This is a genomic window from Stenotrophomonas sp. 10N36, assembly GCF_056395005.1.
The window spans coordinates 57,188-103,984 of the sequence record NZ_JBFTIS010000012.1 but is presented as its reverse complement, the minus strand read 5'-3'; the positions used below and the strand labels follow the sequence as shown (position 1 = coordinate 103,984).

The 46,797-nt window shown below is 66.4% G+C and carries 43 protein-coding genes and 1 other RNA gene; 21 read left to right on the top strand and 23 right to left on the bottom strand.

Annotated features, from left to right (window positions below; genetic code table 11):
• Positions 1 to 493 precede the first annotated feature (493 nt).
• From AC1DCJ_RS13420 to AC1DCJ_RS13380, 9 genes are all read right to left on the bottom strand, one after another.
• The gene (locus AC1DCJ_RS13420; protein ID WP_414715949.1) at positions 494 to 1,861 is read right to left on the bottom strand and encodes a citrate synthase; all 1,368 of its coding nucleotides are present in this window, start codon (positions 1,859 to 1,861) and stop codon (positions 494 to 496) included.
• 246 nt (positions 1,862 to 2,107) lie between these two features.
• Positions 2,108 to 2,350, bottom strand: coding sequence for a type B 50S ribosomal protein L31 (locus tag AC1DCJ_RS13415; RefSeq protein ID WP_038686500.1), 243 nt, complete (start codon positions 2,348 to 2,350; stop codon positions 2,108 to 2,110).
• A gap of 112 nt (positions 2,351 to 2,462) precedes the next feature.
• Positions 2,463 to 3,398 carry a nucleoside hydrolase gene (locus AC1DCJ_RS13410; RefSeq protein ID WP_478071173.1) on the bottom strand — a complete coding sequence of 312 codons (936 nt, stop codon included), beginning with the start codon at positions 3,396 to 3,398 and terminating at the stop codon, positions 2,463 to 2,465.
• Between the two features lie 202 nt (positions 3,399 to 3,600).
• Entirely contained in the window at positions 3,601 to 5,712 is a 2,112-nt protein-coding gene (gene recG, locus AC1DCJ_RS13405; RefSeq protein WP_478071172.1) for an ATP-dependent DNA helicase RecG, read from the bottom strand.
• A gap of 1 nt (position 5,713) precedes the next feature.
• On the bottom strand, positions 5,714 to 6,106 hold the full coding sequence (locus tag AC1DCJ_RS13400) for a RidA family protein (RefSeq protein ID WP_137190226.1): 393 nt from the start codon (positions 6,104 to 6,106) through the stop codon (positions 5,714 to 5,716).
• 521 nt (positions 6,107 to 6,627) lie between these two features.
• A complete protein-coding gene (locus AC1DCJ_RS13395; RefSeq protein ID WP_038686491.1) occupies positions 6,628 to 8,787 on the bottom strand; it encodes a RelA/SpoT family protein in 2,160 nt (719 codons plus the stop codon).
• 375 nt (positions 8,788 to 9,162) lie between these two features.
• Positions 9,163 to 9,462, bottom strand: coding sequence for a DNA-directed RNA polymerase subunit omega (gene rpoZ / locus AC1DCJ_RS13390; protein ID WP_005410877.1), 300 nt, complete (start codon positions 9,460 to 9,462; stop codon positions 9,163 to 9,165).
• Positions 9,463 to 9,574: 112 nt separating this feature from the next.
• A complete protein-coding gene (gene gmk / locus AC1DCJ_RS13385; protein ID WP_137190228.1) occupies positions 9,575 to 10,240 on the bottom strand; it encodes a guanylate kinase in 666 nt (221 codons plus the stop codon).
• Positions 10,237 to 11,097, bottom strand: a complete 861-nt coding sequence (locus AC1DCJ_RS13380) for a YicC/YloC family endoribonuclease (RefSeq protein ID WP_038686490.1) — start codon at positions 11,095 to 11,097, stop codon at positions 10,237 to 10,239. The genes gmk and AC1DCJ_RS13380 overlap by 4 nt, the downstream gene beginning before the upstream one ends.
• A gap of 124 nt (positions 11,098 to 11,221) precedes the next feature.
• On the opposite strand from AC1DCJ_RS13380, the gene rph reads away from it, so the two are divergent.
• The 7 genes from rph to pepQ all read left to right on the top strand — a co-directional run bounded on the left by rph (position 11,222) and on the right by pepQ (position 19,211).
• Positions 11,222 to 11,950 carry a ribonuclease PH gene (rph, locus tag AC1DCJ_RS13375; RefSeq protein WP_038686489.1) on the top strand — a complete coding sequence of 243 codons (729 nt, stop codon included), beginning with the start codon at positions 11,222 to 11,224 and terminating at the stop codon, positions 11,948 to 11,950.
• Positions 11,947 to 12,333, top strand: a complete 387-nt coding sequence (locus tag AC1DCJ_RS13370) for a VOC family protein (RefSeq protein WP_478071171.1) — start codon at positions 11,947 to 11,949, stop codon at positions 12,331 to 12,333. The genes rph and AC1DCJ_RS13370 overlap by 4 nt, the downstream gene beginning before the upstream one ends.
• Positions 12,330 to 12,926 (top strand): RdgB/HAM1 family non-canonical purine NTP pyrophosphatase, encoded by a 597-nt coding sequence (gene rdgB / locus AC1DCJ_RS13365; protein WP_478071170.1) that lies wholly within the window; start codon positions 12,330 to 12,332, stop codon positions 12,924 to 12,926. The genes AC1DCJ_RS13370 and rdgB overlap by 4 nt, the downstream gene beginning before the upstream one ends.
• A gap of 58 nt (positions 12,927 to 12,984) precedes the next feature.
• The gene (gene hemW, locus AC1DCJ_RS13360; protein WP_137190231.1) at positions 12,985 to 14,211 is read left to right on the top strand and encodes a radical SAM family heme chaperone HemW; all 1,227 of its coding nucleotides are present in this window, start codon (positions 12,985 to 12,987) and stop codon (positions 14,209 to 14,211) included.
• 764 nt (positions 14,212 to 14,975) lie between these two features.
• Positions 14,976 to 17,450 carry a DUF1631 domain-containing protein gene (locus AC1DCJ_RS13355; RefSeq protein WP_478071169.1) on the top strand — a complete coding sequence of 825 codons (2,475 nt, stop codon included), beginning with the start codon at positions 14,976 to 14,978 and terminating at the stop codon, positions 17,448 to 17,450.
• Positions 17,447 to 17,800 carry a PilZ domain-containing protein gene (locus tag AC1DCJ_RS13350; protein ID WP_137190233.1) on the top strand — a complete coding sequence of 118 codons (354 nt, stop codon included), beginning with the start codon at positions 17,447 to 17,449 and terminating at the stop codon, positions 17,798 to 17,800. The genes AC1DCJ_RS13355 and AC1DCJ_RS13350 overlap by 4 nt, the downstream gene beginning before the upstream one ends.
• A gap of 82 nt (positions 17,801 to 17,882) precedes the next feature.
• A complete protein-coding gene (pepQ, locus tag AC1DCJ_RS13345) occupies positions 17,883 to 19,211 on the top strand; it encodes a Xaa-Pro dipeptidase (RefSeq protein WP_478071168.1) in 1,329 nt (442 codons plus the stop codon).
• Between the two features lie 107 nt (positions 19,212 to 19,318).
• Here the strand turns inward: pepQ and AC1DCJ_RS13340 are convergent, their stop codons facing one another.
• Positions 19,319 to 20,644 (bottom strand): aminopeptidase P N-terminal domain-containing protein, encoded by a 1,326-nt coding sequence (locus AC1DCJ_RS13340; RefSeq protein WP_478071175.1) that lies wholly within the window; start codon positions 20,642 to 20,644, stop codon positions 19,319 to 19,321.
• 7 nt (positions 20,645 to 20,651) lie between these two features.
• The gene (locus tag AC1DCJ_RS13335; RefSeq protein WP_137190235.1) at positions 20,652 to 21,200 is read right to left on the bottom strand and encodes a UPF0149 family protein; all 549 of its coding nucleotides are present in this window, start codon (positions 21,198 to 21,200) and stop codon (positions 20,652 to 20,654) included.
• Between the two features lie 198 nt (positions 21,201 to 21,398).
• On the opposite strand from AC1DCJ_RS13335, the gene AC1DCJ_RS13330 reads away from it, so the two are divergent.
• The 8 genes from AC1DCJ_RS13330 (at position 21,399) to AC1DCJ_RS13295 (ending at position 25,639) form a co-directional block, all read left to right on the top strand.
• Positions 21,399 to 21,620, top strand: a complete 222-nt coding sequence (locus AC1DCJ_RS13330) for a TIGR02449 family protein (protein ID WP_038686482.1) — start codon at positions 21,399 to 21,401, stop codon at positions 21,618 to 21,620.
• Entirely contained in the window at positions 21,617 to 21,913 is a 297-nt protein-coding gene (locus tag AC1DCJ_RS13325) for a cell division protein ZapA (protein WP_038686480.1), read from the top strand. The genes AC1DCJ_RS13330 and AC1DCJ_RS13325 overlap by 4 nt, the downstream gene beginning before the upstream one ends.
• A 188-nt stretch (positions 21,914 to 22,101) precedes the next feature.
• Positions 22,102 to 22,286: non-coding RNA, 6S RNA (ssrS, locus tag AC1DCJ_RS13320), on the top strand.
• Positions 22,287 to 22,366: 80 nt separating this feature from the next.
• Complete coding sequence (locus AC1DCJ_RS13315; protein WP_320489485.1) at positions 22,367 to 22,966, top strand: 5-formyltetrahydrofolate cyclo-ligase; 600 nt, start codon at positions 22,367 to 22,369, stop codon at positions 22,964 to 22,966.
• A 13-nt stretch (positions 22,967 to 22,979) separates the two neighbouring features.
• Entirely contained in the window at positions 22,980 to 23,456 is a 477-nt protein-coding gene (locus AC1DCJ_RS13310; RefSeq protein WP_137190237.1) for an EVE domain-containing protein, read from the top strand.
• A 30-nt stretch (positions 23,457 to 23,486) separates the two neighbouring features.
• Positions 23,487 to 24,134 carry a ribose-5-phosphate isomerase RpiA gene (gene rpiA / locus AC1DCJ_RS13305; RefSeq protein WP_038686473.1) on the top strand — a complete coding sequence of 216 codons (648 nt, stop codon included), beginning with the start codon at positions 23,487 to 23,489 and terminating at the stop codon, positions 24,132 to 24,134.
• Between the two features lie 52 nt (positions 24,135 to 24,186).
• Positions 24,187 to 24,636 carry a DUF192 domain-containing protein gene (locus AC1DCJ_RS13300; protein WP_038686472.1) on the top strand — a complete coding sequence of 150 codons (450 nt, stop codon included), beginning with the start codon at positions 24,187 to 24,189 and terminating at the stop codon, positions 24,634 to 24,636.
• A gap of 157 nt (positions 24,637 to 24,793) precedes the next feature.
• Positions 24,794 to 25,639: a SirB1 family protein gene (locus AC1DCJ_RS13295; protein ID WP_478071167.1), complete on the top strand. Its 846-nt coding sequence runs from the start codon at positions 24,794 to 24,796 to the stop codon at positions 25,637 to 25,639.
• 37 nt (positions 25,640 to 25,676) lie between these two features.
• Here AC1DCJ_RS13295 and AC1DCJ_RS13290 read toward each other — a convergent pair whose 3' ends face one another.
• Positions 25,677 to 25,868 carry a rubredoxin gene (locus AC1DCJ_RS13290; protein WP_037553342.1) on the bottom strand — a complete coding sequence of 64 codons (192 nt, stop codon included), beginning with the start codon at positions 25,866 to 25,868 and terminating at the stop codon, positions 25,677 to 25,679.
• A 72-nt stretch (positions 25,869 to 25,940) separates the two neighbouring features.
• Here AC1DCJ_RS13290 and thiE point away from each other — a divergent pair, with 72 nt between their 5' ends.
• Together thiE and hemL are read left to right on the top strand one after the other, a co-directional pair.
• Positions 25,941 to 26,576 (top strand): thiamine phosphate synthase, encoded by a 636-nt coding sequence (gene thiE / locus AC1DCJ_RS13285; RefSeq protein WP_478071166.1) that lies wholly within the window; start codon positions 25,941 to 25,943, stop codon positions 26,574 to 26,576.
• Positions 26,577 to 26,591: 15 nt separating this feature from the next.
• Positions 26,592 to 27,881 carry a glutamate-1-semialdehyde 2,1-aminomutase gene (gene hemL / locus AC1DCJ_RS13280; RefSeq protein ID WP_137190241.1) on the top strand — a complete coding sequence of 430 codons (1,290 nt, stop codon included), beginning with the start codon at positions 26,592 to 26,594 and terminating at the stop codon, positions 27,879 to 27,881.
• A 307-nt stretch (positions 27,882 to 28,188) separates the two neighbouring features.
• Here hemL and azu read toward each other — a convergent pair whose 3' ends face one another.
• Entirely contained in the window at positions 28,189 to 28,647 is a 459-nt protein-coding gene (azu, locus tag AC1DCJ_RS13275) for an azurin (RefSeq protein ID WP_038686464.1), read from the bottom strand.
• Between the two features lie 113 nt (positions 28,648 to 28,760).
• Here azu and AC1DCJ_RS13270 point away from each other — a divergent pair, with 113 nt between their 5' ends.
• Positions 28,761 to 29,372: an HAD-IA family hydrolase gene (locus tag AC1DCJ_RS13270; protein ID WP_478071165.1), complete on the top strand. Its 612-nt coding sequence runs from the start codon at positions 28,761 to 28,763 to the stop codon at positions 29,370 to 29,372.
• A 97-nt stretch (positions 29,373 to 29,469) separates the two neighbouring features.
• Here the strand turns inward: AC1DCJ_RS13270 and AC1DCJ_RS13265 are convergent, their stop codons facing one another.
• A complete protein-coding gene (locus AC1DCJ_RS13265; RefSeq protein ID WP_478071164.1) occupies positions 29,470 to 30,699 on the bottom strand; it encodes an acetylornithine transaminase in 1,230 nt (409 codons plus the stop codon).
• Positions 30,700 to 30,764: 65 nt separating this feature from the next.
• Between AC1DCJ_RS13265 and AC1DCJ_RS13260 the strand changes: the two genes are divergently transcribed.
• Positions 30,765 to 31,637: an ion transporter gene (locus tag AC1DCJ_RS13260; RefSeq protein ID WP_137190244.1), complete on the top strand. Its 873-nt coding sequence runs from the start codon at positions 30,765 to 30,767 to the stop codon at positions 31,635 to 31,637.
• 52 nt (positions 31,638 to 31,689) lie between these two features.
• Here AC1DCJ_RS13260 and AC1DCJ_RS13255 read toward each other — a convergent pair whose 3' ends face one another.
• From AC1DCJ_RS13255 to AC1DCJ_RS13245, 3 genes are all read right to left on the bottom strand, one after another.
• A complete protein-coding gene (locus tag AC1DCJ_RS13255; protein WP_478071163.1) occupies positions 31,690 to 32,679 on the bottom strand; it encodes a YiiG family protein in 990 nt (329 codons plus the stop codon).
• 140 nt (positions 32,680 to 32,819) lie between these two features.
• Entirely contained in the window at positions 32,820 to 33,785 is a 966-nt protein-coding gene (locus AC1DCJ_RS13250; RefSeq protein ID WP_478071162.1) for a YiiG family protein, read from the bottom strand.
• Positions 33,786 to 33,872: 87 nt separating this feature from the next.
• A complete protein-coding gene (locus AC1DCJ_RS13245) occupies positions 33,873 to 34,691 on the bottom strand; it encodes an SDR family oxidoreductase (RefSeq protein WP_128097358.1) in 819 nt (272 codons plus the stop codon).
• Between the two features lie 109 nt (positions 34,692 to 34,800).
• Here AC1DCJ_RS13245 and AC1DCJ_RS13240 point away from each other — a divergent pair, with 109 nt between their 5' ends.
• On the top strand, positions 34,801 to 35,484 hold the full coding sequence (locus AC1DCJ_RS13240) for a hypothetical protein (protein ID WP_478071161.1): 684 nt from the start codon (positions 34,801 to 34,803) through the stop codon (positions 35,482 to 35,484).
• A gap of 79 nt (positions 35,485 to 35,563) precedes the next feature.
• Here the strand turns inward: AC1DCJ_RS13240 and AC1DCJ_RS13235 are convergent, their stop codons facing one another.
• From AC1DCJ_RS13235 to AC1DCJ_RS13210, 6 genes are all read right to left on the bottom strand, one after another.
• Positions 35,564 to 36,124 carry a hypothetical protein gene (locus AC1DCJ_RS13235; protein ID WP_478071160.1) on the bottom strand — a complete coding sequence of 187 codons (561 nt, stop codon included), beginning with the start codon at positions 36,122 to 36,124 and terminating at the stop codon, positions 35,564 to 35,566.
• A gap of 384 nt (positions 36,125 to 36,508) precedes the next feature.
• Positions 36,509 to 36,988, bottom strand: a complete 480-nt coding sequence (locus AC1DCJ_RS13230) for a hypothetical protein (protein WP_478071159.1) — start codon at positions 36,986 to 36,988, stop codon at positions 36,509 to 36,511.
• Positions 36,985 to 37,998 carry an RHS repeat domain-containing protein gene (locus AC1DCJ_RS13225; RefSeq protein WP_137190251.1) on the bottom strand — a complete coding sequence of 338 codons (1,014 nt, stop codon included), beginning with the start codon at positions 37,996 to 37,998 and terminating at the stop codon, positions 36,985 to 36,987. The genes AC1DCJ_RS13230 and AC1DCJ_RS13225 overlap by 4 nt, the downstream gene beginning before the upstream one ends.
• A 7-nt stretch (positions 37,999 to 38,005) precedes the next feature.
• Positions 38,006 to 43,243 (bottom strand): RHS repeat protein, encoded by a 5,238-nt coding sequence (locus AC1DCJ_RS13220; protein WP_478071158.1) that lies wholly within the window; start codon positions 43,241 to 43,243, stop codon positions 38,006 to 38,008.
• Positions 43,244 to 43,514: 271 nt separating this feature from the next.
• A complete protein-coding gene (locus AC1DCJ_RS13215) occupies positions 43,515 to 44,036 on the bottom strand; it encodes a DUF2867 domain-containing protein (RefSeq protein WP_478071157.1) in 522 nt (173 codons plus the stop codon).
• Positions 44,033 to 44,695, bottom strand: a complete 663-nt coding sequence (locus AC1DCJ_RS13210) for a protein kinase family protein (RefSeq protein ID WP_137190253.1) — start codon at positions 44,693 to 44,695, stop codon at positions 44,033 to 44,035. The genes AC1DCJ_RS13215 and AC1DCJ_RS13210 overlap by 4 nt, the downstream gene beginning before the upstream one ends.
• 102 nt (positions 44,696 to 44,797) lie before the next feature.
• Here AC1DCJ_RS13210 and AC1DCJ_RS13205 point away from each other — a divergent pair, with 102 nt between their 5' ends.
• A complete protein-coding gene (locus AC1DCJ_RS13205; RefSeq protein WP_478071156.1) occupies positions 44,798 to 46,795 on the top strand; it encodes a bifunctional DedA family/phosphatase PAP2 family protein in 1,998 nt (665 codons plus the stop codon).
• Positions 46,796 to 46,797 lie beyond the last annotated feature (2 nt).

Sequence of the window (46,797 nt, the reverse complement as noted above, 5' to 3'; positions counted from 1 at the left end):
ATTCCGCTCATGGGAAATCTCCGCTAGGCTGGAAAGGTCGAGAGCTCCCCCGCTTGCCCAGTCTTATCACTTCGAGTGCTGCCTCGAGCAACTGTTCGGGCGGATCAAGGGAGATTCCGGCGTGGGCGCCCAGCTACAGGTCGATCGTCAAGATCCAGGCCCCTACGGCGGCCCACGCCGGCTCTCGACGCCTACGCTGCCAGATTCCGAACAGATAAGGCCCCTGGGCAAAATAAAGGAGGAGGCCGCCCAGCGGCCGGGGGACATTTGCACCAGGGGCCTACCGGCTGCTACGGGGCCCTTACGCTCGCGGCCAGCCCGATCGGAGATCGCCAGCCCATCCAAACGGCGCCTGCACACCCAACCCACCCGCGTAGCGTCGTGCTCACTCTGCGACGGCCCTTGCAACAACACGCTCCCCTCAGATGAGAGAAGAACCAAAAAAAAACGCCCCGCAATGCGGGGCGCCTTTCAACACGCGTTACCGGGACGATCAGCCCTGGTAGTCGCGCACGTCGCTGCCGGTGTAGACCTGGCGCGGACGGCCGATCTTCATTTCCGGATCGACCTGCTGTTCCAGCCAATGCGCAACCCAGCCGGAGGTACGGCCCAGCGCGAACATGACGGTGAACATTTCCGTCGGGATCTGCAGCGCCTTGTAGATGATGCCGCTATAGAAATCGACGTTCGGGTACAGCTTGCGGGCAACGAAGTAGTCGTCCTGCAGCGCGGCCTGTTCCAGCTTGACGGCCACGTCCAGCAGCGGATCCTGCACGCCCAGCTGCTTGAGCACCTTGCCGGTCATCTCACCGATGACCTTGGCGCGCGGGTCGAAGTTCTTGTACACGCGGTGGCCGAAGCCCATCAGGCGGAAGCCGGAGGTCTTGTCCTTGGCCTTGAGCACAGCGGACTCGACGTTGTCGGCCGAACCGATCTCTTCCAGCATCTTCAGCACGGCTTCGTTGGCACCGCCGTGGGCCGGACCCCACAGCGCGGTGACGCCCGCGGCGACCGACGCGTACGGGTTGGCACCGGTCGAACCAACCAGACGCACGGTCGAGGTCGAGGCGTTCTGCTCGTGGTCGGCGTGCAGGATGAACAGCAGGTCCAGTGCCTTGACCACGTCCTGGTTCAGTTCGTACTGGCCGTCGGCCGATTCAAAGGTCTGCTTCAGGAAGCGGCTGACGTAGTCCAGCGAGGTGTCCGGCGTGTTGGCCGGCAGGCCCTTGCCATGGCGGTAGATCAGGGCCGACAGGGTCGGCACCTTGGCGATCAGACGCACGGCGGCTTGGCGGCGCTGTTCGGCGTCGGACAGGTCCAGCGAGGCGTGGTAGATGCCCGACAGCTGCGCGATGGCGGCGGTCAGGATGGCCATCGGATGGGCGTCCTTGGCGAAGCTGCCGATCAGGGTGTTGATCGACGCATCGACGTTGGCTTCAGCGGCCAGCTCGTCGGTGAAGGCCTTCAACTGCTCGGCGCTCGGACGCTCGCCATTGATCAGCAGGTAGGCCACTTCGACGTAGCTGGACTTTTCCGAGAGCTGCTCGATCGGATAGCCGCGATACAGCAGCACGCCCTTGTCACCGTCGATATAGGTGATGGCGGACTTGCAGCTGGCGGTGGCAGTGAAGCCGGAGTCGTACGTGAAGAGACCGGTTTCCTTGGTCAGCTTCGAGATATCGACGCAATCGTTGCCGAGCGTAGGTTTGATGACGGGCAAAACAACCGACTTTTCGCCGGCGTTGAGCGTGACCTGATCAAGATCGGACACTGTGTGCGCTCCTCGAGGGAAGGCGCCCACCCAAGCGCATGGGGCAGGCACGTGAAGGAAGTCCACGATCGTTACCGTGGATCCCGCCATTATCGCACAGCAACATTTCTGCCGCCCTAGGACGGAAGTCGTAGACGCGGGTACGCGCCTGCGTATGGTGCGCCGTTCCAGCAGCGCCAAGGCCCCGCGCGGCATGCGGACAACAACGTCCGGACAGAGTGTTCCGCAGGCACCGGTGCGGCGCTTGGCCTGCGTTCAGTTCACGGCCCTGGAGCGGACACAAAAAAACAACGGCCGCCAAGGCGACCGTTGTTTTCGTGCAACTGCAGCGACAACTCAGCGCGCGTAGCGCTTCTGGAACTTGTCGATACGGCCGCTGGTGTCGATCACCTTGTGCTTGCCCGTGTAGAACGGATGCGAAGCCGAGGAGATTTCAACCTTGACGAGCGGGTACTCGTTGCCATCTTCCCACTTGACCGTTTCCTTGGCGGACATGGTCGAACGGGTCAGGATCTTGAAATCAGAGGTAACGTCGTGGAAAACCACGTCGCGGTAAACAGGATGAGTATCGGCCTTCATGGGCGCGCACCGTAATAAGGGCTGGTGATCAAGAGCGGCATTATAGCCCCGGATGCCGCAAAGGGCAAGCCGGGACCATCAACCGTGCGAAAGGTCCGCCGCAGCGGCGTCATCAGACGCCGAGTGCCGACCGGACCTGGGCTTCAAAACGCCCCTGGTCGTAGGCCATCAGCAGCTGGGTGTTATCCGGCTGCCCGGTCTGGCGGTTCCAGTCGACAATGGTAGCACCTCGGCTGTGCACGCCGGCCAGTTCGACGTTCAGGGGACGCGATTCGACCCGCAGGGCGCCTTCGGGCTGCAGCGCCCAGGCCATGGCCAGGGCATCGGCGGCGAACCAGCGCTCGCCGCGGCTGTCTTCGGACCACAGGCGGGTCTGGCGCGAAATCAGCTCATAGAACCGGGCCTTGTCGGTGTCGGCGGCCAGCCACTTCTCGACATCGGCGTGCAGCAGGCCGTGGGCGACGGTGGCCTCCCAGTCGGCCACTTCGATGTGCGGGAAGCCGGTGAACACGACGTGCGCCGCTTCGGGGTCGAAGGCGATGTTGAACTCGGCCGCCGGGGTGATGTTGCCGTGGCAGGTCACTGCCCCGCCCATCACCAGGAAGCGCTTCACGCGCTGCGGCAGGGTCGGGTCGAGCTTGAGGGCCAGGGCCAGGTTGGTCAGCGGACCCAAGGCGACCAGGAACAGCTCGCCGGCGTACTGGTGCGACAGGCGCAGGATCGCCAGCGCGGCGTGCTCGGCTTCGGCCTGGCGCTTGGCGGCCGGCAGGTTCACATCGCCAAAGCCGTCGGCGCCATGCACGTGGGCCGCGTCAACGGAGGGATGCAGCAGCGGGTCGGCGGTACCGGCGTAGACCGGCACGTCTTCGCGACCGGCCACTTCACACAGTTTGAGCGCGTTGCGCACGGTGTGCTCGAGGCCCACATTGCCGGCGGCGATGGTCAGGCCGACGATATCGTGGCGCTCATCGGCGAAGGCCATCAACAGGGCCAGGGCGTCATCGACACCCGGATCGGTGTCGATCAACAGCGGAATCTTCTTGGTCATCGTTGCCGTCTTGATAATCGGCAAGGGACTTTCGCACCCTGTCATGACAAATACAAGGCGGGGGCGATTAGGCGCGGGCAGGTACCGACCGTTGGTCGGTACAGGGTTGAAAGGCGCCGCTTCGATCGGTCCGCCTGCGACCAGATGGGCCCCTTCGGGGCCGGTAGGCCCGTAGCGGGAAAATCAGAAGATTCGCGCTGTTTTACGCCGCCGCGTAGCGCACGGCCGTGCCGATCCAGCGGCGCACGACCTTGTCAGCCACGTCCGGTGCTTCGGCCAGCAGGCGCTCGGCCAGGTCGTGCACGCCCGGCAGCAGGTCGGCGTCGCGGGCCAGGTCGGCCATGCGGAATGCAGCCAGGCCGGTCTGGCGGGTGCCGAGCAGTTCGCCGGGGCCGCGCAGTTCCAGGTCCTTTTCGGCGATCAGGAAGCCGTCGTTGGTCTGGCGCATGGTTTCCAGCCGCTGGCGCGCCATCGCCGACAGCGGTGCCTGGTACAGCAGCACGCAGCGCGACACGGCCGAGCCGCGCCCTACCCGGCCGCGCAGCTGGTGCAGCTGGGCCAGGCCGAGACGCTCGGCGTTTTCGATGATCATCAGCGATGCATTGGGAACGTCCACGCCCACTTCGATCACGGTGGTGGCCACCAGCAGGTCGAGCTGACCGGCCTTGAACGCCACCATCGTGGCGAGTTTTTCGCTGGCCTTGAGCCGACCATGCACCAGGCCCACGCGCACGCCCGGCAACAGCGCCTGCAGCGATTCGAAGGTGGCCTGGGCCGGGGTGGCATCGAGCTCGTCGCTTTCCTCGATCAGCGTGCACACCCAGTACACCTGTTGCCCCTCGGCGCAAGCCACGGCGATGCGCTGGATCAGTTCGGGGCGCCGGTCGTTGTTGAACGCCACGGTCTGCACCGGGGTGCGCCCCGGCGGCAGTTCATCGATGGCCGACACATCCAGGTCGGCATACTCGGACATCGCCAGCGTGCGCGGGATCGGGGTGGCGGTCATCACCAGCTGGTGCGGCACGCTGCGCCCGTCGGCGCCCTTGTCGCGCAGGGCCAGGCGCTGATGCACGCCGAAGCGGTGCTGCTCGTCGACGATGGCCAGGGCGAGATCCTTGAACACCACGCTGTCCTGCATCAGGGCATGGGTGCCGACCACCACCTGTGCATCGCCGGAGGCCACGTCGGCCAGGACCTTGGTGCGCGCCTTGCCGGTGACCTTGCCGGCCAGCCAGGCGGTGCGCACGCCCAGCGGTTCCAGCCAGGCGCGCAGGTTGTTGAGGTGCTGTTCGGCCAGCAGTTCAGTGGGCGCAGCCAATGCAACCTGCTTGCCCCGCTCCACTGCCAGCATCGCCGCCAACGCGGCCACCACGGTCTTGCCCGACCCCACATCCCCCTGCACCAGACGCAGCATCGGGTGCGCCTTGATCAGGTCCTTGCGGATCTGTTCGAACACGCGCTGCTGCGCCCCGGTGAGCTGGAACGGCAAGCTGTCGCGCAGCTGCCTGACCAACACGCCCGGCCCGCGCAGCGACGGTGCGTGGTGCGCCTGCAGTGCCATGCGCTGACGGCGCAGGCTGAGGTGGTGGGCCAGCAGTTCTTCGATGGCCAGGCGGCGCTGTGCCGGGTGGCGGCCGGCGGCCAGCGCGGCCAGGTCGGCCGTCGGCGGCGGCCGGTGCACGGTCAGCAGCGCGCTGCGCAGCGACGGCAGGCCCATGCCGGACAACCAGCCCGGCGGCACCAGTTCCAGCGTGGATTCTTCCGGCAACCGGTCCAACGCCAGCCCGATGAACTTGCGCAGGGTGGCCGGGCCGACGCCTTCGATGGCCGGGTAGACCGGGTCGAGGCTGTCGCCGAGATCGTCATCGTCGTTGACGCCCATCACCCGGTAACTGGGGTGGACGATCTCCAGCCCGGTATGGCCGGGCTTGGCAGTGCCATAGCAGCGGATGCGCGCGCCGACGGCGAACTGCGACACCTGCTGCGAGCGGAAATGGAAAAAGCGCAGCACCAGGGTGCCGTAGGAGTCGTCCTCGATGGCGACCTTGAGCACCGGGCGGCCACGGAAGCCGCGTTCAACCGCGCTGACCCGCCCTTCCACCTGCGCGGCCACGCCGGGCTGCAGTTGGGCGATGGTGGTCAGCCGGGTGCGGTCTTCATAACGCAGGGGCAGGTGCAGCCACAGGTCCTGCAACGAGGACAGGCCACGGGCCTCAAGCTTGGTGGCCACCGCCGGGCCGATCCCGGGAAGCATCGACAGCGATGCTTCTCCGGCCGCGGCCAGGGCCGGTGCAGGAGCCCGTAACCGTGCCACGTCAGGCCTGGTCGAGCACCATCACCGCATCAACCTCGAAGTTGGCGCCCTTGGGCAGGCCGGACACTTCGATGGTGGAACGGGCCGGGAACGGGGCCTTGAAGTAATCCTGCATGACCGCGTTGACCTTGGCGAACTCGGCCAGGTCGGTGAGGTACAGGCCGAGGCGGACGATCTGGTCCAGCGAACCACCGGCTTCTTCGGCCACGGCCTTGAGGTTGTCGAACGCGCGGCGGGCCTGCGCTTCGATGTCGCCGGCACCGACGATGTCACCGGTGACCGGGTCCAGCGGGATCTGGCCGGAGAAGTACACGGTGTTGCCGGCACGCACAGCCTGCGAATACGGACCGATCGCGGCCGGGGCGTTGGCGCTGGTGATGATCTGGCGGGACATGGGAGCTCCAGGGGGACAAAAATGGGCCCACCATTGTACCGCCGAAGCCAAGGTCCGAAGCCGCGATCGAAGCCGCAATCGAAGCCGCAATCTCTGGTAGAGCCGACCGTTGGTCGGCTGGCCGGAGAATGACGAAGACGATTGGTCGGCTGGCCGGAAAATGACGAAGACGGTTGGTCGGCTGGCCGGAGAATGACGAAGACGGTTGGTCGGCTGGCCGACCAAATCGATCATTGCCGCGAGATGTACGGCAGCCGACCAACGGTCGGCTCTACCTCGGTGGTGTGCCCATTGTCCGGCGAAGAGGCGTTGGAGCCGATCATCGCCGCGCGGTGTGCGAGCAGCCGACCAACGGTCGGCTCTACCTCGGTGGTGTGCCCATTGCCCGGCGAAGAGGCGTTGGAGCCGGCCATCGCCGCGCGGTCTACGGCAGCCGACCAACGGTCGGCTCTACCCCCCGGTGGTGCGCCCATTGCCCGGCGAAGCGCGTCGGCGCCCATCATCGCCGCGCGGAACGCGGTTTATTGCCGGCGAACCGACTGCACCACCGACAACCGCCGCAGTCTGCGCATGACCTCGGCCAGGTGGTTGCGGTCGCGGACCTGGATGTTGAAGGCCAGCACCGCCGCATTGAAATCGCGGTCGAGGTAGTCCACGCGTTCGATGTTGGAATGGCTCTGGGCGATCGCCGCGGCCAGCTGGGCCAGCACGCCGGTGCCGTTTTCCACTTCCACCACCAGCGAGGTGTCGTAGTCGCCGGACACGGTGGTGTCCCAGCCGATGGGCACCCAGCGCTCGGGCGACTTGCGCAGTTCGGCCAGGTTCGGGCAGTCCATGCGATGCACCACGATGCCCTTGCCGGCGGTGTGGTAGCCCATGATGTCGTCGCCCGGGATCGGTTGGCAGCAGTTGGCGAAGCTGACCACGCCGCGCTCGCTGCCGTTGATCAGGATCTTTTCCTGCGAATGCTTGGAATGCGCGCCGCCGCGCAGTTCGGCGTAGGCCATCAGCGCCTGTGCGGCCTGGTTGGGCATCCAGTTGCCCAGCGCCACTTCGGCCAACAAGGCCTCCAGGCGCGGGTAACGGTGTTCGGCCAGGAACGCATCCAGGCGCCCCTTGGGCAGGCGTTCGAGCGAGCTGTCCATCGCCTCCAGCGCGCGGTCGAGCATACGGTGGCCCAGCTGCACCGCGTCTTCGTGCTCCAGCTGTTTGAGCTGGTGGCGGATCGCGGTGCGTGCCTTGGAACTGACCACGAACTCCAGCCACTGCGGCTTGGGCGTGGCCGAGCGCGCGGTGATCACTTCCACGGTCTGCCCGCTGACCAGCTTGGTGCGCAGCGGCACCAGCTTCTTGTCCACGCGCGAGGCCACGGCCATGTTGCCCACGTCGGTGTGCACCGCATAGGCGAAATCGAGCGCGGTGGAGTTGCGCGGCAGGGCCAGGATCTTGCCCTTCGGGGTGAACAGGTAAACCTCGTCCGGGAACAGGTCCACCTTGACGTTGTCCAGGAACTCCAGCGACGAACCGGCGGCGCGCTGGGAATCGATCAGTTCCACGATCCAGGCATGCGCGCGGCTCTGCGCGCTGTTGGGCGAGTCGCCGCCGAACTTGTAGGTCCAGTGCGCGGCCACGCCGCGCTCGGCGATCAGGTCCATTTCCTCGGTGCGGATCTGCACTTCGATCGGCGACCCGTACGGCCCGAACAGCACCGTGTGCAGCGACTGGTAACCGTTGGCCTTGGGGATCGCGATGAAATCGCGGAAGCGCCCGTCCAGCGGCTTGAAGGTGGCATGCACCGCGCCCAGCGCATGGTAGGCGCTGGGCACGTTGCGCACGACCAGGCGGAAGCCGAACACATCCATCACCTGGTCGAAGGATTTGTTCTCGTCGTGCATCTTGTTGTAGATGCTCCACGGGGTCTTGATGCGGCTGACCAGCCGGTGCTCCAGCCCTTCCTTGGCCAGGCGCTGGGACAGCTGCACCTCCACCTGCGCCATCGCCTCGCGGCGGACCACCGGCTGGCTGCGGATGTGCTTTTCCAGGATGGCGTGGCGCCACGGGTACAGCGCCTTGAAGCCCAGGTTCTGCAGCTCGCTCTTGACCAGGCTCATGCCCAGCCGCTGCGCGATGGGGGCGTAGATCTCCAGCGTTTCACGGGCGATGCGGCCGCGCGCTTCGCGGCTCTGCGCGCCCAGCGTGCGCATGTTGTGCAGGCGGTCAGCCAGCTTGATCATGATTACGCGCAGGTCGCGCGACATCGCCAGCAGCATCTTGCGGAAGCTCTCGGCGGCCGCTTCCTGGCGGTCGCGGAATTTCAGCTTGTCCAGCTTGGTCACGCCGTCGACCAGCTCGGCCACCGCTTCGCCGAACTCGGCGGCCAGTTCCTCGCGCGTCAGCGGGGTGTCTTCGATGGTGTCGTGCAGGATCGCGGCGATCAGCGCTTCCACGTCCAGGCCGAGCTCGGCCAGCACCTGGGCCACGGCCACCGGATGGGTGATGTAGGGCTCACCGGACTTGCGGGTCTGCCCGGCATGCGCGGACGCACCCACTTCCCAGGCACGGCGCAGCAACGGCAGTTGCTCGGGCGGCAGGTAATGCGCTGCACGTTCGAGCTGGAGGACATAGTCGGGTACGGCCGCGCCGGGGGGCGAGGCGACCTTGGCAGTGGGGCCTGGGTTCATGCTGGAAGACTATTCCAGCGGCGGGATAACGGCAAACATCTGAACAGGGAGCGGAGGGGGGCGCGACGACCAACGGTCGTCGCCTACCCGCGTTGGACCGGTGACGGCGCGACGAGCAACGGTCGTTGCCTGCCACGTTGGACCGGTGACGGCGCGACGAGCAACGGTCGTTGCCTGCCACGTTGGACCGGTGGTGGCGCGACGACCAACGGTCGTCGCCTACCGGCGTTGGACGGGGGTGGTGCGATGGCCAACGGTCGTCGCCTGGACCGATCACCCTGCGTCGTTGCGTGCTGGAGTTTCCGGGGGCCCAGACGCAGAACAGCCCGCCAAGGCGGGCTGTTCGTGCAACCACAACCGGTTCGCGCGAGGCGATCAGTCGTCGTTCTTGGACATGTCTTCGTCGGCAACGACTTCGGCAGCGGCCCATTCCAGTGCTTCACGCTCGGCACGCTCGCGTTCGGCCTTCTCGACTTCGTCGATCAGGGCGTTGTCGATCTTGCGGGCGGCAATTTCGCGCAGCGCCAGCACGGTCGGCTTGTCTTCGGTTTCGCTGTTGTCCAGGGTGGCCTGGACGCCATTGGCCAGCTGACGGGCGCGCTTGGACGCCATCATGACCAGTTCGAAACGGTTGTTCACGACTTCCAGACAATCTTCTACGGTGATGCGGGCCATGCGGGCTCCCGGCAGCCGGTGAGGGCTGCTCAATCGAATGAGGGAAAGGGGACGGATTGTACCGGCGGGGGCTGGACAAAATCAAGCCAACCCGCTAGCACCCCGTTTGGAATCAGTCAGTTGGGGCCGCATCCTGGGTCAGCAACGCCTGGATCAGGCCCGCGTGGCGGACCTTCTGGGCCTCCCGGCGCAGCCGGCTGGCCGTGAAGATGGCGCACAGCTCGTCCACTGCGGTCTCGAACACCTCGTTGACGATGACGTAGTCGAAGTCGTTGAAATGCAGCATCTCTTCACGCGCGGCGGACAGGCGCTGGGCAATCACCGCCTCGCTGTCTTGGCCGCGCTTGCGCATGCGGTCCTGCAGCGCCTGCTTGGACGGCGGCAGGATGAACACCGTCACCGTGCCCGGCACCAGTTGCCGGACCTGCTGGGCGCCCTGCCAGTCGATCTCCAGCAGGACGTCCTGTCCGGCGGCCAGCTGCGGTTCCACCGACTGCCGCGCGGTGCCCTTCCAGTCGCCATGCACCCAGGCATGTTCGAAGAAGTCGCCGGCGGCGATCATCCGCTCGAATTCCTCGGCGCTGACGAAATGGTAGTGCTCGCCGTTGATTTCACCCGGGCGCGTGGCCCGCGAGGTGAACGAGATCGACAGGGCGATCTGCGGGTCGCGTGCCAGCGTGGCGTTGACGATGCTGCTCTTGCCGGCCCCGGAGGGCGCGGCCACGATGTACAGGGTGCCGCGCGCAGGCGCACCGGCGGGCGTGGGCTGGCTGCTCATTCGATGTTCTGCACCTGTTCGCGGATCTGGTCGATCAGCACCTTCAGCTCGACGGCGGCATTGGAGGTGCGGCTGTCCACCGACTTGGAGCCCAGCGTGTTGGCTTCGCGGTTGAATTCCTGCAGCAGGAAGTCCAGGCGGCGGCCCACCGGCTCGCGCTGGGTGAACACCCGGCGGATTTCGACGATATGGCTGCCCAGGCGGTCCAGCTCTTCATCCACGTCCAGCTTCTGCAGCCACATCACCAGCTCCTGCTCGGCACGGCCCGGATCGACCGGGTGCGGCAGGTCGGCCAGGCGCGCGGCCAGCTTGGTGCGCTGGCCCTCGCGGATCAACGGGATCAGCGTGGTGACCTCGGCGGCGATGCGCTCCACCCCGTCCACGCGTTCCTGGATGGCGGCGGCCAGCTTGTCGCCTTCACGCTCACGCGCGGCCACGAAACCGTCCAGGGTGGCATCCAGCAGGGCCAGCGCCTCGGCATGCAGCGCCGCGGCGTCCACCGCTTCGCCCTGCATCACCCCCGGCACCTGCAGCAGTTCGGTGAAGCTCACCTGCAGGCTGGGGAAGCCCGGCGCCAGGCGGCGGGCCAGTTCGCCCAGCTGGGCCAGCAGCACGTCGTTGACCACCAGTGCACCGGTGACCTCCGGCGCGCGCAGGCGCATGACCAGGTCGATCTTGCCGCGGCTGCAGCGGGAAGCGACGCGCTCGCGCAACTGCGGTTCCAACGCACGCAGCTCGTCGGGCAGGCGCACGCCCACCTCCAGGAACCGGTGGTTGACCGAGCGCAGCTCACAGGCCAGCGTGCCCCAGCGGGTGGCGCGCTCGCCGCCGGCATAGGCGGTCATGCTTCGAATCATGGTGGGTTTTCCGATGTTCCCAAAGGGGGAATGGTACCCTAGCGGTCTCATTCGAGCCTCCCTGCCTGCCCCCTCGGGGTGCGGGCATGGTCGCGTTCCCCCAGCTTCCACGGAACCCCAACGCATGTCCGACACCCGTCCCAGCGGCCGCCAGGCCGACCAGCTGCGCGAAGTGCGCATCGAGCGCGCCTTCACCCGTCACGCCGAGGGCTCGGTGCTGGTCAGCTTCGGTGAAACCCGCGTGCTGTGCACCGCCAGCGTGGAAAACCGCGTGCCCGGCTTCCTGCGTGGCAAGGGCGAAGGCTGGGTCACCGCCGAGTACGGCATGCTGCCGCGCTCCACCCACACCCGCAACGACCGCGAAGCCGCGCGTGGCAAGCAGGGCGGCCGCACGCTGGAAATCCAGCGCCTGATCGGCCGCACCCTGCGCGCCTGCATCGACCGCGGCGCCTTGGGCGAGCGCACCATCACCCTGGACTGCGACGTCCTGCAGGCCGATGGCGGCACCCGTACCGCCGCCATCACCGGTGCCTACGTGGCGCTGGTGGACGCGGTGAACTTCCTGATCAAGCGCGGCGACATCAAGCGCAACCCGATCTTCGGCGCGGTGGCGGCGGTGTCGGTGGGCGTGTACCGCGGCACCCCGGTGCTGGACCTGGATTACGCCGAAGACAGTGACTGCGACACCGACATGAACGTGGTCATGAATGATGGCGGCGGTTTCATCGAACTGCAGGGCACCGCCGAAGGCCACGCGTTCCGTCGCGACGAGCTGGACGCGCTGCTGGTGCTGGCCGAAAAGGGCATCAAAGACTTGTTTGCGGCACAGCAGGCCGCCCTGGCGTCTGCATGAACCGCCGCATCGCGCTGACCACCCTGGTGGTGGCCGACTACGACGAGGCCATTGCCTGGTACACCGGCATGCTCGGCTTCGCCCTGATCGACGACATCGACCAGGGTGACAAGCGCTGGGTGGTGGTCGGGCCGACCGACGGCATCGCGGCGGCCCTGCTGCTGGCGCGTGCCAGCAATGACGAGCAGCGCAGCCGGATCGGCAACCAGACCGGCGGCCGCGTCGGCTTCTTCCTGAACACCGACGATTTCTGGCGCGACCACGCCGCGATGACCGCGCGTGGCGTGGATTTCCTGGAGACCCCGCGCGAAGAGGTGTACGCCACCGTGGCGGTGTTCCGCGACCTGTATGGCAACACCTGGGACCTGCTGGAGCCGAAATGAAGACACTGGTACTGGCCAGCGGCAACGCCGGCAAGCTGAAGGAACTGCAGGCCATGCTGGGCGACCTGACGCTGCAGATCGTGGCGCAGGGCGAGCTGGGCGTCAGTGACGTGCCGGAAACCGGCCTGACCTTCGTCGAGAACGCGTTGATCAAGGCGCGCCACGCCAGTGCCGTCACCGGCCTGCCGGCGCTGGCCGACGATTCGGGCCTGATCGTGGACGCGCTGGACGGCGCGCCCGGTCTGTACAGCGCGCGCTATGCGGGCAGCCCGACCAACGATGCGGCCAACAACGCCAAGCTGCTCGAGGCGCTGCGCGAGGTGCCGGCCGACCGCCGCACCGCCCGCTTCTACGCGGTGATCGTGCTGCTGCGCCACGCCAACGACCCGCAGCCGCTGATCTGCGAAGGCAGCTGGGAAGGGGTGATCCTGGACGAGTTGCGTGGCAGCAACGGCTTCGGATACAACCCGGTCTTCCTGGATCCGGCCCTGGGCCTGACCGCAGCGGAGATGGACCCGGCGCAGAAGAATGCCATCAGTCATCGCGCGCTGGCCCTGCAGTTGCTCAAGCAGAAACTGCCCGCGTTGCTCTGATGCCTCCCCTGATGATGTCTGGAGAGCCGGCCAGCGGCCGGCACTACCCGTGAATTCCATGCCTCAGCCCCACGACCATTGCGACCACCTGCCCGGCGAACACTGCGCGGGCGACCACGACCACGCGCCGCGGCTGATTCCGCCGCCGCTGGCGCTGTACGTGCACCTGCCATGGTGCGTGCGCAAATGCCCGTACTGCGATTTCAACTCGCACGCGGCCAAGGGCGAACTGCCGTTCGAGGCGTACATCGACGCCCTGATCCGCGACCTGGACCAGGACCTGCCGCTGGTCTGGGGCCGGGTGGTGAGCAGTGTGTTCTTCGGCGGTGGCACGCCCAGCCTGTTCCCGCCCGAGGCGATCGACCGCTTCCTGCAGGCGGCGTCGGCCCGGCTGCGGTTCGCGCCGAACCTGGAAGTGACCCTGGAAACCAATCCGGGCACCGCCGAGCACGGTCGCTTCGACCGCTACCGCGCGGCCGGCGTGAACCGGATCAGCTTCGGCATCCAGACCTTCAACGACGAGGCGCTCAAGCGCCTGGGCCGCATCCACGACAGCGGCGAAGCCGAGCGTGCGGTGAAGCTGGCCCAGGATGCGGGCTACGACAACTTCAACATCGACCTGATGTACGCGTTGCCCCAGCAGACGCTGGCCCAGGCCGAACATGACCTGGAACGCGCGTTCGCGCTGCAGCCCACGCACATGTCGCACTACCAGCTCACCCTGGAGCCGAACACGGTGTTCTTCGCGCGGCCGCCGCAGGGCATTCCCGACGAAGACTCGGCGTGGGACATCCAGGAGCACTGCCAGGCGCTGCTGGCCGAGGCCGGCTACGCGCAGTACGAAGTCAGTGCCTACGCCAAGCCGGGCCGACAGAGCGCGCACAATCTGAACTACTGGCGCTTTGGTGACTACCTGGGCATCGGCGCGGGCGCGCACGGCAAGATCAGCAGCGGGGCCGAGCAGCACGTGCTGCGGCGCTGGAAGCACAAGCACCCACAGACCTTCATGGATGCGGCGGGCACGGCGGCGGCGATCGGCGGCGATGACGTGATCGATGGCGAGCGCCTGCCGTTCGAATACATGCTCAACCTGCTGCGTCTGCATGAGGGGTTCACCCTGAAGGACTTCGAATCGCGTACCGGTCTCGAGCGCGCGAGCATCGCCGTGCCCTTGCAGGCGGCGATCCAGCGCGGCTGGATGACCCTGGACGGCGAGCATGCCCGCCCCACCGAGCTGGGCCGGCGCTTCACCAACGACGTGGTCGAACTGTTCCTCCCCGCGTAGAGCCGACCGTTGGTCGGCTGCTGTTGCTCTGATGCCGTTGGTCTGTTGCACATTGCACACGTTTGGGAATCCGCCGAAGGCAGCCGACCAACGGTCGGCTCTACCGCGGGGCGATGCGTGGGGAACAACCGACCAACGGTCGGCTCTACGGAGGGGGCGATGCGCGAGGTAGAGCCGACCGTTGGTCGGCTGCCGTTGGCGACATCCCGGCCATGCGCGAAGACCGGCCATGCGCGAAGAACAGCCGACCAACGGTCGGCTCTACGGCGGAGGCGATGCGTGAGGGTAGAGCCGACCGTTGGTCGGCTGCCGTTGGCGACATCCCGGCCGTGCGCGAAGAACAACCGACCAACGGTCGGCTCTACGGCGGGGGCGATGCGCGGGGTAGTGCCGACCGTTGGTCGGCTGCCGTTGGCGACATCGCGGCCATGCGCGAAGAACAGCCGACCAACGGTCGGCTCTACGGCGGGGGCGATGCGCGGGGGTAGAGCCGACCGTTGGTCGGCTGCCGTTGGCGACATCCTGGCCGTGCGCGAAGAACAGCCGACCAACGGTCGGCTCTACGGCGGGGGCAATGCGTGGGGGTAGAGCCGACCGTTGGTCGGCTGCCGTTGGTCGGCTGCCGTTGGCGACATCCCGGCCATGCGCGAAGAGCAGCCGACCAACGGTCGGCTCTGCCCGCCGGGTGTCGGGGGATCCCTTCTGGCGGGGACACCGCGAAACCGTTAGATTCCTTACTCTCAGGTGAGCCGGAACCACAACGGATGTCTGCGTCCGCACCTTCATCGTCCCCGACCGACCCGGCGCGTTTCGCCCACGTGGCCGCGCCGCCGCGCGTGCGCCGCCTGCTGGCGTCGCTGCATGCGTTGGCCGCGCAGACCCTGGCCACCCCGCTGAAGCTGACCATCGTCGAACTGGAGCGCGAGCTGTTCCGCGATGCCGAGCGCGCGCGCAACAGCCAGATCCAGGCCGACATCTACGCCCAGACCCGGCGCCTGCACGAGGTCAACGCACAGTTCGCCCCGCTGTTCCTGGACGCACTGGGCCACGCCCTGGCCCAGCTGCGCGAGCCGCGCGTGCGCCATGTGCCGGCCCCGGCGGCCAGTACGCTCACCGCCAGCACCCTGACCCTGGTGGCCGACACCGACATCGACCGCGACATCGTGCTGGTGGAGATCATCCGCCGCGAGGCGCAACGATCGGCCAGCGCCCTGCAACTGCTGGGGCAACGCTTCGCGGTGCTCGCCGCCGGCCCGGAGTTCGATGTCGAAGACCTGCCGTTCGGCCCGCACGTGCTGTGCCGGATCGTGCGGGAACTCGGCGAACGCTTCGAACTGGGGCTGGAAACCCAGCTGGCGCTCTACCGCGTGTTCGACCGCCAGTTGATCGACCGGCTGGGCGAACTGCTGGAACGCGCCAACATCTTCCTCGGCCACGAAGGTGTCCTGCCCGGGCTGGTCTACACCCCCTACCTGGCGCGGTCGGCCACGACCCGGCGCATCGTCACCGGTCCAGAACGCAGCAGCCCCGCGCGTGAAGGCGGCAAGGTCAATCGCCCCCTGACCGGCTGGAGCGGATCGGCCCGCAACAGCGGGTGGGCGGCGATGACCAGCGAAGCGATGGGCGACCTGCCCGCCTCGCTGCGTCCCGGCCAGCCCGCGCCTGCCGCTGCCCCAAGCAACGCGCCCGCAGCCGCAGCAGGCGCCGCGCCACAGGATCTGTCGGCGCCGGCGATGTCGGCCCTGCACCAGCTGCTGGACGCCGCGCGGCATGCCAGCGCCAACGGACTGGCCGGGACGGCGGGCAGCGTGGCGGAGGAAGCCGCGGGCAGCGCCGCGGCGGCAGGCAACGCGCCGGCGTCGCCGGGCGTCCCCGCAGCGGCCAACCTCGGCCCCGGCCCCTCGGCCGGCCCGCCGGTTGCGGTGGCCAGCGAATCGGTCCATGCCACCCTGGCCAAGCTGCAGGCGCAGAGCGCCGGTACCGGCACGGCCCGGCGCAGCATGGCCGACCTGCACAACGCGCTGCTGGCCCAGATGCGCGCCGACCATGGCGCGCAGGCCGCCTTGACCGTCAAGGACAGCGACACCTTCGACCTGCTGGACATGCTGTACGGGCAGATCCAGCGCGAAGTGCGCCCGGACGCCGTCGCCGCCGACCTGCTGGCGCGCCTGCAGGTTCCGGTGGCACGGGCGGCCCTGTCCGACCCCGCGTTCTTCGTGCGCGACCAGCATCCCGCGCGGGAGCTGCTCAATGCGGTGGCCGAGGCGGGTGCCAACTGGCTGGGCGAAGACGACGTGGACCCGCAGCTGGTGCAGAAGCTGGGCCGCGCCGTGGACCAGGTGGTGGACGACTACCAGGGCGACGCGGCGGTGTTCGAGGCCGCCAACGAAGACATCCAGCAGCACTTCCGCGCGCTGGCGCACAAGGCCGAACTGGCCGAGCGCCGCCATGTGGAAGCCGCGCGCGGCAAGGAACGCCTGGAGTCGGCCAAACAGCAGGCCGGGGCCAGCATCGAACAGCTGTGCGCCCAATCCGAACCCCCACGCTTCGTGCAGTCGCTGCTGAAGCAGGCGTGGTCGGACGTGCTCACCCTCACCCTGCTCCGGCATGGCGAAGGCTCCGAGCAATGGCAGCAGCGGGAGCAGGAAACCGCCCGGATTGCCGAGGTGACCTGCCAGCCGCCCGGCACCGCGCCCAGCGATGCCGACCTGGGCGGCCAGGTGGAAGCCGCGCTGCTGCAGGTGGGCTACCACCAGGACGAAGCGGCCGCGATCGCGCGGCGCCTGTCCTCCCCGGGCGGCGAAGATGAAGGCAGTTCGCGCACCGAACTGACCGCGCGGATCCGTGCCCGCACCCGCCTGGGCGAACAGGGCGAGGGCCACGAGCCACGCAAGGTCGCGCCGCTGGCACGCAGCCTGGCCGAGGAAGACTGCTATCGCCAGCTGCGCACGCTGCCGTTCGGTACCTGGTTCGAATTCACCACCAACCAGCAGGGCGACCTGCGCCGCCAGCGGCTGTCGTGGTACAGCCTGCTCACCGACAATGCGTTGTTCGTCAATCCGCGCGGGCAGAAGGTGGGGGAACACTCGCTGGACGCGCTGGCCCGCCTGATGGCGCATGGCCAGGTGCGCATCGTCAACGAAGACAAGAGCCGCCTGATCGACCGCGCCTGGCAGGCGACGCTGCGCACGCTGCGTTCGCTGGCCGGCCCCGGCCCTGCCGCAGAGACCGCATCATGACCGCCGATACCGATACCCGCCGCGCCCCGCGCCGCCAGGTGGCCGAGCTGGTGCCCGTTACCGACATGCTGGCCGAGGCGGTGGTGGGACGGCTCGGCAATATTTCCGAGACCGGCATGCTCATGCTGGCCTCGGCACCGATGCACGACGACGCGCTGTACCAGCTGCAGTTCGCCATTCCCGGTCCGAACGGCCAGCCGCTGGCGCTGGACGTGGGCGCGCACCAGCTGTGGAGCGAGCAGACCCATGCCCCCGGCCAGGCCTGGGTGGGCTTCCGTTTCATCACCCTCAGCCGCGAGCACCGCGAATTGCTGCGGGCGTGGATCGCGCAGGAAACTTCGGCGGTCTGAGTGCCGGTTCCGGCACAGCGCGACGGGCCTGATTGCGGCAGAATCATGGGCTGCACTCCGCACTGCTTAACGAGCCTCCGCGATGAACCAGCCTGACCTTGGCGCCCTGTACTCCCATCACGTCAGCGTGCTGCGCCAGCGTGCCGATGAAGCGCTGGCGCGCGGCGGTTTCGATCACCTGGTGATTCCCAGCGGCACCCAGCACTACCAGGCGTTCGACGACCGCGACTACCCCTACGCGGTCAACCCGAACTTCAAGGCGTGGCTGCCGCTGACCAAGCTGCCCAACAGCTGGCTGGTGTACACCCCCGGCCAGCGCCCGACGCTGATCTTCTTCCAGCCGTTCGACTACTGGCACGTGGTGCCCGATGCCCCCAATGGCTGGTGGGTGGAGCACTTCGACATCGAGATCATCCGCAGCGCCGAGCATGCCCTGGCGCTGCTACCCAAGGACCCGGCGCGCTGCGCGATCCTGGGCGAGCCGCAGAGCACCCTGGGTGCGTTCGTGCCGAACAACCCCGAGCCGGTGCTGCATTACCTGGACTGGCAGCGCGGCTACAAGACCCCGTATGAAATCGCACTGATGCGCCAGGCCCAGCGCTTGGGCGTGCGCGGCCACCGCGCCGCCGAGGCCGCGTTCCGCGCCGGCGCCAGCGAGTTCGAGATCCACATGGCCTACTGCAGTGCGGTGGGCCAAGACGCCAACGAACTGCCCTACGGCAACATCATCGGCCTCAACGAACATGCCGCCGTGCTGCACTACACCGACCTGGGCCGCAGCGCGCCGACGCCGTTGCGCAGCTTCCTGATCGATGCCGGTGCCAGCGCCTACGGGTACGCCAGCGATATCACCCGCACCTATGCCGCCGCCGGCCATGACGAGTTCCAGGCCATGATCGATGCGGTCGACGCGGCCCAGCAGCAGATGGCCGCCGGCGTGCGTGCCGGGGTGGACTACAAGCAGCTGCACGTGGACGCGCACCTGTCGTTGATGGGCATCCTGAAGGACTTTGGCGTGCTCAAGGTGTCGCCCGAAGCGGCCCTGGCCACCGGCGTCAGCGCGGCGTTCTTCCCGCACGGCCTGGGCCACCTGATCGGCCTGCAGGTCCACGACGTGGCCGGTTTCGCCGCCAGCGACCGCGGCGGCCGCATCGAGCGCCCGCAGGGCCACCCGTACCTGCGCCTGACCCGTGTGCTGGAGCCGGGCATGGTGGTGACCATCGAACCGGGCGTGTACTTCATCGATATGCTGCTGGACGAAGTGAAGCAGGCCGGCAACGGCGACAGCATCGACTGGAGCCGCGTCGACTTCTTCCGCCCCTATGGCGGCATCCGCATCGAAGACGAAGTGCTGTGCACCGACGGCGATGCCGACAACCTGACCCGCCCGGCGTTCGCCGCGGCCGATTGACGGCGGCCGGTCCGTAGAGCCGGGCTCTGCCCGGCTGCACGCGATGCCGGCCAGCGGCCGGCACTACCGGTGTCCCGGCAGCGCGATCAGCCGGGCAGAGCCCGGCTCTACGGGGACGCCATTTCCTCTTCGATCTCATCGGCGCTGCGCGCCAGCGCCGCGGTCAGCACCTGGTGTCCGTCCTCGGTGATCAACACGTCATCCTCGGTGCGGATGCCGATGCCGCGCCAGCGCGCTTCCACGCTGCGGTCATCTGCCGAGACATACAGGCCCGGTTCGATGGTGAACACCATGCCCGGTTCCAGCATGCGCGAGTCGCCGGCCAGCCGGTAATCGCCCACGTCGTGCACGTCCAGCCCCAGCCAATGCCCGGTCTTGTGCCGGTAGAAGCGCTGGTAATGGCCTTCGGCGATGTTCTCTTCCGCGCTGCCCTTCAGCAGCCCCAGGTGCAGCAGGCCTTCGGTCAGGGTCTGCACGGCCGCCAGGTGCCCGGCTTCATACGCGTTGCCCGGCCTGGCCTGCGCCAACGCCGCCGCCTGCGCCGCCCCGACCAGGTCGTGCAGCGCGCGCTGTTCGGCAGTGAAGCGCCCGTTCACCGGGAAGGTGCGGGTGATGTCGCTGGCGTAGCCGCGGTACTCGGCGCCCGCATCGATCAACACCAGCTCGCCATCGCGCGATCGCGCGTTGTTGTCGCGGTAGTGCAGGATGCAGCCGTTGGCGCCGGCCCCGACGATGCTGGAGTACGCCGCGCACGCATCATTGGCCCGGAACTCGCGCTCCAGGTCGGCCTGCAGTTCGTACTCGTGGATGCCCGGGCGCGCCACCCGCATTGCTACCCGGTGGGCCTGCACGCTGATATCGGCGGCGCGCTGCATCAGCGCGATCTCGGCGCTGGACTTGAACAGCCGCTGTTCGTGCAGCAGGTGGCCCAGCTCCAGGAATTCATGCGGCGGCTGCGCGCCATGCCGCACCTGCGAGCGCACCCGGTTGACCCAGCCGATCAGCTTGAGGTCGAACTCCGCGTCGCGGCCGAAGTGGTAGTACACCCGCGAGCGCCCCTCCAGCAGACCGGGCAGGATGTCGTCGAGGTCGTCGATGGGATACGCATCGTCCATCCCGTACTGCGACACCGCGCCTTCCTGCCCGGCACGCGCGCCGTCCCAGGCTTCGCGGTCGGCGTCGCGCTCACGGCAGAACAGGATCACCTCGCCGTGGCGCCGGCCGGGGATCAGCACCAGCACCGCGTCCGGCTCCGGGAAGCCGCTCAGGTACCAGAAGTCCGAGTCCTGGCGGAACGGGAAATGCGTATCCAGGCTGCGCACCCGCTCGGCGGCCGCCGGCAGCACCAGGATCGCGTCGTCGCCGGCCATCTCCATCAACTGCTGGCGGCGGCGGGTGTACTCGGCGGCGGAGATGCCGGTCAGCTGCCGGATATCCATCTCAGTTCAGACGCTGCCGGTGGCGCGCGGCCATCACACAATCGCCGTGCAGCAGCAGCACTGCCACGCGGATGAACTCTTCGATCTCGGCCAGCGCGTCTTCGTCATCATCGTTGCCGCTTTCGAAGTCTTCGCTGGAGGCCTGGGCCAGCTTGGCCAGGTCGTTCAGGGCTTCTTCGCCCTCTTCGGACAGCGTCGGGCGACGGCCACCGGAGCCCAGCCCGAAGCCGCCCAGGAAGGCGCGCGCCCAGGTGAACAGCGCATCGGCCTGCGCGGCGGTGTCGCTGGCGTCGCTGAGCAGCAGCTCGAACGCAAAGTCGCGGTCTTCCAGCTGCGCCACGCTGGCCTGCAGCAGCTGCGACAGCGGATCGTCCTCGGTCGGCAGCGGCAGATTGTCATCGGCCAGCACCCGCGCCGGCCATTCGCGCACCGGCGCACCGCCGGCAGACAGCCAGCCGCACAGCCCGCCATGCAGTTCGGCGGCATTGGCGCCCAGGCCCAACGCCTGGCTGGCCTTGTTTACGTCATCGACACTCGGAAGTTCGGTCATCTTGGGGCTCGATCGGAAAAAGGCGCCGGGGCCGCCGGGGGCGGCGCTCTGGCAGCGTCACAGTGTAGCAATCCGCCCGTGGCCGTCGGGTTGCCATCGCGTTCCCGGGCAGGCGCTGCCGGGGTAACCCGACCCCTGCCCAAGCCCCCGTCATTATTCGCTTGACCGGCTCCACCGCCCTTGCCTATCGTGCCGGGCATGGAACCTTCCGACGCCATCACCCAATTGCAGGCCTTCGCCGCCCGGGTGGAGGCGTTGCTGGAACGCAACCAGCGCCTGGCCGAGGAGAACCGCAGCCTGCGCCATCAGCAGGAACAGCTGGTCGCCGAGCGCTCGCAGCTGCTGGCCAAGAACGAACAGGCCCGCTCCCGGGTCGAAGCGATGATCACCCGCCTCAAGTCCCTGGAGCAGCACACATGAGCCAGACCGAACCGGTCAGTGTCCGCATCCTGGACCGTGAATACACGGTGGGCGTGGGCCCGGAAGAGAAAGAAATCCTCACCGCCGCGGCCCGCCTGCTGGATGCGAAGATGCGCGAGATCCGCGGCAGCAACCGCATGGCCGCCGTGGACCGGGTGGCCGTGCTGGCCGCCTTGAACCTCGCCCATGAGCTGCAGCAGCTGCGCGATGAACACGCCCGCCAGGGTGTGGCACTGCAGCAGACCCTGGCCGATCTGAACCGGCGGCTGGACCGCGCAATCGACGGGGCGTGAGCCGCCGGCGCTAAAGCCGACCGTTGGTCGGCGCCACCCGAATGCTTGTGCAGCCGACCAACGGCCGATGTTCCACGGCATGTTCCATTGCACAAGGCCATCGCATGGCCTTCATCGATCTGAATTCAGCTGCAATCCGACCGACGAACGGCCTACCCCTCGGCGCGCGCTTGGCTATAATGGCGACGCGTTCTCTGCTGTGAACGACGGCGTGTGCAAACATTCGCCTTGTCCCTTAATTACGACCACGGGTGCGCGACGGCGCCGGGAGTGCAAGTCCGCCTTGTAGCGGGAAGCCCGAAGGAACCCCAGCGTACCCACTTGAACCCCGGGTTCAAGGTCGTTTCGCACGCATCGTCACCGCGGAGAATGCAGTATTCCTGCAAGAGCGACGCCCCTACCGGGACGTCGCTCTTGTTTTATCCGCGCCCGCACCACGCCCCGGACCCAGGCATGACCGACCCGCGCTCCGCACTGCGCCAGCAGTTGCGCCAACGCCGCCGAGACATCCCCGCCGCGCAGCGCCTGGCCGCCGCCGAACACCTGGCCGATCGCCTGCTCCAGCTCCCCTTCGCCCCTGCACACGGCTTCGTTGCCGGGTACTGGGCAATGGATGGCGAAATCGCCCTGCACCGCTGGCAGATGCAGCTGCCCGACGCGCTGCAGTACTGCCTGCCGATCCTCGCCGGCGACACGCTGCGCTTCGCGCCCTGGCGACCCGGCCAGCCACTGACCGCCAACCGCTACGGCATTCCAGAACCGGACGTCGCGCTGGAGGCCACGCTGGCACCGGAGCAGATGACACTGGTGGTGGCGCCCCTGGTCGGTTTCGACGCGCAGGGCCGGCGCCTGGGCATGGGAGGCGGCTGGTATGATCGCAGCTTCGCGTTCCGCCACCAGCGCCCCGCACCGCCGTGGCTGGTGGGGGTCGGCTTCTCGGTGCAGCAGGTCGATGACCTGCCAGTACAGCCCTGGGATGTCGCGGTGGATGCGATCTGCACCGACATCTCCACCCACGTCTGCGTACCGACCAACGGTCGGCACCTACCGTAATCAAAGACTCCGCATGACCGCACGCAAGCGCTACTGGCTGATGAAGTCCGAACCGGACGCCTTTTCCATCGACGATCTGCAGCGCGTGGGCCGTGAGCCCTGGAACGGCGTGCGCAACTACCAGGCGCGCAACTTCATGCGCGACGGCATGAAGGTCGGCGACGGGGTGCTGTTCTACCACTCCAATACCAAGGTGCCCGGCATCGTCGGCATTGCCACGGTGGCCAGCGAAGCTTATCCGGACGACACCCAGTTCAACCCCAAATCCGACTACTACGACCCCAAGGCCACCCGCGAAGAACCGCGCTGGATGCTGGTGGACGTGGCCTTCGAGCGCAAACTGCGCGACACCATTTCGCTGGACGAGATCAAGCTGCACGCCGATGCGCTGGGCGAAGGTTTTCCGCTGACCGCGCGCGGCAACCGCCTGTCGATCCTGCCGGTGACCGCTGCGCAGTGGAAGCTGCTGCTGTCGCTTGAAAAACACTGATTCCCCCTTTCCCTCATAGAGTTGCCCGCCATGTCCGAAGCCAAGCGCCTGGCTGCTGAAAAAGCCCTGGAATACGTCGAAGACGGCATGATCGTCGGGGTCGGCACCGGGTCCACCGTTGCCTACTTCATCGACGGCCTGGCCCGCATCAAGCACCGCATCAAGGGCACCGTGTCCAGCTCCGAGCAGAGCACCGCCCAGCTGAAGTCGCACGGCATCGAGGTGATGGAGCTCAACCACACCGGTAACCTGTCGCTGTACGTGGACGGGGCCGACGAGTGCGACGGCAACAAGTGCCTGATCAAGGGCGGCGGCGCCGCGCTGACCCGCGAGAAGATCATCGCCGAGGCCAGCGAGCGCTTCGTGTGCATCATCGACCCGAGCAAGCAGGTGCCGGTGCTGGGGCGCTTCCCGCTGCCGGTGGAAGTGATCCCGATGGCCCGCAGCCTGATCGCGCGCCGCATCCTGGACATGACCGGCGGCCAGCCGGCCTGGCGTGAAGGCGTGGTCACCGACAACGGCAACGTGATCCTGGACATCCACCACCTGCAGATCACCGACCCGGTCAAGCTTGAGCGCGAGCTCAACCAGCTGCCCGGCGTGGTCAGCGTGGGCCTGTTCGCGCGGCGCCCGGCCGACGTGGTGATCGTCGGCGGCGAGCCGCCCCGCGTATTCTGATTCCGCGGCCGGCCCACGATGGCCGGCCTTCTTCCTGCCGAGGTAGACCCCGATGTCGCTGATCCGCCTGTTGCCGCTGCTGCTCCTGATGACCCTGACCGGCTGCGCCAGCAGCGGCACCCGCCACTGGGTGGAACTGAGCGGTGCCCGCTACCAGGTGGAACTGGCCCGCGATGACGCCAGCCGCGCGCGCGGGCTGATGTTCCGCGACCAGATGGATGCCGACCATGGCATGTTGTTCCTGCACGAGCGCGAGGAACTGCAGGCGTACTGGATGAAGAACACCAAGATCGCGCTGGACATCCTGTACTTCGACGAACAGCGCCGGCTGGTCAGCCAGCAGCGCGACGTGCCGCCGTGCTCGGCCGGCGACCGTTGCCCGCCCTACCCCAGCAGCGGCCCGGCCCGTTACGTGCTGGAGCTCAACGCCGGCCAGGCTGAAAAGCTGGGCTTGAAGGACGGCACCGAGATCACCTTCGGCCCCGGCATCGCCGACCGCTGACACCGCGCCCCCGCCCGGGGTAGAGCCGACCGTTGGTCGGCCGCCCCTGGCCCTCCTCAACGTTCCCGCTCAGCCGACCAACGGTCGGCTCTACCGGCGGGCGTGATCCGGCGCTGAAGCCCTTGAAACCGGCTGCGTTTGTCGCCAGTCTGTAGCCATGCAGGGGCAGATCACATTGCCGACGTGGGATTCACTGGCCGAGCTGGATGACGAGGCCCTGCCGCTGTTGCCCACGGCACTGCTGATCGCCCGCGACGAATACCCCGACCTGGACCCCACCGTGTACGACGCGGTGGTGCAGGCCCATGCCGACCACCTGCGTACCGAGGTGGACACCATCGAGCACTGGCCGCTGAAGATCGCCGCCGTGAACCGCCACCTGTTCGACGAACTGGGCTACGGCGGCGACCACGGCGAGTACTACGACCCGCGCAACAGCTACCTCAACCAGGTGTTCGAACGCCGCTTGGGCAATCCGATCTCGCTGGCCCTGGTGCAGATGGAAGTCGCGCGCCGGCTGGGCATTCCGCTGGACGGGGTGTCATTCCCGGGGCACTTCCTGGTGCGCCTGCCGGTGGACGACGGGGTGCTGGTGATGGACCCCTACAACGGCGGCCGCCCGCTGGACGTGGAAGAACTGCGCGAACGCGCACGCTCGCACCTGGGCGGCGAAACCCCGGACGACCACGTGCTGGCGCAGATCCTGGATGCCGCCCCGGCGCGCGCGATCCTGATGCGCATGCTGCGCAACCTGCACGGCGTGTATGTGGAGCGCGGCGAATGGGACCGCGCCGCGCGCAGTGCCGACCGCCTGCTCAAGCTGGCGCCCGAACAGGACGATGCGCTGCGTGACCGCGGCCTGGCCTACCTGAACCTGGATTACGAGGCCGGGGCGCGCCATGACCTGGCTTTGTACCTGCAACGCAACCGGCAGGCCGCCGATGCGCAATGGGTGCGCGAGAAGCTGGTGGAACTGGGCGGACGGGCGCAGCGGTTGCATTGACGAAGGGGCGTATCGACCAACGGTCGATACCCGCCGGTCAATCGACCTCGACCATCTCGAAATCGTCCTTGGTCACGCCGCAATCGGGGCACGTCCAGGTGTCGGGAATGTCTTCCCAGCGCGTGCCCGGCGCAATGCCTTCTTCCGGCAGGCCGTCTTCTTCCCTGTACAGGAAGCCGCAGACAACGCACATCCAGGTGCGGAAAGTGGTGGCGGTGGCATCGGTCATTGGATAATCACGGCTGGACAAAAACGGGCGACCGCCATTGTCCCACTCCCGTCGTGCTACCGGTAGCCACCGATGAATTCTGCTTCAGTCTCCCCCGTGCGCCCACGCGGCGTCTACCTGATCACCCCCGACGAGGCCGACACCGCCCGCCTGCTGGCGCGTACCGCGCCGCTGCTGGCCGCCGGCGCGACCTGGCTGCAGTACCGCAACAAGACCGCCGCGGCCGCCCTGCACCTGCAGCAGGCCACCGCGCTGCAGGCACTGTGCGCCCAGCACGGGGTGCCATTGATCATCAATGACGACCCGGCGCTGGCCCGTGCGGTGGGCGCCGCCGGCGTGCACCTGGGCGGCACCGACGGCGACATCGGCGCCGCGCGTGCCCTGCTGGGCCCCGACGCCATCATCGGCGCGTCCTGCTACGACCAGCTGGCCAATGCCGAACGTGCCGTGGCCGAGGGCGCCAGCTACGTGGCATTCGGCGCGTTCTTCCCGACCACCACCAAGGTCACCTCCAGCCGTGCCACGCCGGACCTGCTGCGGCAAAGCGCCGCACTGGGCGTACCGCGGGTGGCGATCGGCGGGCTCAGCCCGGACAATGTGGGTCCCATCATCGCGGCCGGTGCCGATCTGGTGGCCGTGGTCAGCGGCATTTTTGCCGCCCCCGATCCGGTCGCCACCCAGCGCGCCTTCCTCGCCCAGTTTCCGTAAGACCCAGGACACCCCATGAACCACGACCAGTCCCACGCCCTGTTCACCCGCGCCCAGAAGCTGCTGCCGGGCGGCGTCAACTCGCCGGTGCGCGCGTTCAAGTCGGTCGGCGGCGAGCCGTTCTTCGTGCAGCGCGCCGATGGCCCGTACCTGTACGACGTGGATGGCAACCGCTACATCGACTACGTGGGATCGTGGGGCCCGATGATCGTCGGCCACAACCACCCGGCCGTGCGCCAGGCGGTCAAGCACGCGATCAACAACGGCCTGTCGTTCGGCGCGCCGTGCGAGGCCGAAGTGGTGATGGCCGAAACCCTCACCCGGCTGATCCCGTCGTGCCAGATGGTGCGCATGGTCAACTCCGGCACCGAAGCCACGCTGTCGGCGATCCGGCTGGCGCGCGGGGCCACCGGGCGCAATCGCATCGTCAAGTTCGAAGGCTGCTACCACGGCCACGGCGACTCGTTCCTGGTCAAGGCCGGCAGCGGCATGCTGACCCTGGGCGTGCCCACCTCGCCGGGCGTACCCGCCGGCCTGAGCGAACTTACCCTGACCCTGCCCTACAACGATTTCGAGGCCGCCACCGCGCTGTTCGCCGAACAGGGCGAGCACATCGCCGGGCTGATCATCGAGCCGGTGGTGGGCAACGCCAACTGCATCCCGCCGCGCGACGGCTACCTGCAGCACCTGCGCGCGCTGTGCACCCAGTACGGCGCGCTGTTGATCTTCGATGAGGTGATGACCGGCTTCCGCGTCGCCCTCGGCGGCGCGCAGGCCCATTACGGCATCACCCCGGACCTGACCACCTTCGGCAAGATCATCGGCGGCGGCATGCCGGTGGGTGCCTACGGCGGCCGTGCCGACCTGATGTCGCAGATCGCCCCGGCCGGCCCGATCTACCAGGCCGGCACGCTCAGCGGCAACCCGGTGGCGATGGCCGCCGGCCTTGCGATGCTGGACCTGGTGCAGGAACCGGGCTTCCATGACCGCCTGAGCGCGGCCAGCGCGCGCCTGTGCGCCGGGCTGGAAGCGGCGGCGGCCGAGGCCGGCGTGGCCGTGACCACCACCCAGGTGGGCGGCATGTTCGGGCTGTTCTTCACCGACCAGAAGGTGGACACCTACGCCCAGGCCACCGCCTGTGACATCACCGCGTTCAACACCTTCTTCCACGCGATGCTGGAGCGCGGCGTGTTCCTGGCCCCGTCGGCGTACGAAGCCGGCTTCATGTCCAGCGCGCACGACGACAGCGTGATCGACGCGACCATCGACGCCGCCCGCGAGGCGTTCAAGGTCGTCAAAGGCTGATCGGGTACCGGACGACGGCCGGGACGACGGATCGGCCCCGGTCAACGGCGGGGGCGACGGATCGGCCCCGGTCCATGGCCTTCGGCGATGCAGCAGGGAACCGGGGGCGTTCGGCGATGCGCCTCGCTGGTAGGGTCGCATCCCGATCGACCGCCGTTGGTCTGCGCAACGTTCGTTGAGGGCATGACCCCAGAACGCAGATCGCTTCGGCACAGGTCATGCGTTCGCCGCACCCACACGCATCATCGGCAGTCGTTTGGGAACCGACCCTACCAAGGCGCGTGCCGTCGCCGCACCGATGACGTTCTTACCCGAAGACCAGCTTGCCCTTCATCATCGCGAAGTGCCCCGGGAACGAGCAGAAGAACGTGTAATCGCCGCCCTTGGCCAGCTTGGCGGTCGAGAAGGTCACGCTGGTGGTCTGCCCACCGCCGATCACCGCGGTATGCGCCAGCACGCGTGCATCGCCCTTGGGCAGGTAGCTGTCGGCCAGGCTCGTGCGCATGCCGGCCATCGCCACCGGCTGATAATCGGGGGTCCGCGTGAGCACCCAGTTGTGGCCCATCGCGGTGGCGGCCAGCTTGCCCGTGTGGCGCAGGGTCAGCTTCACCTGGCTGCAGTCCGCGCCGACCTTGATCTCCTTCTGGCTGAAGCTCATCTGGTCGGTGCTGTCGATGCTGACCGCGCACACGCGGGCATGGGCAGCCGGGGCCAGCATCAGGCCGGCGAGCAACACGGGAACAAGCAGTTTCACGGCGATCTCCATCGAACAGTCCACGCGATTCTAGAGTCCGTGCCCACGCCCGACCTGCGACGCGATGTCGCAGCCTACGCCCCGGCTGGGGTACGGTCAGCAGTGGACCTGGACGAGAGTGCGCGATGACCGTTGCCGTGGAGTGCCTGTTGCTGGATTTCGATGGCGTGCTCGTACGCCATGCGCGCCACCTGCGCGTGCGTCACCTGGCGGCCAGCACCGGCTGCAGCGTCGCGCAGGTGCAGGCGGCCTTGTTCGACAGCGGCCTGGAGCAGCAGCACGACGCCGGCCTGGACAGCGCGCTGTACCTGCAGCAGGTGAGCGCTGCGTTGGGCAGCACGCTGAGCATCGCGCAGTGGCAGGCGGCGCGCATCGCCGCATCCCCGCCGCAGGCCGGGGTGATCGAACGCATCGAGCAGGTCGCCCGCCGCCTGCCGATTGCGATCCTGACCAACAACAGCGCGCTGATGGCCGACACCATCCCGCGCATCCTGCCTACCCTGGCCACGGCGTTGCACGGACGCATCCTGTGCAGCGGTGCGCTGGGCGGTCGCAAACCGGACCCGGCCGTCTTCGTGCAGGCGGTGGAGCTGCTGGGCGCACGTGCCGGGCGCACGCTGTTCATCGATGACCTGTTCACCAACGTGCGCGGTGCACGGCAGGCGGGATTGCAGGCGGAAACGGCGGCCGACAGCCGCAGCATCGGCAAGGTGTTGAAGCGGTACGCCCTGGTGTAGAGCCGACCGTTGGTCGGCTGGGTACACCCTGGTGTAGAGCCGACCGTTGGTCGGCAGGGTTCGCCCCGGAGCAACAGCAGCCGACCAACGGTCGGCTCTACCGCGAGGCGATGAAGGATTGCACCGCCGCGCGCAGGCGCTTGAGGCCCTCGGCCACTTCCTCGTCGGTGATGTTCAGCGACGGCACGAAGCGCAGCACGTCCGGGCCGGCCTGCAGGGTCAGCAGGCCGTGATCGGCGGCGTGGTCCAGGATGGCACCGGCCTGGCCGGCGAAATCCTTGTCCAGCACCGCGCCCAGCATCAGGCCGCGGCCGCGCACCTGGCTGAACACCTTGAACTCATCGTTGATCCGGCCCAGGCCATCGCGCAGCGCCTGCGACTGGCGGCCCACGTTGTGCCCGATCTCCGGCGAGGACAGCTTGCGCAGCGCCACGCGCGCCACTGCCGCCGCCAGCGGATTGCCGCCGAAGGTGGTGCCGTGCGCGCCGAACTGCATCACCTCGGCCACCTTCGGCCCGGCCAGCATCGCGCCGATCGGGAAACCGCCGCCCAGGGCCTTGGCCAGGGTCACGATGTCCGGTTTGATGCCTTCCTGCCAATGCGCGAACAGGGTGCCGGTGCGGCCCATGCCCACCTGGATTTCATCGAGCACCAGCAAGGCGTCGTGCTGGTCGCACAGCTCGCGGATGCGCTGCAGGAAGCCCGGCTTGGCGGGCATCACCCCGCCCTCGCCCTGGATCGGCTCGAGCATCACCGCGGCCACGTCGCCGGCGGCCATGGCGGTTTCCAGCTGCACCTCGTCGTTGAAATCGACGTAGCGGAAGCCGCCGGGCAGCGGCTCGTAGCCTTCCTGGTACTTCGGCTGGGCGGTGGCGGTAACCGCGGCCAGGGTGCGGCCGTGGAAGCTGCCGCGGAAGGTCACGATCACGCGCTGGTGGGCCGGCCGGCCCTTGGAGGAGGCCCACTTGCGCACCAGCTTGATCGCCACTTCATTGGCTTCGGCGCCGGAATTGCACAGGAACACGCGCTCGGCGAAGCGCGAGCTGGTGACCAGCTCCTCGGCCAGGCGCAGCGGCGGTTCGCTGTAGAACACGTTGCTGGTGTGCCACAGCTTGCCGGCCTGCTCGATCAGCGCGGCGGTCAGGTCCGGGTCGTTGTGGCCCAGCCCGCACACGGCGATGCCGGCGGCCAGGTCGATGAATTCACGCCCCAGGGTGTCCCACACGCGCGCACCCTGGCCGCGCTCAAGCACCACCTGGCGCGGTTTGTACACCGGCAGGTAGTAATGCGACAGGGACAACAGCGGATCGGTGGCAGCGGCGGTCATGGCGGTCAGGGGTTGCGGGAAAGTCCCATTCTCGCGCTTCCGGCCGGTGAGGCACAATGCGGCGCATGCGACCGCTCACCGCCCCCCAGCTCAACCCCGCCACCGAGACCGGCTGGCGCCGGACCTGGTTCGAGATCATCTACCGCCACGACACCCGCCCGTCGCGCAATTTCGACCTGCTGCTGGTGTACGCCATCATCGCCAGCGTGCTGGTGGTGATGTTCGACAGCGTGCAGCGCTTCCACATCGCCCATGCCGACTGGCTGTACGTGCTGGAATGGGGCTTCACGGTCCTGTTCACCGCCGAGTACCTGCTGCGGCTGGTGGTGGTCAAACGGCCCCTGCGCTACGCGTTCAGCATCTGGGGCATCATCGACCTGGCCTCGATCCTGCCCACCTACCTGTCCCTGTTCATCCCCGGCGCCCAAAGCCTGCTGGTGGTGCGCGCCCTGCGCATCCTGCGGGTGTTCCGCATCCTCAAGCTGACCCGCTACATCGAAGAAAGCGGCGTGCTGATGGAATCGCTGTGGCGCAGCCGGCGCAAGGTGCTGCTGTTCCTGTTCACGGTGGTCACCATCACGATCATCGCCGGCACCCTGATGTACGTGATCGAGGGGCCGAACCACGGGTTCACCAGCATCCCCAGCAGCATGTACTGGGCGGTGGTGACCATGGCCACGGTGGGCTTCGGCGACATCGTGCCGCAGACCGTGCTGGGCCGCTTCGTCACCTCGGTGCTGATCCTGATCGGCTACAGCATCATTGCCGTGCCCACCGGCATCTACACCGCCGAACTGGCCAGCACCATGCGCGAGGCCGACCTGGCCGCGCGGCGCGATGCGCGTGGCTGCCCGCACTGCGGGCTGGAAGGCCACGAACCGGACGCCCGGCATTGCCGCCGGTGCGGCGACACGTTGCCCGACACCTTCAATCAGTAATGGGCGATCCACCCCGGCGCGCCGAACGCACCGGGGTGGATCGCCACGCCGTTTACTGGCGGTTGCTCTGGAACACCAGGCTGTTGTACTCGTTCAACAGGCGCCCGGCCGAGCCCTGCGGGGCATGCGACGGCGAATCCAGCATGCGCTGTTCGAAGTCGGTATACGGGGTCTTGTCGACCACGCCCTTGATGCGCTCCTTGCCCTCGCGACGGAAATTCTCCGCGGCAGTCTCGAAGCTGTTCCAGTCCATCTTGCCCGGCTCCTGGTCGGCCACCTTGGCGTGCGCTTCGTCGGCGATGGTATTGAAGGCATCCAGTCGCGCACGCCCCTGCACCACGTCGAAGTCATCCTCGGCCATCAGGTCCATCAGCGACTTGGCCTCCATCATGATGGCCAAGCGATAGTACGTGCGGGTGCGGCCTTCCTGCTTTTCCAGCGCCTGCAGCTGCGCCTGCTGGGCACGGTCGTTCTCGGCCTCCAGCGCGGTGCTGAACACGCCGCTGGCCTGCACGAAGGCAGCCAACGCCTCCATCAGCGGCGCATGCATCGCCTTGCCGCGCGCGTAACCGTCGTCTTCGAAGTCTTCGCGCTTGTAGTAGTCGTACGCCGCATGGGTGAGCGGCTGCAGGGTGTGCAGGCTGTCCAGGTAGGCCTTGGCCGCCTTGTCCAGTTCCGGCAGTGCCGGCGCGGCGGCGATTGCCGTGGGAATGGCCGCATCGCAGGTCTTGAGATCGTCGGCGTCCAGGTCCGGCGGACCGATCGGGCGCTCTTCGCGACCGGTGGGACCGGCCTTGGGATCCTTCATCCAGCTGGTGTAGTAGCCGATGCCTTGGTGGATGCCCGAATCGACATCGTTGTAGCAGTCGATGTAGCTGTTGAGCTTGCCGGTCAGCGCCTGCTCGGCCTCTTCGGCCTGGGCATCAGCCTTGCTGGCCGGGGCGGCGGCCTCCTTGGCAGGCTCGGCGGACTTGTTGCCGCAGGCGGCCAGCGCCAGGGTGATCGACACAGCCAGTACCGCCGTGGAAAGAACGTGCTTCATCAAACGCCTCCGTGTTGTAAACGATTCCAGAGACGTAGTTTACCAATGCGGACCGCGCAGGTCTGCGGTCCGCATTGGGAGTGCGTGCAACGCCGTCGCATGAGAGCGCTCGTGTCACCGGCACCCTGCCGATGCGGCCCTCAGCGCGCGCCGCTGAACCGCGTCATCCGGTTGGCCATGTCCACCAGATCGTTGTAGCTGGCCATCACGGCTTCGGCCGAGCCCTGCGGCAGGCTCGCGCGGCCACCGCTCTGCAGCAGCATCTGCTCGCCGCGGGTGAGCGGCGTCTTGGCCTGCACGCGTTCGATGCGACGGCCCGCATCACGGGCCAGCGCATCGGCCGAACGTTCCACGTGACCCCACATGGCATCACCCTGCCCCACCTTGTCGTTCTGTGCCTGCTGCAACAGCGCCTGGAATGCGGCCAGTTCGGTACGCGCCAGCGCCAGGTCCGGTGCATCAGCGCTGAGCAGCTGGGTCAGCCGCTTGCCATCGCCCACGATCCTGAGCTGGTAGTACGCCAGCGAGCGACCTTCGTCGGCTTCGATCTCCTTGAGCTGCGCGGCACGCCGTTCGTCCTCGCGCTTCTCCAGCGCGGCATCCAGTGCGGTGCCAGCGGCAAAGAACGCCGCGTAGGCCTGCATCAGCGGCGCGTGCTGGCTGCGCATGCCGGCATGGTCATCGCGCAGATAGTCTTCGCGGGTGTAGTAACGGTCGGCCTGCTCGATCAGCGTGTACAGATCGACAAAGGTCTTCTGATACGCGCGTGCCGCCGGGTCCAGGTCGGGCTCGGCCGGGGTCATGGCCAGTGCCGCCACCATCGGGGCGTTGCACGCATCCACGCGATGGGACAACACCGTGCCGGGGCCGCGCACCTGCTTCTCGGTGCCGGTCGGGCCGGCCTCCGCGTCCTGCATCCACCCGGTGTACTGCAGGAAGCCTTCGTGGATCGGCTCCTCTACCGCATTGAAGCAGTGGATGTAGGCATTCACCTTTTCCACGCCCTGCACATCGGCGGCGGTGGAGGCGCCTTTGCTGCAGGCGCCGAGCAGGCCGGCCACGGCGATGGCCGCGGCGAGGGAGAGACAGGAAACACGCTGGGACATGGCAGGGATCTGGAACACGGGGGGTGCGCACCTTAGCAGCTGCGCGTGCAGCCGCTGTCGACAACGTCACCCGTACCGCCCGGAACCTCAATCCAGGAACAGATCCGGCAGCAGCGGCCGCGACGGGTCCACCGCATAGCCACTCAGGTCGGTGATACCGGCCGCAGCCAGCACCTCGTCATCGAGCAGGAACTGCCCGCTGAAGCCGGCTGCATCGCGGGTCAGCACGGCGTGCGCGGCATCGGCCAGGATTTCCGGCGTGCGGCAACCGGCAACATCCACGCCGGGAATCATGTTGATCGCATCGGTGGCGATGATGGTGCGCGGCCACAGCGCATTGACCGCCACGCCCTGCGGACCGAATTCGGCCGCCAGCCCCAAGGTGACAAAGCTCATGCCCATCTTGGCCAGCGTGTAGCCGGTGTGCGGGCCCCACCATTTCGGGTCCAGGCTCGGCGGCGGCGCCAGCGTCAGGATGTGCGGATTGGGCGCCTGCAGCAGGTACGGCAAGCACGCCTGCGCGCACAGGAAACTGCCGCGTGAATTGACCTGCTGCATCAGGTCGAAGCGCTTCATCGGCGTATCCAGCGTGCCGCGCAGCCAGATCGCGCTGGCGTTGTTGACCAGGATGTCGATGCCGCCAAAGGTATCCACGGTGGCGGCCACTGCGGCGCGCACCTGGTCTTCTTCGCGGATGTCGCACTTCAGCGCCAGGCCCTGCCCGCCGGCGGCGGTAACCGCCTCAACCGCGCTGTGGATGGTGCCGGGCAGCTTCGGGTTGGGCACCGACGACTTGGCCGCGATCGCCACGTTGGCGCCATCACGCGCCGCGCGCAGGGCGATGGCCAGGCCGATGCCGCGCGAGCCACCGGTGATGAAAATGGTCTTGCCTTGCAGACTGGCCACGTCGAAAGCTCCTGCGCATGAATGTCTCGCGCCAGTATGCCGCGCCCACAGAATTTTCACCGCTCCTTGACGATAGTGGCCTCCCGGTTACCGCTGCGAGGTACTTGCCATGCGCCGTTCCCGTTGTCTATTGCCTGCCTTGGGCCTGCTGCTGCTTGCCGCCTGCCAGAAAGACCCGGCCGAACCCGCCGCCCCGACCCCCACCGCTACGCCGAGCGCGCAGAAGATGGCCGCCGATGCCACGTTGCGCTGGAGCAATGCGGTGGTGTGGAGCGGCGATCTGAACAGCTGCCGCCAGGGCGAGGCGGCCGCCACCCGCGAGTGCCTGATCAAGGCGATGCAGGCCGGTGGGGCCAGCGCGGATGCGGTGACCGCGGCCGGGCAACTGTCCAGCGCCGGTGAGCTGGCGTTTGTCACCGCCTGGCATGAACACGATGGCATCGGCGTGGCCACGGTGGCCTACCCGTTCCGCGCCAACACCAACGAGGGCACGCGGCTGGTGGATGCTGCCGGCAAGCGCATCGATGTGGACGCCGTGCAGCTGGATGACACCGTACGTGCCGACCCGGGCGTGCAGGCCCTGCTGGCCGCCCACCCACAGGCAACCCCGTTCGCACCGGCGCAGGCGGGCGGCAGTACGCCGCTGGACAATGGCGGGATACGACTGTTGTACCGCACGCCGCTGCGCGACTGCCATGCCTGCGCCGACGTCGGGCAGATTCAGATCGGCTACGACTTTGATGGAACGCGGCATTTCATCGGGCAGCAGGTGGTGCCGGTGGCCACGCCCTGACGGCGAAGCGGCCAACGTCAGGCCGCGCCGATGTCACATAGGGTGTTCGACGCATCGATACACTGCCAGGGACGGCACACTACTTCTTGTCGATGGTCTCCAGCCTTGGCATGGGCAGAAGCCCGTGTGAGTAGCCCATGCTGCAGTTCTCGAGCGCACTGCACTCCTCCACTACCTCGTCCAGGGAGGAGATGCGCCGCGCCTGGGCAATGCGATCAAATCGACCGGCAACAACCGCCAACGGTGTTACCCCCTCACCGACAATCACCGGCTTCGTTCGTTCGAAGTGAGCGAGCATGCGGTAATAGCCGGGCTGATCCAGCGTTGGCTGTGCCCCCTGCCCACCTGCAGGATCGTCGCCGGGAACAACGAACCCGGACGACAGATCGTTGCTCTGCGCCGCATCGCGGCTGGCGAACAACACGCGGGCCTCGAAGCCGGGGTAGTAGAGGACCACGACGACATCTCTGCCCGCCAACTTCTCGGGCAAGGTCAGCAGCTGGGTCGGCGAGACATGGCAAACGCCCCCGCTCATCCGATAGGCGCATACATCTTCGACGCCGCTGACGGTAACGGGCTCCGCACGTTGGCATCCCGCCAACGCCAGGAAGATCAAGCCCGAGGGTCTGATCCATCTCATTCAAGCTCCTTTACCATGCCACCAAGTGCACCATCTTCTCGACACTCGGGAAGGGCTGCCATGACGCACTGATTGTCCTTGCCAACAAGCTCAGATCAGCTACGACCTTGATGGATCTCGCCGCGTCGTCGGGCAACAGGTGGCACGGGTGGCTGGACGGCAAGGCGTGACAACGCGGATTGCTCTCGCGTCCTGGATGGCTTCTACTGAGGCAATGCGCGACATCGACAGGATGCCGCCCAGCAGGGAGGGTGTCGACCGCTGGCCGGCTCCGCGAAACCAACATCGCGCACAGAAGCGTGCCCCCATGACATTACGGGGCGATCTCCCGCAAGCCGAATCACCAGCAGAAGATGCTCGACGCTCATCCGCGAATAAGCTTGCCTATAACTTGAACTCATCCAGCTCCAGGGTGCCCAGACGAATCGTCTCGAGTGTTACACCCTGTCGCTTTCCCACCGGAACTGTGCGATTCAAATGAAAGACACCCAGCACAACAACGCGCGACGCGGAATCCACACGCTTTGGTGACAGCAGATACGCCCTCAGCTCAGGCACTCCCTCACCCGAACGCAGCGACAGCGACGCCTGGATCTCATTACCCTCGAATGAATCAAGCGATGGGTAGATTTCAATGACATCCTTTGCCACGGCTCGGCCTTGGATCTGGATACGCCTCCCATCATAGCGCTCGGGATGCGCAAGCAACTGGGTGTAGGTCGTAGCGCAGTAAATGCGATCGGCACGGTTGCCGACGTGCCAGCAATCGCCATCCCGCAGCCCAGAATAATCATCGTCGACGCCGCAACTTGCCAGAGGAAGAGCAAAAGCCAATGCCGCAATAGAGACACACAGACCCTTCATGGCATCCTCGATACGAACTTGGCTGCATCCACGTTGGTTACGCCCGAGCCCATCGCTGCGCGCAACCCCATATAGTCAAACTTCAAGATGGTTCCATTTGGTGTCGCGAGATACCCATTGACACCTGACGCAAACAACAACTGGAGATCCCCACCCCGATTTGCAAATCCGCCAGAACTCGTTATTCGCGCCGGAAGTCCAGAGAAACTATTGTTAACCGGATGGGTATGTGCGATAGCGACTCGCGTACCCCATCCGTCATACGGGAGGATTTCCACGGAACCAGACCCATCACCGGCACCAGCAGGACCCAGCACGAAGTTGAGCACGCTATAAGGTTTCCCATTGAAAGAAAAATGGACAATGTCTGCTGCCACCTCTCGCCCACTGCCAATCGTTACAGGAAGAGCCGCCCTGGCGAAGTAGGCGGATGAGGCACCCTCCGTGGCATGCGAGTTCTTTCGCTCGTTCAATGCCTTCACAAAACGCACTGGATTGTCTCTAGCTGCGGCCACCTCCGTTGCCGTCACACCAGTAGCCGACCTCATCATGCCAGCGACGCCGCCGGCAAGGCAGGTGCCCGTTATGTTGGTACCAGTGCAACCAGTTCTACCGTCCGGATCAACAAAGCGAAGCGGGTTTCCATTGCCGTAGCGATATCGAGAGAACGCCGATACCGCATTTTCGTAGGCAGACACAGGGTCCACCGACAGGAAGCCACCCAAGCTGGAATCATAGTAACGCTGCTGCATGTAGGTGAGCCCTGTTGAGGCGTCCTCAACGTGGCCAGTGAAGCCTGGCGCTGCGCTCATTCTGGGGCCAATCACCTCACCATACGGTGCATACCCGGTCCTTTCAATGACCGCTCCTGAGCTGTCCGAAATCGCAATGGGGGAGCCGAGTGCATCGGTATGCACATAATGAACAATTTCTTGCGCCGATACAGCCGACGCCCCGAGCAGAAGAGGGGCATGCATTACCAGGCAGAACGGGATCTTCTTGATCTTCATGCTTCCATTACCTCGGGTTGGTCAAGTCGCCATAGTCGACCAGGCTCTGTTTAGTAGGCGGACTGGACCACGGGGAGCACCCGTTGGCATTGCAAGCACGCACAACCTGCTGTTCGGCGCAGTACGTCGCGCCTTGGGCCTTGATCGAGGTTTCCGGCCCCGAGTACTGCAGGCGTCCGCCGTAAGCCATCATTTCGTACGTCGTCGCGCCCGGCATGCTGGTCCATTTGGCCTCGCAGGAAATCTTGGTAGCGCGCCCTTCCTTCCATTCCGACTTGATCGAATGGATGAATTGCGGTGTGCCCGGCGGCGGATTAGACGCGACCGCAGCCGTATTGGAGTAGCCACTGCAACCGGAGACGTTGCAAGCCCTCACGCGATAGTTGTACGTGCCGAACACCAGTCCGTTACGTTGCGACTGGGTTGACCCATCATTCTGGACAGTCGTCCAGGCACCGCCATTGACACGCTCGTCAAGCGGATATGACGTTGCCATCGCAACCCCGGTCCAGCTGACTGTGGCAGTTCCCGAACCGGTTCCGGCAGGCGCACTGATGGTCGGCACGACAGGCGGGCGGATCACCGACACAGTAGCGGCGGTCGAGTAGACGCCCCAACCAGCGTCATTACCCGCTCGTACGCGATAGCCGTAGTTCCCGGTTACCTTGCTTGCAAAGGCCTGACTGGTACCCGCAACCGATGCGACGCTCGCCCATGCGCCGCTATTGGCACTTTGCTCCAATGAGTAACGTGTCGCACCCGCTACGGTTCCCCAGCTGATCGTGTAGCCCCCAGTAAGACTCTGTGCGGGCACATTGATCGAGGGCGCAGCGGCGGGCGGGTAGACCACCGTCGTCGATACGGCGGCCGATTCAGGCCCGCAGCCTGCCGGGTTGCACCCGTAGACACGGTAGCCATAGGCTCCTGCCGCCTTCCCCGTGATCGCTCGGGTACGTGCGGAGGTTTCCTGCACCGTCTGCCACGTGCCCGTTCCCACCCGCTCCTGCAGGCGGTATGTCGCCGCGCCTGCCGCCTCGGACCAGCTCACGCTGTAGCTGCCGTTGTAGGCACTGGCGGGCGCCGTCACCGTGACCACTGCCACCGGCGGTCGCTGCACCACCACGCTCGAAGTTCCCGACCAGCCGCTGCAGGCCGTCTGCTGGCAGGCTCTCACGCTGTAGCCGAAGTTACCTTCACCCTTTGCGGATGCATCCCAGGTCCGGTTGGCACCGTTGTAAATGGTTGCCCAAGCGCCTCCGCTTACCTGCTCGCGCAGCTCATAACGCGTTGCATACGTAACTGCCGTCCATTGCGCCTGGAAGGTACCGTTGGCACTGAACGCGGGCAGGGTCAACAGCGGCGTTGTAGGTGCTACAACGCTCACAGCTTGCGCTACCAGACTGCCGTTCAGATGGATGTACTCGCTGTTCTTTCCTTCCCGCGCATTCTCCTGCCGGCGCAGGACGCCATCATTGCCGTAAAGCGAACGAATCGCGGCCCCGTCGCCGCTTCTCACAGACAGAATTCGACGGCCATGGGCATCGTAGCGATAGCGCTCGGCATCGGCGACCGTACGCAGGCGGTTGCCAAAATCAAAGCCATACGCCACACCACTGCGACTGGACACGTTCCCTTGGACGTCATAGCTCAGACCCAGGGTTGTTGCGCCGCCACTGTTCTGCACATTGGTCAGGCGGTTGCGGCCGTCGTACCAGTAAACGTGATCCTTCACCCCGGTCAATTTGGCAGATCGCAAGTTGTCTACTGCGTCATATGTATACCGATAAACACCATCACCGCCGAAGGATTGAGAGCTGGCCTGAATCAAACGATCCAGCCCATCATAGGCCATCGCGCGAGTACGTTTGGCATCAATACTGTCAACTACTCGGGTGACGTTTCCGTTTGCGTCGTACTCGTAGGTATTGTCCAGCGCCCCCTTGCTGTCCGTCACCCGGGTCGGCAGCTGTCGCGCGTTCTGCGTCATCGTATGCAGGATGCCGTTTCCATAGGTGAACTGCCGCATTCCGCCGTTCGGATAGTAGCTTACGCCTGTTGCATAGCTGCCGGCCCTCGTCGGTTGACCAAGGGCATTGGGTGCGTAATCGACAAAACGACCGCTCGGATACGTCAGCCCCGACAGCGTACCGTTGGCGTCGTAGGCATAGCCCAAGGACCGTACACCCAGCGTGCTGTCACTGGACGTTTCCGCGGTCAGCACGCCGCGCTTGTTGTAGGTATAGGTGTTGGTGGCCTGGGTCGTTCCCGCATCGTTGACCGTGGTCACCGTAGCCGGCTTTCCATCCTTGGTGTAGGTCCAGCTCTGGTTCCCGTTCTTGTCGGGGAAGCTCAGCGACGACAGACGATTTCGCACGTCATACCCCCGCACGACCTTGCGTGTGCCAACCGCAGCCGCACCTGGATCACATGCCGTCGTGCTGGGCAGATCGAGTCCAGCGGCACTCCACACGAGGTTTCCCGCCGCGTCGTAGCCCATTAAGGTTGCGCCAGTTTCTGGCTCAACGCTCTTGCAGAGTTGCTGATTGCCGTCATACACATAGCTACGGGTGATCTTTACCGTTCCGTCCAGATTGCGGCGCACGATCGAGCGCGGCTTGCCAAAGATGTCACGCGCAATATCCGTGATGGCACCGGCTGGATGGGAGATCGAGATGGCCGCATCCGTTGAAGGAGCACCGAATGCCTGGAAGGTGGAGACGGTGGCATTGCCCTTGGGATCGACCACTTTCAAGCCGCCACCGGACAGGTAGCTGGTCAGTGAGGTCAGCAACCCGCCTTCACCGTCAACCGAAGCCGACGTTTTCCGCCCCAGCGCGTCGTAGCCGTTCCAGGTGCCCGTGGTCAGCGCGGCCGAGCTTCCCAGGTGTGACGCGAATACTTGTCGCCCCGATTCATCGTAGGCGAAGCGCTGGAACCGTTGCGTAGCAGCACGTGAAGACTCGTCATACTCTTCGGTAAGCAAGGGACGCCAGAATGCATCGAAGAAGACATTGCGACGGGCATTCCCAGTGGCAACCGTTTGCCGCCAGTGACCTGCGGGAATACCAAACTCATCGCCATTGACCGCGCTGAAATTCTGAGTCGTGCGTGCCCATGCGACGCTGTCCGCTGCTGGCCAATCAATACTGGCGATACGTCCCATGGGATCGTACTCATACTGGGTGGTCGCGCCATTCTCGTCGGTGACACTCGTCACCCAGCCGTTGTCACCCACTATGGCTGAACGGGTCACCCCATCGGCAAACTGTAGATTCTGCGGTACACCGCGCTTCCAGCCCGAGATCAGCGTGCGATTCCCACGCCCATCGGCAACGCTCGAGACGGTACCGTCGGCGTTGTACGTCAGAACCTGCTTCAGTAACCCGTAAGAACGGGCCTCGACCGGGCGCATAAGTCCGTCAAACGCAGTCTGCTCGACCACGACGCCCGTGTTTTCATTGGTGACCTTCGCTGTCTCACCGAGAATCCACCGCACACGATCATCAGCGTATTGGGTAGTGTCGGTCCTGCTGCCGAGCGGGCTCGAGCGATTGATTCGCAGGGGACGGGCCAGGTCGTCGAACGAGAGCATGCTGGTTTGATAGGTGACGCCATCCTGCTGGATTGCCTCAGCCACCACGGGACGTACCTGCGCGGAACTTGGCTCATCACCGCTGTAGATCATGCCATAGAGCGGCATGAAGGGCTGCGCCTTCACTTCTTCCTCTGTCATGTATAGCGTGGTGTTAGTCCGCATTACCTTGCCGCTGGCGTCGAGCACACTACTTCCCAGCAAGCGGCCTTCGTTCAGGGCGTACTGGGATCCGTACCGGTGCACCGTCCGCGTACCGTCAGGATTGGAGATAGTGACCAGTTTTTCCTTCTTGCAGGTGGTGCAAGGATAGATCGCTGCGCCACCGGTCCCGCCCCAGAGTCGCTCGAACCCGTCTCCATAGCTGTACGTCCACTGCAGTGTCTTGGGTAACCCTGGGCCCCAGACCTTCTTCGTGTCCAGCGAAACGACGTCGAAGAAGAATGGGACGGCGAGCTCATAGTAGTACTGGGAGACCGCGATACGTTTCATGCACTCGCTGGCATGCACGCCACTCCGATACTGACGCCCATTGGAGAACTGGAATTCCCCCATCGCTCCGGAGGGATGCTTGATGGTCATCACCAGGTTGCCATTGCGCTCCGGGGGCTGCTCCAGGCAAGACTCATTGCTGTTTCCGTCCCAGAAAATCCTCTCCCACGCGCGAAGCGCACTGGAGTAGCTGTACGTCCAGTTACTGCCATCCGGCTGGGTGACGCTGGCCAAGCGGTTCTGGCCTTCAACCTGCACGTAGGCATAGCTCCACGTCCGGCCAGCTGCGGACACGGACGTCAGCATGCCGGCGTTGTACGTCAGCGTTATCTCACGCCCATCGCTGGACCATATCCTGGTCGGATGTCCGTCCCCGTTGTATTGGTATTGCACCCAGTTGCCCGATCGATCTTCAACTCGGCTTGCCATCAGGTAGATACGCATCCGGGCTACTTTTGTTTGATCGCCAAGCCCGCCGGATCTTTCCAGCGTTCCACCGTAGCGGGTGAAAGCCGTATCAAAGAAGTAGGATGTCCCCGAGGTGGTCTTGACTCGATAACCTTCGCCTGCCAGTCCCGATTTCATTGGAATACAGTCGATTGCATCGCGGTAGGAGGTGCTCCACTTTCGGACCACACCATCACTTGGTGCAGGCGACTTGTCCCAAGCTCCCAGCATCGTGCGATCACCGCCGTCGGGCACATGGATCATGTTGCCCTGCCAGATCTCATTGAGGCGGAAAGTGACCGGCCCTTGCGGTGCCATGTGACCGCTGCAGCGGTTGTCGCGCCAGGAGGCAAGGCCCGGGAACATGCCTGAGATATGCGGTGTGTCTACCTCCCAGCCGCCCACACCGTCGATGTTGGAGTTATAGCTTCCACTCCCTACCAGGTCCAACTCAACGCTGAAGCGACGTCGCATCTCAACAGGAAGCGCATTGTTTCCCGGCAGGCTGACGTCGGTGACACTGAAATCGGTCTTGCCGTTGTAGAGGCTGACGCTCTCACCGAACAGATCGTCCTTCAACGCGGTGAGATTCTGCGCTGACTCGATCAGTTTCCGGTATTCCTGATAGGGCTCAACCGCCAGTGCGGACGCTGCACACACTGATAACACCACTGCAGCGCCGATGCGGCACTGCCAAGCAACTGCACGTTTCACACAGCACTCCCTGCTCGCATGCACATTCGCGCACCATGGCGAACGTCGCCTCCATGCGATCATCTAGCGGCGAATAGTAGACCTTAAGCAACTGCGTGAAAAGAGCGTGAATGGCACTTGCTTCGCCGACGAATAATTGGCGTGGGTTTCCACTTGGCCCGGTAAAAGTCTTCAAGCGATGCGGGCCACGCTTGTTCGCCCCGCCGAACGGATGGACCTACGGACAGCATTTGCAGCAAGAACGACATCATCGCCTCGGTGCATCCACGGATCATTGGTCCCCCGGAACCCCATAGCCGCGCACCTGCCGCCGCAACAGATGCGGCACGATCACCCGATGTACCGGTGCCACCGGCAGCATGTACAGCCGCCCGAAGACATTGTGCGTGTGCACCACCGTGGCGATCTCCAGTGCATCGCCACGCCATTGCAGTGCCAGTTGCACGTGCAGATGGCGGTCGTCGTCCTCCAGCACGATCGCCTCGCGCGTGCACCGCTGCACGGTGAAGATGCCCAGCCGTTGGCCGGGCACGGGGTCGACCGCGTCCTGCACGGCACGCAGCGACCCCAGGTCCTTCATGCCCAGCAGCCGCATTCCACCGTTGCGTACCGCCATCAGCCCGTCGAACCAGCCTGGCACGGTGGACGCCATGTCCTTGTAGGCCTGCAGCGCCGAGCGACCGCCGCGTGGCACCGTCGCCCGGCACGCGTGCACGAAGTCGGCGCCGGGCAATTGCGCATGCAGCACGTTGCCGGCGTCCACCGGGACCACGCGCACCACCGGCGCACTCACGGCTTGGGCCCCTGCCCTTCGTTGTCTTCCCAGTGCAGGATCTTCCGGGTGACGAAGCGGTAGACCGGTTTGCCGGTGCGGAACCACACATCGCGTACCCACGAGGTGCGCTTCAGCAGCCGCTTCTCCACCGGGGTCAGGTGCTGTCGGCAATACATGCGCTTGTGCTTGAGCAGGTGGCGCAGGTCTTCGCGGGCCAGCAGGCGCATCCAGCGCGAGCGCGGGTTGCCGATCACCGCCAGCTGGAAGTCGATCAGGGCCGGCGAGCCGTCCTCGCGTACCAGCCAGTTGGCTTCCTTGGCCAGGTCGTTGTGCGCGATGCCATGCCGGTGCACGCGCTGCAGCAGCCGGCGCGCGGCACGGAAATAGGCCAGGTCGCCATGCGGCGGACGCTGGTACATCGCATCGCCGGCCATGAAGCTGCGGTCCAGCCAGCGCCCGTTCCAGGCCAGCAGCGCCGGGGTGTCGGCCATGCCGTCCAGGTGGGCCAGCGCGCGTGCTTCGCGCCGGGCCAGCCACCAGGCGGGCAGGCGCAGCCACCACGGGGTGGCGCCCAGGTCGCGGCGGACAAAGCGCTGCCCGTCCTGCTCGATCAACAGAATGCAGCCGAAACTGTCGGCCTTCAGGGCATGCGGGGCGGGATCAGGGGGGCGGTTCATGGCGACATTCTAGGCGTGCGATCGCGTTCATTCACTGTAGATCACGCACGTTGGCCGCCGCTGGCCGGCAGTCAGTCACCTTCACACCTCTATAATCCGACGATGGACTCGTCATGGATCGATACCACGCTTGCGTGGATCTCAGCTCACCCCGTGCTCGCCGGTGCGGTCATTTTCCTCATCGCCTTCTGCGATGCGGTCATCGTGCTGGGCGCGATCGTGCCCGCGTTGCCGCTGCTGTTCGCCGTGGGCGTGTTCATCGGCCTGGGCCAGATCTCCGGCCCGTACGCGGTGGCATGCGCGGCGGTGGGTGCGTTCGCCGGTGACGGCATCAGCTATTGGGTGGGTCGGCGCTGGGGCGACCGGCTGCGCGGCTTCTGGCCCTTCAGCAAATACCCGCAGCTGCTGGACCGCGGCGAGACAATGTTCCGCCGCAATGCGTTCAAGAGCATCCTGGTAGCGCGCTATGTCGGGGCGATCCGCCCGTTCGTGCCAGCCATTGCCGGCATGATGAAGATGCCGCTGTCGCGCTACTTCCAGGCCAGCGGTATCGCCAGCCTGTCCTGGGCGGTGTTGTTCCTGGCGCCGGGCTGGGTGCTGGGCGAAGCCTATGACGCGGTGGCGGCCGTGGCCGGGCGGCTGGTGATGGTGCTGGGCCTGGTGGCAGTGCTGATGGGCGTGGTGTGGGCGATCGTGCTGTACGGCTACCGCTGGTCGGCCTCGCGCATGGACAGCTGGCTGGCCGCGCTGCTGCGCTGGTCGCAGCGCCACCCCACCCTCGGCCGTTACTCGGTGGCCGTGTTCGACCCGCAGCGGCGCGAGTCCGTGCCGCTGGCCATGCTGGCGTTGATGCTGCTGCTACTGGGCTGGTGCTGGTTCGCGCTGCTGATGGCGGTGGTGGCGCACGGCGAGCCGCTGCGTCTGGACATGGTGGTGCACCAGGCCATGCTGGCACTGCGCAACCCGTTGGCCGACTACCCGATGGCCGCACTGGCGTCGCTGGGCGCATGGCAGGTGCTGCTGCCGGCCACGGCGGCCGGCATGGGCTACCTGGTCTGGCGTCGGCGCTGGATGGCGGCCGCGCATTGGCTGGCCGCGCTGGCCTTCGGGCTGGCGCTGACCAAGCTGCTGGGCGCCACCGTGCACGTGGTGCGCCCGCCGGATGCCAGCAGTGGCTTCGGCTTCCCGTCGGTGTCGGTGACCATGGCCACCATCATCTTCGGCTTCTTCGCCGTGCTGATCGCGCGCGAGCTGCCGGGCCGCACGCGGGTGTGGCCCTACCTGCTGTCGGGCATCGTGGTCAGCCTGATCGGGTTTGCACGGCTGTACCTGGGCGCGCATTGGCTGAGCGATGTCATCGGCGGCATGCTGTTTGGCATCTTCTGGTTGCTGGTACTGGGCATCGCCTACCGCCGCCGCTTCAACCGCTCGTTCTGGGTCAAGCCGGTGGCCTGGCTGTTCTACGGCGTGTTCGCGGTGGCTGCGCTCTGGTACGCGCCGCGCAATATTCCGCTCAAGCTGGCCCGCTTCGAACCGGCCCAGCCGGCTCCGGCGGACATGCCCGCCACGGCCTGGCTGCAGGACGAATGGCGGCAGTTGCCCGCGCGCCGCAACGAGTTCGATGACGACCAGCGCTGGCCGCTGGACGTGCAGGTGGCCGGCCCGCTGGCACCGCTGCAGAAGCGCCTGGAAAGCCAGGGCTGGCGCGTGCAGCCGCAGGCCGGTTGGGAACAGGCGCTGCTGATGCTCGACAAGTCGGCCACGCCGGACGAAGTGCCGGTGCTGCCGGCCACGCTGGATACCCAGGTGGAGTCGCTGCTGATGCTGCGCGCGGGCAATGCGCCCAACGAGATCTTCGCGCTGCGCCTGTGGCCGGCACCGGCGCGGCTGCAGCCGGGCAACCAGCCGCTGTGGCTGGGCAGCGCGCAGACGCTGCATTACCAGCAGCATTTCCACCTGATCGGGATGTGGCGGCCGATGCGCGGCATCGACCCGTCGTTGAAGGCGGTGCGCGACGCGCTGGACGGCCTGCCGCAACAGGTGGACACGCATCCGGAAACGCAGATGCCGGTGTTGCGGGTGCGCACGAAGGTCGAATAACG

Excerpts from the sequence above, each read along its gene's own strand:
- AC1DCJ_RS13240 (WP_478071161.1), top strand. The coding sequence starts at position 34,801 with ATGCGCCGTTCCCGTTGTCTATTGCCTGCCTTGGGCCTGCTGCTGCTT.
- AC1DCJ_RS13315 (WP_320489485.1), top strand. The coding sequence starts at position 22,367 with ATGACCGACCCGCGCTCCGCACTGCGCCAGCAGTTGCGCCAACGCCGC.
- AC1DCJ_RS13205 (WP_478071156.1), top strand. The coding sequence starts at position 44,798 with ATGGACTCGTCATGGATCGATACCACGCTTGCGTGGATCTCAGCTCAC.
- AC1DCJ_RS13420 (WP_414715949.1), bottom strand. The coding sequence starts at position 1,861 with ATGGCGGGATCCACGGTAACGATCGTGGACTTCCTTCACGTGCCTGCC.
- AC1DCJ_RS13265 (WP_478071164.1), bottom strand. The coding sequence starts at position 30,699 with ATGACCGCCGCTGCCACCGATCCGCTGTTGTCCCTGTCGCATTACTAC.
- AC1DCJ_RS13225 (WP_137190251.1), bottom strand. The coding sequence starts at position 37,998 with ATGAAGATCAAGAAGATCCCGTTCTGCCTGGTAATGCATGCCCCTCTT.
- rpiA (WP_038686473.1), top strand. The coding sequence starts at position 23,487 with ATGTCCGAAGCCAAGCGCCTGGCTGCTGAAAAAGCCCTGGAATACGTC.
- hemW (WP_137190231.1), top strand. The coding sequence starts at position 12,985 with ATGCCTCAGCCCCACGACCATTGCGACCACCTGCCCGGCGAACACTGC.
- azu (WP_038686464.1), bottom strand. The coding sequence starts at position 28,647 with ATGGAGATCGCCGTGAAACTGCTTGTTCCCGTGTTGCTCGCCGGCCTG.
- AC1DCJ_RS13290 (WP_037553342.1), bottom strand. The coding sequence starts at position 25,868 with ATGACCGATGCCACCGCCACCACTTTCCGCACCTGGATGTGCGTTGTC.
- AC1DCJ_RS13350 (WP_137190233.1), top strand. The coding sequence starts at position 17,447 with ATGACCGCCGATACCGATACCCGCCGCGCCCCGCGCCGCCAGGTGGCC.
- AC1DCJ_RS13250 (WP_478071162.1), bottom strand. The coding sequence starts at position 33,785 with ATGTCCCAGCGTGTTTCCTGTCTCTCCCTCGCCGCGGCCATCGCCGTG.
- thiE (WP_478071166.1), top strand. The coding sequence starts at position 25,941 with ATGAATTCTGCTTCAGTCTCCCCCGTGCGCCCACGCGGCGTCTACCTG.
- gmk (WP_137190228.1), bottom strand. The coding sequence starts at position 10,240 with ATGAGCAGCCAGCCCACGCCCGCCGGTGCGCCTGCGCGCGGCACCCTG.
- AC1DCJ_RS13415 (WP_038686500.1), bottom strand. The coding sequence starts at position 2,350 with ATGAAGGCCGATACTCATCCTGTTTACCGCGACGTGGTTTTCCACGAC.
- AC1DCJ_RS13355 (WP_478071169.1), top strand. The coding sequence starts at position 14,976 with ATGTCTGCGTCCGCACCTTCATCGTCCCCGACCGACCCGGCGCGTTTC.
- rph (WP_038686489.1), top strand. The coding sequence starts at position 11,222 with ATGTCCGACACCCGTCCCAGCGGCCGCCAGGCCGACCAGCTGCGCGAA.
- hemL (WP_137190241.1), top strand. The coding sequence starts at position 26,592 with ATGAACCACGACCAGTCCCACGCCCTGTTCACCCGCGCCCAGAAGCTG.
- AC1DCJ_RS13330 (WP_038686482.1), top strand. The coding sequence starts at position 21,399 with ATGGAACCTTCCGACGCCATCACCCAATTGCAGGCCTTCGCCGCCCGG.
- AC1DCJ_RS13325 (WP_038686480.1), top strand. The coding sequence starts at position 21,617 with ATGAGCCAGACCGAACCGGTCAGTGTCCGCATCCTGGACCGTGAATAC.
- AC1DCJ_RS13270 (WP_478071165.1), top strand. The coding sequence starts at position 28,761 with ATGACCGTTGCCGTGGAGTGCCTGTTGCTGGATTTCGATGGCGTGCTC.
- AC1DCJ_RS13230 (WP_478071159.1), bottom strand. The coding sequence starts at position 36,988 with ATGAAGGGTCTGTGTGTCTCTATTGCGGCATTGGCTTTTGCTCTTCCT.
- AC1DCJ_RS13310 (WP_137190237.1), top strand. The coding sequence starts at position 22,980 with ATGACCGCACGCAAGCGCTACTGGCTGATGAAGTCCGAACCGGACGCC.
- AC1DCJ_RS13335 (WP_137190235.1), bottom strand. The coding sequence starts at position 21,200 with ATGACCGAACTTCCGAGTGTCGATGACGTAAACAAGGCCAGCCAGGCG.
- rdgB (WP_478071170.1), top strand. The coding sequence starts at position 12,330 with ATGAAGACACTGGTACTGGCCAGCGGCAACGCCGGCAAGCTGAAGGAA.
- AC1DCJ_RS13370 (WP_478071171.1), top strand. The coding sequence starts at position 11,947 with ATGAACCGCCGCATCGCGCTGACCACCCTGGTGGTGGCCGACTACGAC.
- AC1DCJ_RS13260 (WP_137190244.1), top strand. The coding sequence starts at position 30,765 with ATGCGACCGCTCACCGCCCCCCAGCTCAACCCCGCCACCGAGACCGGC.
- pepQ (WP_478071168.1), top strand. The coding sequence starts at position 17,883 with ATGAACCAGCCTGACCTTGGCGCCCTGTACTCCCATCACGTCAGCGTG.
- AC1DCJ_RS13210 (WP_137190253.1), bottom strand. The coding sequence starts at position 44,695 with ATGAACCGCCCCCCTGATCCCGCCCCGCATGCCCTGAAGGCCGACAGT.
- AC1DCJ_RS13400 (WP_137190226.1), bottom strand. The coding sequence starts at position 6,106 with ATGTCCCGCCAGATCATCACCAGCGCCAACGCCCCGGCCGCGATCGGT.
- rpoZ (WP_005410877.1), bottom strand. The coding sequence starts at position 9,462 with ATGGCCCGCATCACCGTAGAAGATTGTCTGGAAGTCGTGAACAACCGT.
- AC1DCJ_RS13410 (WP_478071173.1), bottom strand. The coding sequence starts at position 3,398 with ATGACCAAGAAGATTCCGCTGTTGATCGACACCGATCCGGGTGTCGAT.
- AC1DCJ_RS13300 (WP_038686472.1), top strand. The coding sequence starts at position 24,187 with ATGTCGCTGATCCGCCTGTTGCCGCTGCTGCTCCTGATGACCCTGACC.
- AC1DCJ_RS13255 (WP_478071163.1), bottom strand. The coding sequence starts at position 32,679 with ATGAAGCACGTTCTTTCCACGGCGGTACTGGCTGTGTCGATCACCCTG.
- AC1DCJ_RS13235 (WP_478071160.1), bottom strand. The coding sequence starts at position 36,124 with ATGAGATGGATCAGACCCTCGGGCTTGATCTTCCTGGCGTTGGCGGGA.
- AC1DCJ_RS13395 (WP_038686491.1), bottom strand. The coding sequence starts at position 8,787 with ATGAACCCAGGCCCCACTGCCAAGGTCGCCTCGCCCCCCGGCGCGGCC.
- AC1DCJ_RS13380 (WP_038686490.1), bottom strand. The coding sequence starts at position 11,097 with ATGATTCGAAGCATGACCGCCTATGCCGGCGGCGAGCGCGCCACCCGC.
- AC1DCJ_RS13295 (WP_478071167.1), top strand. The coding sequence starts at position 24,794 with ATGCAGGGGCAGATCACATTGCCGACGTGGGATTCACTGGCCGAGCTG.